The organism is Cobetia sp. 10Alg 146, from assembly GCF_029846385.1.
GTDB classification, from domain to species: Bacteria; Pseudomonadota; Gammaproteobacteria; order Pseudomonadales; family Halomonadaceae; genus Cobetia; species Cobetia marina.
Genome location: NZ_JARWKT010000001.1, coordinates 115,344 through 173,014, shown reverse-complemented (window position 1 = coordinate 173,014; position 57,671 = coordinate 115,344). Strand labels below are relative to the sequence as shown.

At 60.7% G+C, this 57,671-nt stretch carries 47 protein-coding genes (2 of these 47 cut by a window edge); 21 read left to right on the top strand and 26 right to left on the bottom strand.

Annotated elements, in window-relative coordinates:
- From QD172_RS00670 to QD172_RS00630, 9 genes are all read right to left on the bottom strand, one after another.
- Window positions 1-1,307: the 5' portion of a beta-galactosidase gene (locus QD172_RS00670; RefSeq protein ID WP_279854561.1), read on the bottom strand. 682 nt of this gene lie to the left of the window's left edge; 1,307 of the gene's 1,989 nt are visible here — the first part of the coding sequence; it begins with the start codon at window positions 1,305-1,307; its stop codon lies off the left edge, out of view.
- Between the two features lie 44 nt (window positions 1,308-1,351).
- Complete coding sequence (locus tag QD172_RS00665; protein WP_279854560.1) at window positions 1,352-3,580, bottom strand: alpha-galactosidase; 2,229 nt, start codon at window positions 3,578-3,580, stop codon at window positions 1,352-1,354.
- Window positions 3,581-3,624: 44 nt separating this feature from the next.
- On the bottom strand, window positions 3,625-4,581 hold the full coding sequence (locus QD172_RS00660; protein WP_279854559.1) for an SMP-30/gluconolactonase/LRE family protein: 957 nt from the start codon (window positions 4,579-4,581) through the stop codon (window positions 3,625-3,627).
- A 40-nt stretch (window positions 4,582-4,621) separates the two neighbouring features.
- The gene (locus tag QD172_RS00655; RefSeq protein ID WP_077376324.1) at window positions 4,622-5,236 is read right to left on the bottom strand and encodes a 2-dehydro-3-deoxy-6-phosphogalactonate aldolase; all 615 of its coding nucleotides are present in this window, start codon (window positions 5,234-5,236) and stop codon (window positions 4,622-4,624) included.
- A 27-nt stretch (window positions 5,237-5,263) separates the two neighbouring features.
- Complete coding sequence (locus QD172_RS00650) at window positions 5,264-6,259, bottom strand: 2-dehydro-3-deoxygalactonokinase (protein WP_279854558.1); 996 nt, start codon at window positions 6,257-6,259, stop codon at window positions 5,264-5,266.
- On the bottom strand, window positions 6,256-7,053 hold the full coding sequence (locus QD172_RS00645; RefSeq protein WP_279854557.1) for an SDR family oxidoreductase: 798 nt from the start codon (window positions 7,051-7,053) through the stop codon (window positions 6,256-6,258). The genes QD172_RS00650 and QD172_RS00645 overlap by 4 nt, the downstream gene beginning before the upstream one ends.
- A 96-nt stretch (window positions 7,054-7,149) precedes the next feature.
- A complete protein-coding gene (gene dgoD, locus QD172_RS00640; RefSeq protein ID WP_136937796.1) occupies window positions 7,150-8,298 on the bottom strand; it encodes a galactonate dehydratase in 1,149 nt (382 codons plus the stop codon).
- A 66-nt stretch (window positions 8,299-8,364) separates the two neighbouring features.
- Window positions 8,365-9,090 carry an FCD domain-containing protein gene (locus QD172_RS00635; protein ID WP_279854556.1) on the bottom strand — a complete coding sequence of 242 codons (726 nt, stop codon included), beginning with the start codon at window positions 9,088-9,090 and terminating at the stop codon, window positions 8,365-8,367.
- A gap of 341 nt (window positions 9,091-9,431) precedes the next feature.
- Window positions 9,432-11,504 carry a cache domain-containing protein gene (locus QD172_RS00630; RefSeq protein WP_279854555.1) on the bottom strand — a complete coding sequence of 691 codons (2,073 nt, stop codon included), beginning with the start codon at window positions 11,502-11,504 and terminating at the stop codon, window positions 9,432-9,434.
- Window positions 11,505-12,073: 569 nt separating this feature from the next.
- Between QD172_RS00630 and QD172_RS00625 the strand changes: the two genes are divergently transcribed.
- Window positions 12,074-12,355 carry a hypothetical protein gene (locus tag QD172_RS00625; RefSeq protein WP_084208667.1) on the top strand — a complete coding sequence of 94 codons (282 nt, stop codon included), beginning with the start codon at window positions 12,074-12,076 and terminating at the stop codon, window positions 12,353-12,355.
- Between the two features lie 154 nt (window positions 12,356-12,509).
- Here QD172_RS00625 and QD172_RS00620 read toward each other — a convergent pair whose 3' ends face one another.
- Window positions 12,510-12,869 (bottom strand): hypothetical protein, encoded by a 360-nt coding sequence (locus QD172_RS00620; protein WP_176493923.1) that lies wholly within the window; start codon window positions 12,867-12,869, stop codon window positions 12,510-12,512.
- Between the two features lie 229 nt (window positions 12,870-13,098).
- On the opposite strand from QD172_RS00620, the gene QD172_RS00615 reads away from it, so the two are divergent.
- Window positions 13,099-13,272: a DUF2970 domain-containing protein gene (locus QD172_RS00615; protein WP_077376348.1), complete on the top strand. Its 174-nt coding sequence runs from the start codon at window positions 13,099-13,101 to the stop codon at window positions 13,270-13,272.
- A 139-nt stretch (window positions 13,273-13,411) separates the two neighbouring features.
- On the opposite strand, the gene QD172_RS00610 is transcribed toward QD172_RS00615, so the two are convergent.
- The 8 genes from QD172_RS00610 to metH form a co-directional block, all read right to left on the bottom strand.
- On the bottom strand, window positions 13,412-13,966 hold the full coding sequence (locus tag QD172_RS00610; RefSeq protein WP_084208669.1) for a DUF934 domain-containing protein: 555 nt from the start codon (window positions 13,964-13,966) through the stop codon (window positions 13,412-13,414).
- Window positions 13,959-15,611, bottom strand: a complete 1,653-nt coding sequence (locus tag QD172_RS00605; protein WP_077376353.1) for a nitrite/sulfite reductase — start codon at window positions 15,609-15,611, stop codon at window positions 13,959-13,961. Before QD172_RS00605 ends, QD172_RS00610 begins: the two co-directional genes overlap by 8 nt.
- Window positions 15,612-15,843: 232 nt before the next feature.
- Entirely contained in the window at window positions 15,844-18,315 is a 2,472-nt protein-coding gene (locus QD172_RS00600; RefSeq protein WP_279854554.1) for a GGDEF domain-containing phosphodiesterase, read from the bottom strand.
- Window positions 18,305-18,817, bottom strand: a complete 513-nt coding sequence (locus QD172_RS00595) for a hypothetical protein (protein ID WP_279854553.1) — start codon at window positions 18,815-18,817, stop codon at window positions 18,305-18,307. The genes QD172_RS00600 and QD172_RS00595 overlap by 11 nt, the downstream gene beginning before the upstream one ends.
- Window positions 18,818-18,845: 28 nt before the next feature.
- The gene (locus QD172_RS00590) at window positions 18,846-19,481 is read right to left on the bottom strand and encodes a hypothetical protein (protein ID WP_279854552.1); all 636 of its coding nucleotides are present in this window, start codon (window positions 19,479-19,481) and stop codon (window positions 18,846-18,848) included.
- A gap of 181 nt (window positions 19,482-19,662) precedes the next feature.
- Window positions 19,663-20,757 carry an ABC transporter substrate-binding protein gene (locus tag QD172_RS00585; RefSeq protein ID WP_279854878.1) on the bottom strand — a complete coding sequence of 365 codons (1,095 nt, stop codon included), beginning with the start codon at window positions 20,755-20,757 and terminating at the stop codon, window positions 19,663-19,665.
- Between the two features lie 408 nt (window positions 20,758-21,165).
- The gene (locus QD172_RS00580; protein WP_084209709.1) at window positions 21,166-22,494 is read right to left on the bottom strand and encodes an MATE family efflux transporter; all 1,329 of its coding nucleotides are present in this window, start codon (window positions 22,492-22,494) and stop codon (window positions 21,166-21,168) included.
- A 319-nt stretch (window positions 22,495-22,813) separates the two neighbouring features.
- Window positions 22,814-26,542 carry a methionine synthase gene (metH, locus tag QD172_RS00575; RefSeq protein ID WP_279854551.1) on the bottom strand — a complete coding sequence of 1,243 codons (3,729 nt, stop codon included), beginning with the start codon at window positions 26,540-26,542 and terminating at the stop codon, window positions 22,814-22,816.
- 360 nt (window positions 26,543-26,902) lie between these two features.
- Here metH and nfuA point away from each other — a divergent pair, with 360 nt between their 5' ends.
- The 6 genes from nfuA to QD172_RS00545 all read left to right on the top strand — a co-directional run bounded on the left by nfuA (window position 26,903) and on the right by QD172_RS00545 (window position 34,794).
- Entirely contained in the window at window positions 26,903-27,493 is a 591-nt protein-coding gene (gene nfuA, locus QD172_RS00570; protein WP_077376371.1) for a Fe-S biogenesis protein NfuA, read from the top strand.
- A gap of 263 nt (window positions 27,494-27,756) precedes the next feature.
- On the top strand, window positions 27,757-29,562 hold the full coding sequence (locus QD172_RS00565) for a diguanylate cyclase (protein WP_084208674.1): 1,806 nt from the start codon (window positions 27,757-27,759) through the stop codon (window positions 29,560-29,562).
- A 405-nt stretch (window positions 29,563-29,967) separates the two neighbouring features.
- The gene (ectA, locus tag QD172_RS00560; RefSeq protein WP_077376377.1) at window positions 29,968-30,525 is read left to right on the top strand and encodes a diaminobutyrate acetyltransferase; all 558 of its coding nucleotides are present in this window, start codon (window positions 29,968-29,970) and stop codon (window positions 30,523-30,525) included.
- 259 nt (window positions 30,526-30,784) lie between these two features.
- Complete coding sequence (gene ectB / locus QD172_RS00555; protein ID WP_065392487.1) at window positions 30,785-32,047, top strand: diaminobutyrate--2-oxoglutarate transaminase; 1,263 nt, start codon at window positions 30,785-30,787, stop codon at window positions 32,045-32,047.
- 232 nt (window positions 32,048-32,279) lie between these two features.
- Window positions 32,280-32,672: an ectoine synthase gene (locus QD172_RS00550; RefSeq protein ID WP_065392486.1), complete on the top strand. Its 393-nt coding sequence runs from the start codon at window positions 32,280-32,282 to the stop codon at window positions 32,670-32,672.
- A gap of 301 nt (window positions 32,673-32,973) precedes the next feature.
- Window positions 32,974-34,794, top strand: coding sequence for an EAL domain-containing protein (locus tag QD172_RS00545; protein WP_279854550.1), 1,821 nt, complete (start codon window positions 32,974-32,976; stop codon window positions 34,792-34,794).
- On the opposite strand, the gene QD172_RS00540 is transcribed toward QD172_RS00545, so the two are convergent.
- Window positions 34,791-35,357, bottom strand: coding sequence for a DUF3833 domain-containing protein (locus tag QD172_RS00540; protein ID WP_279854549.1), 567 nt, complete (start codon window positions 35,355-35,357; stop codon window positions 34,791-34,793). The two genes, QD172_RS00545 and QD172_RS00540, sit on opposite strands and share 4 nt — an antisense overlap.
- 882 nt (window positions 35,358-36,239) lie before the next feature.
- Between QD172_RS00540 and QD172_RS00535 the strand changes: the two genes are divergently transcribed.
- The 3 genes from QD172_RS00535 (at window position 36,240) to QD172_RS00525 (ending at window position 39,750) form a co-directional block, all read left to right on the top strand.
- Window positions 36,240-37,070, top strand: a complete 831-nt coding sequence (locus QD172_RS00535) for an ATP-dependent zinc protease (RefSeq protein ID WP_077376386.1) — start codon at window positions 36,240-36,242, stop codon at window positions 37,068-37,070.
- A gap of 99 nt (window positions 37,071-37,169) precedes the next feature.
- Window positions 37,170-38,732 carry an inactive transglutaminase family protein gene (locus tag QD172_RS00530; protein WP_279854548.1) on the top strand — a complete coding sequence of 521 codons (1,563 nt, stop codon included), beginning with the start codon at window positions 37,170-37,172 and terminating at the stop codon, window positions 38,730-38,732.
- A gap of 1 nt (window position 38,733) precedes the next feature.
- A complete protein-coding gene (locus tag QD172_RS00525; protein WP_240499519.1) occupies window positions 38,734-39,750 on the top strand; it encodes an alpha-L-glutamate ligase-like protein in 1,017 nt (338 codons plus the stop codon).
- Window positions 39,751-39,824: 74 nt separating this feature from the next.
- Here the strand turns inward: QD172_RS00525 and QD172_RS00520 are convergent, their stop codons facing one another.
- The gene (locus QD172_RS00520; protein WP_279854547.1) at window positions 39,825-40,577 is read right to left on the bottom strand and encodes a DUF1826 domain-containing protein; all 753 of its coding nucleotides are present in this window, start codon (window positions 40,575-40,577) and stop codon (window positions 39,825-39,827) included.
- A 266-nt stretch (window positions 40,578-40,843) separates the two neighbouring features.
- On the opposite strand from QD172_RS00520, the gene QD172_RS00515 reads away from it, so the two are divergent.
- From QD172_RS00515 to QD172_RS00475, 9 genes are all read left to right on the top strand, one after another.
- Window positions 40,844-41,311, top strand: a complete 468-nt coding sequence (locus QD172_RS00515) for a Fur family transcriptional regulator (RefSeq protein ID WP_136937809.1) — start codon at window positions 40,844-40,846, stop codon at window positions 41,309-41,311.
- A 59-nt stretch (window positions 41,312-41,370) separates the two neighbouring features.
- Window positions 41,371-42,708 (top strand): dihydroorotase, encoded by a 1,338-nt coding sequence (locus tag QD172_RS00510; RefSeq protein WP_077376398.1) that lies wholly within the window; start codon window positions 41,371-41,373, stop codon window positions 42,706-42,708.
- A 77-nt stretch (window positions 42,709-42,785) separates the two neighbouring features.
- Window positions 42,786-43,919 (top strand): zinc ABC transporter substrate-binding protein, encoded by a 1,134-nt coding sequence (locus QD172_RS00505; protein ID WP_279854546.1) that lies wholly within the window; start codon window positions 42,786-42,788, stop codon window positions 43,917-43,919.
- Between the two features lie 112 nt (window positions 43,920-44,031).
- A complete protein-coding gene (locus tag QD172_RS00500; RefSeq protein WP_077376403.1) occupies window positions 44,032-44,862 on the top strand; it encodes a metal ABC transporter ATP-binding protein in 831 nt (276 codons plus the stop codon).
- A gap of 78 nt (window positions 44,863-44,940) precedes the next feature.
- Window positions 44,941-45,765 (top strand): metal ABC transporter permease, encoded by an 825-nt coding sequence (locus QD172_RS00495; protein ID WP_077376406.1) that lies wholly within the window; start codon window positions 44,941-44,943, stop codon window positions 45,763-45,765.
- 114 nt (window positions 45,766-45,879) lie between these two features.
- On the top strand, window positions 45,880-46,335 hold the full coding sequence (hisI, locus tag QD172_RS00490; protein ID WP_084208680.1) for a phosphoribosyl-AMP cyclohydrolase: 456 nt from the start codon (window positions 45,880-45,882) through the stop codon (window positions 46,333-46,335).
- 67 nt (window positions 46,336-46,402) lie between these two features.
- The gene (gene yidD / locus QD172_RS00485) at window positions 46,403-46,678 is read left to right on the top strand and encodes a membrane protein insertion efficiency factor YidD (protein WP_279854545.1); all 276 of its coding nucleotides are present in this window, start codon (window positions 46,403-46,405) and stop codon (window positions 46,676-46,678) included.
- A gap of 112 nt (window positions 46,679-46,790) precedes the next feature.
- A complete protein-coding gene (locus QD172_RS00480) occupies window positions 46,791-47,192 on the top strand; it encodes an MbcA/ParS/Xre antitoxin family protein (RefSeq protein ID WP_176503301.1) in 402 nt (133 codons plus the stop codon).
- Window positions 47,189-47,899: an RES family NAD+ phosphorylase gene (locus QD172_RS00475; protein WP_258038265.1), complete on the top strand. Its 711-nt coding sequence runs from the start codon at window positions 47,189-47,191 to the stop codon at window positions 47,897-47,899. Before QD172_RS00480 ends, QD172_RS00475 begins: the two co-directional genes overlap by 4 nt.
- A gap of 143 nt (window positions 47,900-48,042) precedes the next feature.
- On the opposite strand, the gene QD172_RS00470 is transcribed toward QD172_RS00475, so the two are convergent.
- Both QD172_RS00470 and QD172_RS00465 read right to left on the bottom strand, forming a co-directional pair.
- Window positions 48,043-48,474, bottom strand: coding sequence for a SufE family protein (locus QD172_RS00470; RefSeq protein ID WP_084208681.1), 432 nt, complete (start codon window positions 48,472-48,474; stop codon window positions 48,043-48,045).
- 112 nt (window positions 48,475-48,586) lie between these two features.
- Window positions 48,587-49,855: a site-specific integrase gene (locus QD172_RS00465; RefSeq protein WP_279854544.1), complete on the bottom strand. Its 1,269-nt coding sequence runs from the start codon at window positions 49,853-49,855 to the stop codon at window positions 48,587-48,589.
- 328 nt (window positions 49,856-50,183) lie between these two features.
- On the opposite strand from QD172_RS00465, the gene QD172_RS00460 reads away from it, so the two are divergent.
- On the top strand, window positions 50,184-51,149 hold the full coding sequence (locus QD172_RS00460; protein ID WP_279854543.1) for a DNA-binding protein: 966 nt from the start codon (window positions 50,184-50,186) through the stop codon (window positions 51,147-51,149).
- A 143-nt stretch (window positions 51,150-51,292) separates the two neighbouring features.
- Here QD172_RS00460 and QD172_RS00455 read toward each other — a convergent pair whose 3' ends face one another.
- The 4 genes from QD172_RS00455 to gorA form a co-directional block, all read right to left on the bottom strand.
- The gene (locus tag QD172_RS00455) at window positions 51,293-52,693 is read right to left on the bottom strand and encodes a PhoH family protein (protein ID WP_077376418.1); all 1,401 of its coding nucleotides are present in this window, start codon (window positions 52,691-52,693) and stop codon (window positions 51,293-51,295) included.
- A gap of 435 nt (window positions 52,694-53,128) precedes the next feature.
- Window positions 53,129-55,711 (bottom strand): TRAP transporter permease, encoded by a 2,583-nt coding sequence (locus tag QD172_RS00450; protein ID WP_077376421.1) that lies wholly within the window; start codon window positions 55,709-55,711, stop codon window positions 53,129-53,131.
- A 461-nt stretch (window positions 55,712-56,172) separates the two neighbouring features.
- Window positions 56,173-57,162 (bottom strand): TAXI family TRAP transporter solute-binding subunit, encoded by a 990-nt coding sequence (locus QD172_RS00445; protein WP_103751429.1) that lies wholly within the window; start codon window positions 57,160-57,162, stop codon window positions 56,173-56,175.
- Window positions 57,163-57,562: 400 nt separating this feature from the next.
- Window positions 57,563-57,671: the end of a glutathione-disulfide reductase gene (gene gorA, locus QD172_RS00440; RefSeq protein ID WP_254696484.1), read on the bottom strand. 1,280 nt of this gene lie beyond the right edge of the window; 109 of the gene's 1,389 nt are visible here — the last part of the coding sequence; its start codon lies off the right edge, out of view — the gene reads right to left on this strand; it ends in the stop codon at window positions 57,563-57,565.

The window sequence follows — 57,671 nt, the reverse complement described above, 5'->3', positions numbered from 1 at the left end:
AGATGCAGTTCCAGCGCATCGAAGTCCTCGGCATGCGGTTGAATCTGGCAGGCCCAGATCGAGGCATAGTCGAACATCAAGGCCACGGGGGCCTGTTCGGTCTCGATCTCGCGCCCACTGAGGCCTTCTGCGCTCAAGCGAGCCAGTTCATCGCGGACCTGCAACAGCTCCGGCCAGGCCGAGGCCGGTGAACCATCCGGACGCAACAGACCCGCATGCATCTGTTCCTGCGCGAAGGGGGCCTGACGCCACCGGAAATAGGAAACGACTTCCGCACCGTGGGCAAAGGCCTCATGGCTCCAGAGGCGAACCATGCCGGGCAGTGGGGCGGCATTGCTGATGGCCCAGTTGACCGGCCCCGGCTGTTGTTCCATGACCCACCAGCGCCCCTTGCACATGGCGCGATAGAGGTCGTGGTGGAAACCGGCGAAATCAGGGTGGCCCTGTTGGCGATAGAACGCCTTGGTGGCTTCGGGATGGGCACCACGCTCCAGAAAGCCCAACGGGTAGCTATCCCAGCTGGCGATGTCCAGGTCTTGGGCGACGTCAAAGTGGTCAAACTCCGTGAACAGGCCCATGAAGTTGTGCACGATATCGACGTTCACGCCGCGGTCTCGCAGCGTCTGGACCTGAAGCCGGTTGTACTCGACCACCATGTCGGAGCAGAAGCGACGATAATCCAGCACGATCGCCGGATGTGGCTCGGTGACGGTGCCGACCGGCGCCTCGACCTGCGAGAAGGCGGTCACTTCCAGGCTCCAGAACACCGCGCCCCATGCCTCATTGAGCGCTTCGACACTGCCGTAGCGTTGTTCCAGCCACTCAGGGAAGCCTGCGCGCGCCGCCCGGGAGTAGCTGAGGATGGTGTCGTGGCAGCCGTATTCGTTGTCAGTCTGCCACGCCATGATCGCCGGATGAGTGGCGTAGCGCTCCGCCATCAGACGCACGATACGCTCGCTCTGCGTGCGATAGACGGGCGAGGAGAAGCAGTAATGACGACGTGAGCCATATCCCCGCACCTGGCCATGCTCATCGACGGCCAGTATCTCGGGATGGGCATCCACCAGCCATTTCGGGGGCGTGGCCGTCGGGGTTCCCATCACGATCTTGAGACCGGCGCGGGCAAGCATCTCAATGGCCTCATCGAGCCACTCGAAACGCAGCTCTCCAGAGCGCGGCTCCAGCCGACTCCAGGCGAACTCGCCTATGCGCACCACGCGAATGCCGGCATCGAACATGTCACGGGCATCCTGTGCCCAGCGCTCACGCGGCCAGTGTTCCGGGTAATAACAGACGCCGAGTTGCATACAGGTCATCCTTGAATCGGGGAAGTGATAGCCGGAGCACAGGCTCAGTCAACGTCATGTGCCGCCGTCAGGTGGATCAGGATCGCCTGTTCCGGGTCAAGCACCGGCAGGGCAAGCCCGGCACGCATCAGCATCTCGCCACTGGCGACGACGGGCTCCCCCGAGAGCTGGGCCTGCACCCAGGCCGGCAGCTGCTTCATGCGGCGTTCGGGATGTTCCGGCAGTTCCAGCAGCTCGAGTCGATAATGCTGCTCGGCGATGAGCCCTGCCAGCGGCTGTGGCGCAGGTACGGCGTGGCGTGGCATGGCCAGCTGGCTGATGCAGTAAAGCGCCTCTTCACCGTCCTGGCTGACCACGCCATGTGCATGCTGGCCGTCATCCAGGCAGTCCAGACGCCAGCTCACGCCGCCATGCAACAGCCCGCGCAATGCCTTGTAGCGCTCGATCCAGACGCGCAGCTCCCCACGCTCGCGTGGCGCGAGCTGGCTGACGTCCAGTTCAAGGCCCAGGTGACCGAACAGGGCCGTGGAGGTACGGAAGGCAAGGGAAGTACGCCGCGACGTGGTATGTGCATGCTCAGGCCCGATATGAGCCCCGAGCAGCTCCGGTGGCAGGAAGCGACTGGCACCGCGCTGGATGTGCGTTCGCTCATGCGGGTCGTTGCAGTCCGAGGTCCAGACGCGATGGGTGTGGCGCAGAATGCCGTGGTCGGTGCGGGCGCCCCCCGAGGCGCAGCTCTCGATTTCCACCTCAGGGTGCGCCTGGCGCAGACGTGCGAGCAGCGCATAGAGCGCTTGTACCTGAGCATGCGCTGCAGGCATGCCGCGACGCTCGCCGGACTGGGTCGCGGCGTGGGTGAGGTCGCGATTCATGTCCCACTTGAGATAGCGGATCGGGTAGTCGCTGAGCAGGGCATCCAGTCGCGCAAACAGATAGTCAGTGACGTCAGGGCGTGTGAGATCCAGCACGCATTGATACCGCCCCAGCGGCTGCTCACGGCCTTCCAGCGCCAGTATCCAGTCGGGATGCGTGCGAAAGAGCGCGCTGTCAGGATTGACCATCTCGGGTTCCACCCACAGACCGAATTCCATGCCCTGGGCATGGACGGACGCGATCAAGGGCCCCAGCCCCTCGGGGTATTTGCCCTGATCCAGGTACCAATCGCCCAGCGCTGCTCGCTCACCATCGCGGCCCACGAACCAGCCATCGTCGAGCACGAAGCGTTCCGCGCCGACGTCGCCGGCAGCGGTGACCAGCTCCTCCAGCCGCTCGGCGTCGTGATCGAAATAGAGGGCCTCCCAGGTGTTGACGTGGACCGGGCGAGGCTTGTTCGGCGTCGGCCAGTCAAGCCGTGCACGCAAGGTACGATGCATGCGCTGACTGGCGCCATTGATGCCCGTGTCAGACCACGCCATGACGACTTCCGGCGTGGTGACGCTGTCCCCGGCGGCCAGTACCTGCTCACCGGGCAACAGCAGTGCGCCCAGCTGCAGTTGCGTGCTGCCATCGAACTGGCGCTCCACCAGCAGTCGATGGTTGCCGCTCCAGGCCAGGTGCGCGCTGATGACCTCCCCGGACTGCTCACTGAAGCCCTCGGTACCCACGATGAGGGAGGGCACACGCTGGTGAGAGCTGCGCCCGCGCCGATTCTCGAGCGTGAAGGTGCCTTCACTCAGGGCGTGGCGTGTCTCGGTGAACTCCTGGACCCAACGGCCACCGAAGCTCAGGCACTGTTCGAATCGGTTCGGCAGTGGCAGGCAGCAGGCCGCCAGCCACTCGAGACGATAGTCTGCCGTACCAGGATTGCGCAGGGTGGTGGACTGACGCAGCACCCCCTCGTTGGTGAGCGTGAGTGACAGCAGAACTTCCAGCTCGCTCGTGGCATCCGCCAGTGTCAGCTGGGCATGCGCGCCCAGTGAATCGGTCGAGCACGCCACCTCACTCAGTCGCATGTCGGTGAGCCAGTCACGCCCATCACGGTCACCGATCAAGGCCGGATAGCCCGCAAAACCAAGCCCGGCATCATTGAACAAGGTATTGGGCGGGAGCTGATCGAGGCTTGCCTGGGGCGTGGCAGCAGCGCTCATCAGGCGGTGCTGGGCTGGCGTGACCGGGGCGATGCGCCCCAGGTGGGCCAGCTTGAGCAGGCCATCGGCGAGATCCAGCTGCAGCTGGATGCCGTCGGCGCTCAGGCTCAGCCATTGCTGTTGGGGGGACCATGTCGCGTCGGGCGTTGCCGAAGGTCGGGTGGATGGGGCGTCTGTGGTCATCATGAGAGGTCCAGAAATAAAGAAGAATCAGAGACGGAATGGCAGTGTCAGCCCAGCACCAGCGGCGGTTCTGCCAGTCCCTTGAAGCCGTGTGCTGACAGGTCCAGCGCGAAGAGATCACCATCACCCGCCGCATGATCCGGCGTGGCCATGCCTTCGTGCGCCGTGGTGATATACAGCGTGCTCAGCCCCTCACCACCGAACAGCGGGCACGAGGGCTGGCTGACCGGCAGGGCCACATGAGCGATTTCCTTGCCGTCATGATCCAGCCTTGCCACGCGGCCGGCCCCCCAGAGCGCAATCCACATATGGCCATCGGCGTCGATCACGGCGCCATCCGGGCCACCGCCACAATCTTGCAGATCGGCCCAGACCTCAGGAGCGTTGTATTCACCTGCCGCCCCTTCACTTGCTGACCCTTCACCTGCTGATTTGAGTGGCCAGCCATCGGCGTCCAGTGGCCAGCGCATCACCTGACCGGTAACGGTGTCGGTGAAATAGGCGAAGCAGCCATCCGGCGAGAAGCACAGCGCATTGGGAATGGTCAGCCCATCCATGAGCTTGCAAAGCTTGCCGCGGTGCAGGCGGTAGAGACTGCCAGCCCCGGTTTCGGCGTTGCAGCCCATGCTCGAGAGCCACAGACTGCCGTGGGTATCCACTCGAGCATCATTGCTGCGTGTCGCGGGCATGGCGTCCGCCTCGAAGGACATGACATCCTCCACGGCGCCTGTCTCGGGGTTCCAGCGTGACAGCATGCCTTCACCGACCAGCAGGTAGTCGCCTTCAAGGGTGAGCGCCGCATAGGAGGTGCGGCGCGCAAGCTGAGTGATGACGTGATCACTGCCATCCGCGGCCGCGTGATGCAGCTCGCCGGCGAGGATGTTCAGCCAGCGCACCCGCGCAGGCAGGGTGGTTGTGGCGGGTGTCCAGCCGGGGCCTTCTCCCAGCTCGCAGTGGCTGGCCACGAGGCGCTCAGCCGTGCCCAGGCAGGTCGATCGTGTCATCCGTTACTCCTCGTGAATCCTGTGGGAGAGCCGACGGGGCTCAGTCGGCGGCCGTCCAGGCGGAGACCAGCTTGCGTGCTCGTTCACCGACGTCAAAAGCCGTCAGACCCGGCGTGTAGATGGCCGTTCCCAGACCTGCACCATGGACACCCGCCGCACGCCATTGCGCGAAGTTGTCACTGCCGATGCCCCCGACGGCATACAGCTCGGTGCCTGTGGGCAGCACGGCCAGCATCGCTTTCATGTTGACGATACCGACCTGGGTCGCCGGGAAGAGCTTGAGGCCTGAGGCGCCGGCGGCGAGGGCCGCGAAGGCCTCCGTCGGCGTGACGATGCCTGGCATGGACACCATCTCGAGTCGGCGGCTCTCGCGAATGACCTCGACATCGGCATTGGGCGACACGATCAGCCGACCACCGACGCCGTGCACGTCCCGCACCTGCTCCGGCGTCAGGACGGTGCCGGCACCGATGAGGATCTGGCCGTCATGGGCCGTCGCACAGTGCTTGACCAGTGCCGCGATGCTGACCAGCGGCTGGGGCGAATTGAGCGGGACCTCGATGCGGGTGATGCCCGCCGCGATGATCTCGTCGGCAATCGCGATGATTTCCTGCGGCGTGACGCCGCGCAGAATGGCAACCAGGGGAAGGCTCATGGAAGTCTCCAGGGGAAGATGGGGGTGTCAGTCAGTGACGAGGCGTGCCTGACAGGCGTGATGAATGCGCCCGAGCCCGGCCAGAATCATGTCGGCATTGGCGGCCAGGCTGACGCGATAGTCCAGATGCTCGAGTGCGATCCGATAGCGCTGGCATAAGATGTCATCACCGATCAAGGTGATCAGCGACCCTTGCGGCTGCAGGCATGTGGCACCGGCCAGCTCAAGGCCCAGCACCAGACCGGAAAGCCGCGCACCCAGCAAGGCTGCGCGCGAGGCCTCATCATCGAGGCATTCATCGAGCAAATCCCGCGCACGGATGCCGAACAGCGCCGCCGTCATGCGCGCCGGTTCCGCCATGGCCGCATCGATGCCTGCCAGAAATGCCTGACGCTGTGGCTCATCGGCAAGATCCCCTCCCGCCACGGAGTGCTTGAGGACCGAATCCTGACTGAGCAGCTTGTAGAGTTCACCGCTCATGAAGGTGGTGAAGCCCGTGATCGAACCGTTCTCGAGCTGTGCCCACTTCGCGTGGGTGCCGGGCAGGCAGACGGCCCCGCTATAGCCCGGCTGAGTGGCGACCAGACCCGCCAGCTGTGTCTCCTCACCGCGCATGACATCAAAGGCCGGCTGGTGCTGACATAGCCCCGGCACGATGGTGACGGCGATGCGTCTGTCGCGCGTTGCCACATGGGTCAGCTGCTCTGCCAGGCCAGACAGGACATCGATGGCAGGGGCTTGCTCACCCGGGACCGGCAGGTAGGCCGCTTCCACCCAGCCCTGGCGTGCGCCCGCCATGCCGCAGATCAACACCGGCATGCTTGAGGTGGAGTCCTCGGGCAGCCAGTCATTGATCACCACCCGCAGGACATCCTCGAATTCATCGCTCGCCAGACCCAGCATGCCGCGGGCACTGCGTGCCTGGGCGATGATCCGGTCCTGATCATCCAGCGCCCAGGCACGCAGATTGCTGGAGCCCCAATCCACGGCGATCCAGGCGGGGAGGGCATGGACGGCGCTCACACTCGACCTCCATCCACGACCATCGGTTGGCCGGTCATCATGCGTGAGGCGGTGGAGGCCAGGAACAGACAAGGATTGATCATGTCCTCGACCGGAATCGCTTCCTTGAGGCACTGCTGGTCGATGCACTCGTTCAAGTCCTTGTCATTGACCCACAGCTCGCGCTGACGCTCCGTCATTACCCAGCCCGGAATCAGACAGTTGACGCGAATGGCATCTGGCCCCAGTTCACGCGCCAAGGCCTTGGTAAGCCCCATGATGCCGGCCTTGGCGGTGACGTAGGTGGGATAGCCCCCCAGCCCCAGCATGTAGCTGTTGGAAGACAGGTTGATGATGGCGCCGCCTCCCAGTGCCCGCATGTCAGCCGCGACTGCCTGAGCGGTGAAGAACTGGGGACGCAGGTTGGTGGCGATGGATTCATCCCACTGCTCCACCGTCCATTCCTCCAGCGTATGGCGAGTGTCGCGGGCCGCATTGTTGACCAGAACGCCTATCGGGCCATGGGCCTCGCGCGCCTGTGCAACAGCCGCCTGCAATGCCTCGATCTCCTGGATGTCGCAGCGGATGAACAGGGGGCGATTGGCGTATCGGGCCTCCATGGCGTCACAGAACTCGCTGGCATCGGACAACCCGACGAAGGCGACCTTGGCACCCTGCGCCAGGAAGCCTTCGGTCAATGCGGCACCGATACCCGAGCCTCCGCCGGTGATGAAGACACTGGCACCCGCGAGGTCCGGGTAGCGAAAGTCCGCGAAGGCGGGGAGTTCAGTATGGGGTGATGCGGTACGGGTCATGATGAGTCCCTTCTGCAGCGTGACAGACTCTCGGCTGAGAGCCTGTCCTGGCATGGCGTCTGTGTTGTCAGTGTGTACGTTGCGGCTTGCTCGGCATTACCACTCAGCGACGGAGCCGTCTTCGTGGGTCCAGACCGGATTGCGCCAGCGATGCCCGACCTTGGCACGTTCCTCGACGAAGGCTTCGTCGATCTCGACCCCGAGCCCCGGGCCCTGGGGAATGGCGCAGAATCCGTCCTTGATCGCCAGCGCGTCCTTGTCGACCAGGTAATCCAGGACGTCGTTGTCCTTGTTGTAGTGGATGCCCATGCTCTGTTCCTGGATGAAGGCGTTGTGACACACCGCATCCAGCTGTAGGGAAGCCGCCAGCGTCAGCGGGCCCAGCGGGCAGTGCGGTGCCAGGGCCACGTCATAGGCCGAGGCCAGCGTCGCGATCTTGAAGCCTTCACTGATGCCGCCGCAGTGGGAGAGATCCGGCTGGATGATGTCGACCATGCCATCCGCCAGCAGGTCACGGAACTGGAAGCGGGTGTGCAGGCGCTCGCCGGTGGCGATGGGCGTCGCGATGCCCTCGGCGATATGCTTGAGCGCGGGCAGGTGCTCAGGTGCCACCGGCTCCTCGATGAACATCGGGTGGAACTGCTCCAGTTCCCGCAGCAGCGCCTTGGCCATCGGGCGGTGCACGCGGCCATGGAAGTCGATGCCGATCCCCACGTCCGGGCCGACCGCATCACGCGCTTCGGCGACACGCGCCACGGCGTCATCGATCTTCTTGTGGGAATCGACGATCTGCATCTCCGGCGTGCCGTTCATCTTGAAGGCCGTGAAGCCCTGGTCGACCAGCGCTTTGGCACCTGCGCCGACATCTGATGGGCGATCGCCGCCCGTCCAGGCGTACATCCGCATCTTGTCGCGCACCGGGCCGCCGAGCAGCTGATGCACGGGCACTCCCAGATCACGGCCCTTCAGGTCCCACAGGGCCTGGTCGATGCCGGCGATCGCGGACATCAGGATAGGGCCGCCGCGATAGAACCCTGCGCGGTACATGACGTTCCACAGGTGCTCGATGTTGCGTGGGTCCTGGCCGACCAGATAATCCGACAGCTCGTGGACCGCGGCTTCCACCGTGGCGGCACGCCCTTCGATGACCGGTTCCCCCCAGCCATAGCAGCCCTCATCGGTCTCGATCTTGAGGAACAACCAGCGTGGCGGAACTTGCCAGGTCTTGAGTCGAGTGATTTTCATGTCGAGATTCCTTGGGATGACGCTCGTGTCGAGCTTGGAAAGCATTGAAGAAGGAAAAGTCGTGGGTCAGAAGCGCGGCGTCTCGAGGCGCGGGTGATCAAGGCCGAATCCGAGATCGCGCGCAGCCGTTTCCAGCACGCGCTCGGCACAGGTACGCGCCATGTCCGGTTGACGCAGGCGGATGGCTTCCATCACGGCGCGATGTCGCTCGAGACTGGCACGGTGATGGGCCTGGTCGTGCTGTTGAGCCGCCTGCTGGGAGGACTCGATCAACTGGCTGATGGAAGAGCGCAGCAAGCTACCCAGCTGGGCCCACACCAGGTTGTGGGTGGCGCGGTAGATGGCCTCGTGGAACGCCACGTCAAATTCGCTGTGAGCTGCCTGCTGCTCGTCATTGGCGGTCGCGACCATTCCCTCGAAGGCGCGCTCCAGCCTTGCGAGGTCCTGGGCGTTGGCCTTGGTCGCCGCCAGGGCGCTGACATAGGGCTCGACGGACAGCCGGAAGGCGTAGATCTCACGCATCAGGGCAGGGTTGATGCCTTCCAGTCCGCTGATCCAGTCGCTCATCAGTGGATCCAGCAGTTGCCATTCGCTCATCGGCCGCACCAGGGTGCCACGGCCGGCAGTGCGCTCCAGCAACCCGGCCCCCACCAGCTGGGCCAGTGCATTGCGCAGCCGGTTACGGCTGGCATCGAAGCGCTTGCAGAGGTCCATTTCACGCGGGAAGTTGTCGTCTGGCTCGAACTTGCCGGCCAGAATTTCACGCGCCAGGCAGGCAGCGATGGCTTCCATGCTGGCTACGGGCTGTCTGGAGCCCGTCATGGCCGGCGACAGTGAATCTTTCTGGCGAGAGGAATCCTGATCCGGCGCTGTATCGCTGGAAGTCTCAGAGAGTGGGTCTGGGCGAGAGATGGTCACGCGAGGCCTCGTGGCTGACGTAGTGCGCAGGGCAAGCTACGGTAAATGTCTGAATGAACCTTAATAAATGTCAGACATTTGAACAAGCCTCAACGAATGCAACTTTGGTCGTTGCCGGCAGGCCAGGTCGCCTTGAGAGGTGGGGAGAGGGTATGGCGAGACTTCGGGCAGGCCGCTGGGATCGGTCGACTCCCCTCAGACCTTGCCATCAATCATCAGTCATCAGCGATCAGCTGATCGATGTGATGTCGCCAGTCCTTGAGTGACTCATCACCGGACAGAAGTCTCTGTCGGGTGACGAGTTCCGCGTCTGTCTCGAAGGTCCTGAGTACATTCCTCAATTGCTGCTGAGTGGCTGGAGTCAGCACGGGAACGTTCGAGGCTTCCTCGGTCTCGTCTTCCAGGACCACGAAGTGGCCAGGGGCCAGATGGAACACCTTGAGCGGGTACAAACAGGCATTCAGATGGGGACCGAATTGCCGGTCCGTAGTGAGAGGGGACTGCGTCCCGACGAGCTGGAGATGGTGAAGCGTTATCCCCTGCACAGTGACATGCCCTTCATGCAGCAAGCCTGCCAGCAAGATCTCCAGCAAGGCACGGTTGAAGCAACCGGTCGTCTGGTCACGCCACTGATCCGCATGGCGCTCGATCTGACGCGGGCCGGGAATCGCGCTGCGTGGCTCGGCCCTGGGGAGCGGCTTGCGGGTCAACACCCTGCGTGCCGCCTGAAGGATGTCCGGCGCAAAGGGTTGGTAGGCGCAATGCTCGATTTCACTGATGGCCTCCGCCTGAGTCAGGCCCGAGTATCTCACCAGCTCCAGGACCTGGACGACCAGCGCCAGGATCGCGGGACTGGCAGACCGCGAAAGCAAGGCCGCCTCCGAGTCCGTCTGGCGGTAAGGCATGTAGTGCTGGCTTTCACTCAGCAGGCTGGCCTCCAGAGGCGCATTGAGCGCTTCTCTCAACACTCGGCTGCCGATATCCGCCTGTTGACGCAACAACTGTTGTTGATCGAACTGAAGCTGCGCCATCGGCTTGAGCAGCGTGTCGGGAAGTGTCAGTCGGCCCATGTCATGGAGCATGGCCGTGCGCTCCAGTGCGCTGATCTGCGCCTCTTCAAGCCCCAGCTCTCTGGCGATGGCCGTCACGTATTCGGCGACGATGAGGTCATTGCCTTCACGCTGGGGGCAGCGTTCATTGCGAATCATCTGCAGGGTATTGATCAGCCTGTCCTCACCGCGCTGCTCAAGCTCGTTTTCCAGACGCCCCATGCGTTGGCGCATCTGACGCTGACGGGTGCGGGATTGCCGGAAGAGGGCATGACCGATGGCCAGGAACAGCAGCAGGCAGGCACCGAGGGTCAGCAGGAGATGCCAGCGCTCCAGACGGCTTTTCTCCTGCATGATGTCCGCGTGGGCTGTCAGGGCCGCATTGTTGATGTCGCCCATGTAGACCCCACTGGCCACGATCCATTGGAAGGGCGGATACAGCGCGGCATAGGTCGTCTTGTCTTCTTCAGGCCCCCCACGGGAGCGGGGGAAGCGGTAATCGAAGAAGATGCCACTTCCCTGCAGGACACCCTCGAGTTCGGTCTTGTAAGGCTGGCGTCCACTGCTGTCCCGATGCTCGGTGGAGAGCAGCGTGCCTTCGGTGCCGGGCAAGAGCGGGTGAATCAGGCGACGGGCGTAGCCGGGGCCGCCCGTCGGATCCAGAATTTCATTGATCCAGACATAGCGACTCTCTCCCTTGTCCAGGCTGGCATGCAGGGATTGACGAAGTTCGTTGGCGACCAGGAATGCCACCATCTGCGGGTCGATATGAATCAGGGTCCAGATGGTCGAGGCGGTGTTGCGAGGGCGTCGAACCTCACCATCCTTGCCCAGGCCCTGCTGGCTCGGGATGGCGAAGATCAGGCCTGCGTCCGTACCACGCAGGAAGTGAGGAATGTCATTGCTCGTGTGCAGGCGCAGATTGAGTTCGGTGGACCACCAATCCGGATAGAGATTGCTCGGCAATTGAACGATATCGATCCAATCCGGGTTGATGCGAAGATCAGGGAACTGACGCAGGAGCTCGGTACTGATATAGGACCGATCTCGACCGGTAAGGTGGGTGATTCCCAGGAAGGGGGCCCGCATCGTCGTCATCATCAGTCGCTGCAGACGATGTTCGTAATCTCGATGCCGTGAGGCAATCACGCCGAGCGTCTGCTCGACCAGCAGGCTTGCCTGCAGACGCCTCTCGCTCGTGATGAGGTCACGCGTGGAGGCCGCATGCAGCGCTTCCATCTCGCGACTGTCTCTTTCGAGAATGATCAACACCAAACCTAGCACCACGCCTGAGAGCGCTACCAGCCCCAACCAGTGCCGAATCGAAAGACCGGCGAATTCTCGCGTGGCGTCAAGGAAAGACCGCCCTGGTGGTGTGTTGTCTGAGGAAAGATCATTATCCTTGATCATCAGATACATCATCCGTGTATTTTTCGTACACTGAGGATACACCACAACGACAAAGCGTTCGTTGCTTGTCGATCACGCACCGAGCGTCTGGTCAACGCCATGCCCAACATGGGGAGATTGCCTGGGAATTGCCGTCTCAAGGTGGCGGGTCTGCGTCCCTTGCGTGCTTGCTAGCATGGTGGGAAATGGGCATGATGACAGGCGCTTTCTTCATGGCTTTCAAGAAGATATCACTTCCCTGGCGGCTTTTTTCCCAAGGGGTTGCCTCCTGGTTCCGTTACTCCCCCATGTTGCCGATATGACATTGCAGAAGCCTTGGGCATAGTGTGATATTTTGCTGTCTTGAATGTTTCAGCCTCTCTTCTTGTTGTCGACAAGATCAATAGTGGAAACCATGCATGAACCGACATGATGAAAAGGTCATCGCAAGCGCCCGCAAGCAGCGTGCCTTGTTTGATGAACTTGAAAAGGCATTGGCTGAAGAGTTGAATGCGCTGGATCGTCCCTCGACTCCCCCCGCCACGTCAGAAAGCAGCCCCCAGGCAACGGACCCGGCTGAAGCGCGTGAGGCTGAATTCAATGCGCGTCTGGAGAGCCTGATCGCGGAATTCGGGCTGGATCGTGAAACGGCACATGCCTGGCTGTGCGATCTCAGTGAGTTCCAGACACGGACGGATTGATGTCAACCATGGTCCTTGCCTGAATCGTCACATTCCATCCTCACGGCGCCAGTCTCCTTGCCATCGCCAGAGGCACCCTTTCGCTGTGCATTTCTGGCGTGATCTCTCCCCCGGCACATTGCGTGGAGACTGGGGGAGGCTCCTGTCATGCGAGTCAGATCTCTTCCCAGATGGCATCCTGCAATTCTTCATTCAATGTCTGTAGTCGCTTCATGCGAGTCAGCGCATGCTCGGTGACATCCCCGGCGAGTTTGCCAAGCAATTCAGGCGAGGTCCGAGCCTCCTGCCAGTCACCTGCCAATAGCGCCTGAGTCATCTCAAGCCCCTTAAGTTGACAGAGCTGAATGAAGGCCAGTTCCTGCTGATAGGCCTGCAACCCCAGCGACCAGAAGACCTGCTGGCATCGCATCCAGGGGGCGAGAGGGTGCACGAGATCATCAGGACGGTTCATCCAGGACAGCGGATGGGCCGTCAAGGGTTTGAAAGGCAGAGATGGCACGACGGAAAGTTCCATGAGGATAGCTCCTTCAGCGGCTGGATAATGCACTGGAAGCTGCTGTCTTGTGTCCCGTCCGTGTCATGATTCACTGGTATTCGAGCAGATTCTGGCCAATAGTGAATTCAGGTCCGCATGTGACGCGAAAGGCAGCATCACCTCATCGTAGTTCTCCGCAGGGGTTGCCGCCACGCCTTGCAGCGTTGTTCCACCACCATATTGATATGCGTCATTCTGGGAGGTGCTCATGATCAACGAAGTCAAATCCGTGCTTGCTGCATTCATCGGCGTTCAGAAGGAAGCCAACCGCAAACGTGACTTCGAGCATGGTCATGCGCTGGACTTTCTGGTGGTAGGACTGGTGATGGCTGCCCTGTTGGTAGGGGGCATGGCGTTGCTGGCCACGGTGATGGCGGCGTGACCTGTCGATAGGCATCGATACCATGATAGAGACCGATACCACGACAAGGTCTGCAACGAAAGAGGTGACCTGAAACGAAAAGGCCCCGTGAACTGGTGTCATCCAGCTCACGGGGCCTTTCATTGGCTAGCCGTCAGGGTTACCAGCGACGAGAGAACAGCGGACTCGTCTGATCGATACCTGTCTGGTAACTCACGCTGAAGATGGACAGCGCGTACAAGGCATCTTCCACATACTGGTCCGAGCGCAGCTGGAAGGCGTCGATGCCACAGCGGCTCATATAATGCAGCTGATCGACCAGCACATCGCCAATGGCACGAATTTCGCCCTGGAAGCCATACCGCTCTCGCATCAGGCGGGCGAGGGTATAGCCACGCCCATCATTGAAGTTGGGGAAATCGACTGCCAGCAGCGGTGCAGTGGCAAGTGCTTCTCCCAGCTCCGGTGTCAGCTCGGTATCGCTGGCAAGCCAGGGGCCAAGCTGGTCAGACCCTTCACCTGCGTCCACCAGCGCCTGCCAGTGTGCCAGAGGCAGCAGGGCAGGTTGCTGGTAGCTGGGCAGGTTACCGTCTTCATCAAGGCGCACGACCTGCCAAGCGTCCTCGGGGACCAGCTGGTTCTGACGGATGACTCCGCCTTGACGCTGATCAGTCAATTCACGTGCTGACGTCATTTCCGCTGTCACCTCAGGCATAGACCCGCTCCTTGAACGGCTTCATGCCGATGCGGTGGTAAGTATCGACGAAGACCTCATCTTCCAGTCGCTGCTCGACATATACCTGCAACACCTTGTCGATGACGTTCGGCATGTCCTCGGCATTGAATGACGGGCCGAGAATCTTGCCGATGGTCGCATTGTCATCACTGCGGCCGCCAAGCGAGACTTGATAGAACTCCTGGCCTTTCTTGTCGACACCGAGAATGCCGATGTTGCCGACGTGGTGGTGGCCGCAGGCGTTCATGCAACCGGAGATGTTCAGATCCAGCGGGCCGAGGTCATACAGGAAATCGAGGTCTTCAAAGCGATCCTGCAGTGCCTGGGCGATCGGGATCGACTTGGCATTGGCCAGTGAGCAGAAGTCACCGCCAGGGCAGCAGATCATGTCGGCCAGGGTGCCAACGGTCGGATTGGCCATGCCCAGCGCGTCCAGCGCCTTCCAGAGATTCTCGAGCTGATCGACCGGCACATCTGACAGCACCAGGTTCTGCTCGTGCGTCACACGCAGTTCACCGAAACCGTACTCTTCCGCGAGGTCGGCCACGGCGTCCATCTGATCAGCGGTGACATCGCCCGGCGCGAGTTCACGGCGCTTTAGTGACAAGGTCACGGCCTTGTAACCCGGGACCTTGTGGCCGACGACATTGTTGGTCACGAAACGGGCAAAGGCCCGGTTCTCGCTGCGCAGTGTCTCGTAGGCCGCAATCGCGTCCTCGCCGACGGCACGACGCGCCGGTTCCGGGAAGTACTCGGTCGCCTTGGCAACCGCCGAGTCTGTCAGTGTCTCGGGGCCATCCTTCAGGTGTGCCCATTCTTCCTCGACACGGCGGCGGAACTCCTCGATGCCCAATGCCTTGACCAGGATCTTGATGCGCGCCTTGTACTTGTTGTCACGACGGCCCCACTGGTTGTAGACGCGGACGATGGCGTCAAGATAGGTCAGCAGGTGCTGCCAATCGAGATCTTCCCGCACGACATCTCCGACCATCGGGGTACGACCGAGGCCGCCACCTGCCAGCACGGTCGCCTTGACGCGACCATCCTCGCCACGTGTCAGGCGCAGGCCGATATCGTGGACCTGGATCGCGGCACGGTCCGCGCTGGCGCCGGTGACGGCAATCTTGAACTTGCGCGGCAGATAGGCGAACTCCGGGTGCAGGGTGGACCACTGACGAATCAGCTCACACCAGGGACGCGGATCCACCGTCTCGTCTTGCGCGATACCGGCGAACTGATCCGTGGTGGTATTGCGGATGCAGTTGCCGCTGGTCTGGATCGCATGCATCTCGACCTGGGCCAGCTCGGCGAGGATCGCCGGGACATCTTCAAGCTTCGGCCAGTTGAGCTGAAGATTCTGACGCGTGGTGAAGTGACCATAGGCACGGTCATAGCGACGGCTGATGGCAGCCAGTGAGCGCAGCTGTGCAGCGCTCAGCATGCCGTAGGGAATGGCGATACGCAGCATCGGTGCGTGACGCTGAATGTAGAGACCGTTCTGCAGGCGCAGGGGACGAAATTCTTCCTCACCCAGGCGGCCGGCCAGATAGCGGTCCATCTGGTCCTTGAACTGAGCTACCCGCTCGTCGACCAGGGTCTGGTCGTAAGTGTCATACCGATACATGTCAGGGGTGTCCTGCGGTCGGGCATCAGGTGGGCGACCACTGATGCGAGTCTTGTTGATGCTGCGGTCACCTTACTCCCTATCTTTTATTCTTTAAAAGAATAAATAATCATACTTTTCGATGATAGGGTTATGAAGAAGATGCCATGAGTGTGCCTACGGCAAGAACGAAAGAAAAGGCCAGAGGCTGCAATATGCGCGTCTGGCCCTGGATGACATCATGTTGCTGCCGTCAATCCTCGTCACGGCCCGTGCCTATCTGGCGGTCGCGGTTCTGATCGTCGGGTGTCGCCGCCCGAAGAAGACACATGCGGGTTTCACTTGACGAAGAATACCGGGCATTGAAGGCCTGCAGGGGCATCGGACGCGCGAAGTGATACCCCTGGAAGGCGCGCACTCCCATGGCCCTGAAGATCTCTGCCTGACCCCGTGCCTCGATTCCCTCCACGACGACCTGCATGCCAAGCGAATGCCCCATGTCGACGATGATGCGTGCAAGCTCCCTGTCTCGTCGGCTTGTCTGTACGTTCATCACGAACGAGCGGTCGATCTTCAAGGTGCCGAAGGGCAGGTTGTGAAGATAGGAAAGGCATGAAAAGCCAGTACCGAAGTCATCCAATGACAGATTCACGCCCAGCTTGCGAATCGCCTCCAGCTGAAAGCGCAGGCTGTCCTCATTGTCGAGCATCAGATTTTCGGTCACTTCGATGATCAGCTGTCGAGGACGTATCGGATGGCGTTCGATCAATGATTCGAGCTTGTGCAGCAGGCCCTGATCCCTGAACTGCATGACAGAGGCATTGACGGACAGGTAACGAGTCTCGATACCTTGCTTTTGCCATTCACTCAAGATGACGGCCGCTTCTTCCAGTACCCAGTTTCCGATATCGATGATCTGCCCCGTCTTCTCCGCTGCCGCAATGAATTCATCGGGCGCAATCAAGCCAAGGTCTGGGTGATGGATACGCACCAGTGCCTCCGCCCCCAGCAATGTTGGAGCATCGAGATCAGGACTTTGCGCCTGGAAGATGGGCTGCAGGTAAAGGCAGAGCCAACCTCTGGTCAGGGCCTCGCGAATCAGACGCTCCTTGAGAAACAGTGGCTCACCGTCCTCCAGAGCGCTGTCGCGTACACAGAGTCGGTACTGGTTGCCTCCCTTGTGCTTGATATCCATGACAGTGCGCTCGAGCAGGCGCATCAGACGACTGGGTGTCTCATCATCCTGGCGAACTTCAAGCCCTGCCTTGCTCAGGCTGAGATTGATGGGCTCCCCCGCCTTGAGAAGCGGCGTCGAGAAGGCCAGTTCAATCCGACGCGCCAGGGCGCGCAATTCGCTTGTGTCACAGGTCATGACGAATTCATCTCCGCCGGAGCGACCCATCCAGGCTGGAGTGCAACTCTTCAGACGTTCTCCTGCTTCCTTGAGCAGGATGTCGCCGTCGACAGGGCCGAGGTGGTGATTGATGCTGTGAAAACGATCGATGTTGACCAGCAGCAGTCCGAAGGGAGCCCCGCCATTGATAAGTGTCTGAAGGTGTGAGTTCAGGGCCAGACGATTCGGCAGCTGTGTCAGCGGGTCGATCAGCTCATGCTCCAGCAATCGCTTCTGGGTCCGCTTCAATTCGGTAACGTCCGACAACAGCATCATGGTGCCGCGTTCGCTGTCATTGGTAGCCGACGGGATGACCACCTGTACCTGCCGGTCCTCTTCGTAGAGGCATTTGAGGGTCATCACCTGGTTCTCGCACGCGTCCCCCTTGCGAAGCGCCGAGCTGATGCGATCGATACAATGAGCATTCTGGCCGATGATCAAGGTATCGAAGGGCGATCCCACCAGTTGCTCTCGCTTCCACCCCGTTACCTCGAGCATCCTCTGGCTGACATCCAGCACTGTACCGTGAGCATCAATCACCAGGAGCAGTGCAGGGGTGTCGCGATAGAAATGCTGATAGCGCTCTTCGTTGTCACGCAGCGCCTCCATCATGATGAAGATGCGCTCGCCCAGGCTATTCAGCTGTGCAATGACCTTGTTGATCTCTCTTGAGCGCGTGAGCGGAATCCTGCGAAATGCCGTCTGCGGATTCTCCAGCTGACGCATGCTGGCGATCGCCCGGTTGAGAGGGACCATCACGTAGCGTTTCAATTGCCAGGAAACGATCAGCAGAACGCAGATGATGATCGAGAGTGCGATGACGAACAGCAGCGCTCCTCCCTGGTATTGCTTGGCAAGCAAGGGAGCATTGGTGCTTTCCATCTCCAGTCGCCCCACGACCTGCGTCACGAGAGAATTGCGATAGACCAGCTCCTGGGAATGTATCATCGGGTCCAGGGCGTCGCCCGCCTTGGTGATCTCCTCGACGAGAGTGCCCTCATGGTTGTAGTAGCGCACTGCATGCACGCTGGGGTGACTGCTCAGCGTTTCCAGATAGGCGTGAATGACATCGTCATCGAAGTTCCAGATCGCACTTGGCAGGGACAGAACCGTGATGTTCATCATCTCTTGATGATCTTCGTGCATGTGCTCGATGGTTTCACTTGAATACAGTGAATAACCCACGACGCCGCTGACTGCACAGATCAACAGGATGAGCGGCGCCAGCACGCGCAATATCCGCCAGCGCAGGGGCGAGGCATCGTGGCCCTCATGACCCTCATACGCCTCTGTCGTGTCGTGAGGCCTGTCCTGTGTCTCGTCATTGCGCATGGCGGCGTGCTCCCTGATGGGCGGCCGTCAGTGCATTCGGTGCTGCAACGCTGGACGATGAAGTGGCATGAGCGGGCATCGGAAGGAAGGGAGAGGCATTAGGGGGAAGTGTCGCGACCTCATTGATCAGATGATCCATCGGTTGCAGGGCAAGGACTTCCAGAGGAATCCTGTCCAGAAAGGCCTCCGGGTCCCCAGCCAGCGCGATCCCCATGGTGTAATAGCGAGTGCCGATATCACGTGCCTGGAGGCTTCCTTGTTGTACCGCGGCGAGCAGGACCAGTGACCAGGCGGTCGCCAGGGCGCCCCCGCCAGCACTGACCTCCATCTCTCCTGAGCGCAGGTGATCGATTCCGGCACGGGTCCATCCCATGCCAGCCACGACGACATCCTTGCCCGAGCGAAGCCCATTGTGCTTGAGGGCATCAATGGCCGCGATGCCCATCAGGTCATTGGCCGCCCATATCATGCGAAGGGGGCGGGCGTCTGTTTGATGTCTCAAGTAGCTTTCGACCTTTCGGTAGGCATCCTCATAACTCCAGTTGGCCTGAAATATCCGATCCAGGGACAGATGGGGGGGCTCTGAGAAGCGCGTCCTGTACACCGCGCACCCGGAGTCGTGTCGCCTCATCATGCAGCCCTCCGACAAGAGCGATGCCTCGACCATCCGACTTGCCATGCAAGACGTCATGGCGATTGATGAGCGCCACCATGCTGTCGTGCCCCCCTTGCTGATGATCAGGCGAAACGCTGCCCAGCCAGTAGGGATATCGGCCAAGTGGCTTGCCCAACGCTCTGGCCTGGCGGGGGGTCAGGCTATTGACGATGATGATCATGGGCACGCGCACGGCATGGCTGATCTCGATCAATGGAACCGCCAGTCCATGGTTGTTGGTGGTGATCAATAGATCCGGAGGGCTCTCTCGGTTCAATACCTGCTTTCCCAGTCGAATGAATTCGTCGGTGTTGCGTCTGGCACTGAAGACTTCCAGATGCATCCCCAGGGATTCAGCGGTCGTCGAGGCAGCGATGATCGCCTGGGCCCAGAACGTTTCCGTGGAATATCCGGGGTTCAGAAACACGACCTGCTTGATGGGACGCAAGCTCTCGGCCTGAGTCATCGTTGAGATGGACATCAATGCCAACAGGGCAAGGGCACGGCACATCCTCGAACATCGTGAAGCCAGTGAAGGTCGCGTCAATCTCATGATGACTCCATTATCGCGTGTGACAGGCTGTCAGGAAGCAAGTCGATCCCCGCGGCTGGCGAGCTGAAGGGGAGAGGGCTGCCTGGCGACGGGTGATCTGACGTGTTCCTCTCCCGGGGCCGCACCATGATCTGCTCGATCAGTCCTGTCGTTCGAGTGGCGCAGGCGAGTCTTTCATCTGCTCCAACACTGCCATCGGATCAAACGCGTAGTCGTCTTCCATTGTCTGCAATCTGAAGCGCGTGAAGTCCACCGTTTCCCAGTCCGGCTGGATCAGCAACGGGCCGTAGATATCGACATTTCCCTGATGGATGGGGCTCATCGGGAAGTGCACGGTTCTGGGGGCCCAGTGGGTGTCATCAGCGTGGTCTCTCAACATCACCATCGCCCAGGCTCCCGCCATGAAATGCCCGCCATCTGACATCACCATGCGCTTGTCCATCACCATGGCGATGCCCTCGGGCGACCAGTTGAGACCCGCGATCAGCACATCCTTGCCCGGCTGCATGCCACTGGCTTCAACCGCTCGGACGGCACCTTCCGCCATGGCGTCGTTTGCCGCCCAGATGAGGGTATTGTGCAATCCCGAGCGTTCGGCCCATTGGAGATAGTGATGCGTGAGCCGCTCAGCATCCGGAAGGTTCCAGCGTGCCTCGAGAATGCGCGTCATCTTGACGGCATCATGCTCAGCAAAGCCATTCAGCATCCCGGCATTGCGAGCGATGGAGGCTGGCGTTCTGGTATCGCCGATCAAGGCGAGCCCGTGGCGCGTTTCACCGGGCGGATAGATACGCGCCGCGTCAATCAATTCGCTGGCCATCCTTCTCCCGGCACCATGGTTGTCGGGAATGACGCTGGCGATCCAGGAGGGGTGGACACTGCCCGGGACGCCGTGAGTTGTCTGCTCCTCCGGGGTCAAGCCGTTCAACAGCATCACGACATGTGATGAGCCGCCATCTGCCAGAGGCAGGAGGTCGGAAGCGGCCTGCTCCTCATTGACCAGCACGAGATAGTCCGGGGGTGTTGCACGCGCCAGGGCCGCACTTGCCAATCGTTTCATGAGGATGGGATTTCGCTCGGCATATACGACTTCCAGCGAGACATTCAGGTCTCGAGCTGCTGCCTGCATCGTCGCCGTGACCATGTTCCAGAATCGCTCCCCAGGCAGCCCCGGATTGACGAAGACGGCGGTCAGATTTCGCCCGGGCGCAAGGGACGCCGCCGTGGGGGGCATCTCGTCGGCCACCCTGGTCATTCTCGAGTGACTGCTGGCCGAGGCAACATCAAGGACTGGTGGGAGGGGGGCTGAGGCAGCGGCAATCGGGGGGCTGAATGCCATGACGCAAGCGACGGGAATCCATCGCCGCGCACTCTTGATCCAACCTCCTGATGTAGCCGTGATCGACATGTCGGCACCCGATGACAAGGATTTACAGTATGACCAACATACTCCAGACCACAGCATGTCATACGCCTCAACAACCGTGTGCTATCACCCGATTTCAACGCTTCGGTCCTCCAGACCGATTCAGAGGCAATGCCAGATGAAAGGGAATCCACGTGGCGGTGATGCCCCCGTGGCGATCTCGAGGTCGACAGGACAAGGCCACCACGGCCCTTTGATGAAGGAAGAGGGCGAGACTCAGAGCCGCAGCAACTGCCACTCTCTGCGTTGCCAGATGGCACTGAAGACAAGAGAGTTGAAGATTCGATACCCGAGCTGAGTGCACCAGATGGCCAGCAATCCACCCTCCAGATGCACCCCGAACCACCAGGCGAGCGGGAGGAAGAGCAGCCATTGGATGGCCAGGGTGGCGGTCATGACCGTGCGATTGGCACCAGCCCCGAGCAACGCCTGAGCCAGCACGATGGCCGCGCAGTCCATGATGATCATCACGGCGGTCAGCTGTAACGGGAGCTTGCCCAGCGCGATCAACTCCGGGCGATGCAGGAAGAGGCCCAGCACGCTTTCCGGTGCCGCCCAGAGCGGCAATCCCAGCAGCATGAGGCAAGGCAGGGCGATGCGCACCGTATCCCATCCCCAACGATGGGCATCTTCATGGTGATCGCGCCCCAACGCCTGACCCACCAGACTCATGGCCGCCAGCCCCAGACCGACTCCTGGCAGAATGAGCAGCAGGGAGAGATTGACCAGCACATGACCCACCGCCACGCTGGCCGCGTCGATCCTGCCCAGAATCCAGAACAACACGGCATAGCCCGCCGCAAACCACAGCTGTTGGAAGGAATGGGGCACCGCTAGCTTGAGCAGCGTCAGGTAGTGTCTCAGTGGCGGCCAGGCATGCAGTACGCCATGTTGTCTGCGCTCTCCCAGGGTCGCCTGCACCCACAGGCCCAATGCCACGAAGAGGGACAGTGTCGTACCGGCACCTGCACCATCGGCACCCATTCTGGGGGCGCCATAGAGTCCATGGATCAAGATGATGCTCAACACCACATTGATCAGCTGGGTGATCAACATGATGCGCAGATAGATACCGGTGCGCTGAAGTCCATTCCAGAATCCGCGGAAGCAGAATGCCATGGCGACAGGCACGATGCCGGCGACGCGCCATTGGAAGTAGGAGGTGGCCGTTGCGTGGACCTCAGGCTGATCATTGATCAGACGAAGCAAGGTGTCTGCCCAGTGATGGCAGGCCAACATCACGGGAATGCCCACCGACAATGCCAATATCAGTCCGGCATTCAGCCCTTCGCCGCAACGTTCGGGGGCAGATTCTCCCAGCCGTCGAGAGGTCTGGGCCTGCACGGCGGATGACAGCCCGAAGATCAAGGCCGTGACCATGAACATGGCATAGCCCCCGACCCCGACTCCCGCCAGCGCCGTCTCACCAAGCTGTCCTACCAGGGCGGCATCGATCAGATTGAGAAGGCTCTGCGACAGCATGCCACCGATGATGGGCAGTGCCAGCTTCAGAATTCTCAGGCTGCGTTGGCGTTCAGGCAACATCACGCACGCCCCATCGCCGGTGAATACCGCCGCCGGCAATCTCCAGGGTCACCTTCAGACGATGCCGCCGCGCAGGGCAGGACAGACGGGATGGATGCGCAGAACAGGGACACAGACGGCTCGCAGGTCAGAGGGCAGGGAAGGACAAAGGAAGCCATTATAGCGTGAGGTGTCACAGGCAGCATCCGGTGCATGACGCTGACCGAGACTCTGCTGAGTCAACCAGCCCCACGCAAAAGGGCACCTGCGCTGGCAGGTGCCCTTTGCATGATTGTGCGAGATACGCTTGGCGGCTTGGCAAGTCTTCGTACGACCTGATCTAGCTGGCGTTGTCCGGATCGTAGCTCAGTACCGGTGACAACCAGCGCTCCATTTCGGCGAGTGGCATGCGCTTGCGCTCCGCCAATGACAGCACCTGGTCCCGGGTGATCTTGCCGGTGGAGAAGTACTTCGACTCAGGATGGGCGAAGTACCAGCCGGAAACGGCGGCGGCAGGCCACATGGCGAAGCTCTCGGTCAGCACCATGCCGGCATGCGTCTCCGGTTCGAGCATGCGGAACAGCGTGGCCTTCTCGGTGTGGTCCGGACAGGCCGGGTAGCCGGGCGCCGGACGTATGCCCCGATACCGCTCGGCGATCAGTGCCTCGTTGTCCAGCACTTCTTCGGCGTCATATCCCCAGAACTCCTTGCGGACACGTTCGTGCAGGCGCTCGGCAAAGGCTTCGGCGAGACGATCCGCCAACGCCTTGACCATGATGGCGTTGTAGTCATCGCCAGCCTCCTCGTACTGTCTGGCCAATTCATCCGCCCCATGCCCGGTGGTGACGGCGAAGCCACCGATCCAGTCCGGCTTGCCACTGTCTCGGGGAGCGATGAAATCGGCGAGGCTGTGACAGACGCCGTCGCGGTTCTTGGTCATCTGCTGACGGATGTGGTGGAGGTGCTCGATGACGTGAGTACGCGACTCATCGGCATAGACCTCCAGGGTATCGTCGTCGACACAGTTGGCTGGCCAGAAACCGATGACCCCACGTGCGGTCAGCACCTTCTCATCGATCAACTTGCGCAGCATTTCTCTGGCATCGGCGAACAGGGCACGCGCGGCGTCTCCGACCACCTCATCCTGCAGGATCTTCGGATACTTGCCTGACAGCTGCCAGCTCATGAAGAAGGGCGTCCAGTCGATACGCTCGACCAGTTCGTTGAGATCATACCCATCGAAGACCTTGAGGCCCGTGAAACTTGGCGCCGGCGGCGTGTAATTCTCCCAGTCAGGCTGGAAGCGGCGCTTGCGCGCCTGGGCATAGTCAAGGTCCGCAGCCTTCGGGCGTCGTTTGGCATTGCGCTCACGCACCACGGCATACTCGCTGCGCACCTGATCGACGAAGTCGGGCTTGAGCTCGGGTGACAGCAGACGAGACGCCACGCCCACGGCGCGCGACGCATCGGTGACATAGATGACCGGATGCTCGTACTGTGGCTCGATCTTGACCGCTGTGTGCGCCTTGGAGGTGGTGGCGCCCCCGATCAGCAACGGCAACTGCATGCCCCGACGCTGCATTTCCCTGGCGACGCTGACCATCTCGTCCAGTGATGGCGTGATCAGGCCCGAAAGCCCGATGATATCGGCCTTCTCGTCGATGGCGGTCTGCAGGATCTTTTCGGCGGGTACCATCACGCCCAGATCGATCACCTCATAGTTGTTGCACTGAAGCACCACGCCGACGATGTTCTTCCCGATGTCGTGGACATCGCCCTTGACGGTGGCCATGACGATCTTGCCCTTGGCCTGGGTCTCGCCGCTCTTCTCGGCCTCGATGAAGGGGATCAGGTGGGCGACCGCCTGCTTCATGACGCGCGCCGACTTCACCACCTGGGGCAGGAACATCTTGCCCGCACCGAACAGGTCACCGACGACATTCATGCCATCCATCAAGGGGCCTTCAATGACCTCGATGGGGCGCGCCGCCTGGACCCGCGCCTCTTCGGTATCTTCCTCGATATGCGTGGTGATGCCCTTGACCAGCGCGTGCTCGATACGCTTGTTGATTGGCCAGCTGCGCCACTCGAGATCTTCCTTCTTCTCGCCAGTACTGCCATCACCCTTGTACTTGTCGGCAATGTCGAGCAGACGCTCGGTACTGTCATCACGACGATTGAGCACCACATCCTCGACGGCCTCACGCAACTCATCGGGTAGATCATCGTAGAGCGCCAACTGGCCGGCGTTGACGATGCCCATGCTCAAACCCGCCTGGATGGCGTGATAGAGGAATACCGAGTGGATCGCTTCACGCACCGGGTTGTTGCCGCGAAACGAGAAGGACACGTTGGAGACACCACCGGAGATCATCGCATGCGGCAGGTTGGCATGGATCCAGCGCGTGGCCTCGATGAAATCGACACCGTAGTTGTTGTGCTCCTCGATGCCGGTGGCTACGGCAAAGATGTTGGGGTCAAAGATGATGTCCTCGGCCGGGAAGCCGATATCTTCGACCAGCAATCGATAGGCGCGCTCGCAGATCTCGATCTTGCGCTCATAGGTGTCGGCCTGTCCGACATCATCGAATGCCATGACCACCACGGCCGCGCCATGGCGTCGACAGATCTGCGCCTGGTGACGGAAGCTTTCCTCGCCTTCCTTGAGCGAGATGGAATTGACCACCGCCTTGCCCTGGATGCACTTGAGCCCCGCCTCGATGATGTCCCACTTGGAGGAGTCGACCATGATCGGCACCCGCGAGATATCCGGCTCCGAGGCGATCAGATTCAGGAAGCGCACCATGGCCTCCTGTGACTCCAGCATGCCTTCATCCATGTTGACGTCGATGACCTGCGCGCCGTTCTCGACCTGCTCGAGAGCGACTTCCAACGCGGTGGTGTAATCCTCTTCCTTGATCAGGCGACGGAAGCGCGCGGAGCCGGTGACGTTGGTACGCTCACCGACATTGACGAACAACGAGTCCGGCTGGATGTTGAAGGGCTCAAGCCCCGACAGGCGGCAAGCTCTGGCGATCTCGGGCACCTTGCGGGGCGCGCATTGATCCACCACACCCTTGATCGCGCGGATATGTTCCGGCGTGGAACCACAGCAGCCACCGATGATGTTGAGCAGACCCTCCGCGGCGAAGGTCCGGATGATCTCGGCCATCTCGTCCGGGGTCTGGTCGTACTCGCCGAATTCATTGGGCAGGCCCGCGTTGGGATGTGCAGACACGAAGGTATCGGCCTTCTCGGACAGCTCACGCAGATAGGGGCGCAGTTCTTCGGCGCCGAGAGCACAGTTTAGGCCGATGCTCAGCGGGCGAGCGTGGCGTACCGAGTTCCAGAAGGCTGCGGTGGTCTGGCCGGACAGCGTGCGTCCCGAGGCATCGGTGATGGTGCCGGAGATCATCACCGGCAGGCGCGGGTGACCCTCGTCGAACAGCTCCTCTAGGGCGTAGATCGCCGCCTTGGCATTGAGCGTGTCGAAGATGGTCTCGATCAGGATCAGGTCCGCGCCGCCCTCGAAGAGCGCCAGCGCAGCTTCGCGATAATTGTCGCGCAGGATATCGAAGGTGACGTTGCGCTTGGCGGGGTCATTCACGTCGGGGGAGATGGAGCAGGTGCGGCTGGTCGGGCCGAGCACCCCGGCGACGAAGCGCGGGATGCCGGTCTCGGCGGCCACGTCATCGGCTGCCTTGCGCGCCAGTCGCGCCGATTCGAGATTGATCTCGTACACCAACGCCTGCATGCCGTAATCGGACTGCGACAACTGGGTCGCATTGAAGGTGTTGGTCTCGACGATATCGGCGCCGGCCTCGAAATAGGCGCGGTGGATCGCTTCGACGATATCCGGGCGTGTCAGGGCCAGCAGGTCGTTGTTGCCCTTGATGTCACTGGGCCAGTCGGCGAAGCGTTCACCACGGAAGTCTTCCTCTTCCAGCCCATAGTTCTGCAGCATGGTGCCCATGCCACCATCGAGGATCAGGATACGCTCCTGCAGCGCCTGTCTCAGCGCGTCAGACAGGGGCAGGGAATAGGGAACAGGGGGGTGGGCTTGCGCCATGACGGACTCCAGCGTACGTGACTTGTCGCGTTGTTTCCCGGACGTGTGACTCTGTTTGCCAAGCAAGGACTTTGCCAGGCAAGCCACACGCCACAGGCGCGAACTCATTGCTATTGGGAAGCTCTGGTGAAGGATCCGCTCGCGGCATCCTCGCCTTGCCAGATGTGGCTATCCTATCAGACCTCAGAATCGTCACGATGAGCATGATTCATGCGCAACATGAGTGCTTTAGGAAAGCCCACCCGGGAATGGCCGCGCCCATGGCGCCAAACCCGAGTGATTTGCTCAGGATTGCGAGTGCAGCAGGATTTCCTTAACATGGAGCCATTAGTCACCTGACATCAAGAGAGTCTCTGCGCCATGAGTGAGAGCATCCAGATTACCGATAGCGCCCAGGAGTATCTTGCCGAGCTGCTCGAGAAGCAGAACGTGGAAGGCATCGGCGTGCGCATCTTCATCACCCAGCCGGGCACTCCGTATGCCGAGACGTGTCTTGCCTACTGCCGCCCGGGAGAAGAAGAGCCGACCGACGAGATTCTGGATCTTCCGAAGCTGAAGGTCTATCTCGACACCCACAGCGTTCCGTTCCTGGAAGAGGCGACGGTCGACTTCAATGCGGATCGCATGGGCGGCCAGCTCACCATCAAGGCACCGAATGCCAAGATGCCCAAGGTCAATGCGGACAGCCCGCTGGAAGATCGCATCAATTACATCCTCTACAGCGAGATCAATCCGGGCCTGGCGGCACACGGTGGTGAGATCAAGCTGATGCAGCTGACCGACGACCAGGTTGCCGTGCTGCAGTTCGGCGGCGGGTGCCAAGGGTGCTCGGCCGTTGACCTGACGCTCAAGGATGGCGTGGAGAAGACGCTTCTGGAGCGCATCCCCGAGCTCGCCGGCATTCGTGACGTGACCGATCACACCGATACGACCAATGCCTATTACAACTGATTCATTGACGTGATGCCTCAAGGCGCCTGTCGATAGCGTGCGCCTGCGACGTCCCGTCCAGCTTGATAAGATGAAGATCCTCCATCGCGTTGCGGTGGGGGATCTTTTCATTGGGAAGCTGGTACCGGGAGCAACCCCGCGTAATACATCCGAGTATTAGGATTTCTGGTATTGTGAAGATGAATGCTGCAGATGGCGCCTACGCTGACGCCTCATGACGGCTTGCCCGATGACCGTATCCACCAGTGAAGAGACCGCCATACATGACCCTGGCCAACATGCGCTTTCGTACCATCAACATCATCATCTGCGGACTCTCCGCACTGGCAGGGCTGGTGTTGCTGGTCGTGTTGGCTTTCATCACCCGCAACGTGTCAGAACTGGAAACGGACTGGCACGAATATCAGCAGGCACGTTCCGACAAGCCACGCCTGGAGAGCCAGCTTACCAAGTCGATGGGCTTCGGCGGGATGATCCATGACTTCAAGAACCTGGTGTTGCGACATGATGAGGCGTTGATTCCCGAGATCCAGAATGAAATCGGCGCAGCCCGCAGCGCCTTGTTCCGCTACCAGAGTCTGGGGATCAGTCAACAGGAAGAAGTGGCCCTCCATGGGCTGAACGAGACGCTGGACCGTTACGACGCCATGGTACTGAAGGTTCGTCAGCTGATGGCCACTGATGAGTCGGTTCGCGAGATCGACCGACAGGTCGTCGTGGATGACTATCTGGCCGTGTCCGGGCTGGACACCCTGCGCAGCGTCGCCATACGAGAATCCCGTGACAATGCCAATCCGTTGGAAGATGGCATGGGCAAGGCGCGCCTGGTCGCCAACCTGCGTCGGGACATGGGGTACGGCGAGATGATCCACCACTTCAAGAACTATGTTCTGCGCGGGGACGCCATCTATGGACAGCAAGCCGCCCAGGACATCCAGTCGCTGCGTGAGACGCTTGCGGCCTACCGCGAGATGGGCATGAACGTGGCAGAGCAGCGTGCGATCCGCGATATCGCCAGTGTCATCCAGGCCTACAGCGAGCGCCTGCTGACGATCAGTCATCTACATGATGAGCAGCCCGGCATGTCAGCCAGTGAGCTTGACGCTCGCGTCAAGGTCGACGACGCCCCAGCGATCGAGGGCCTTGCGGTCCTGGATCATCAAAGCGATCAACGCGTCGCCGCCACTTCGGCGGCGGTCGGCAAGACGCTCAAGCTGCTGGCGACGCTGGCCCCTATCGTCAATGGCCTGGCGCTGATCATGATCGCCGTGCTGATCGGGCTTTCCATGTGGCTGTTCGCTCGCTATGTGCTCAAGCCGATTCGCCGCCTCACGCAGACGATGAACACTCTGGCCAATGATGATGTCAGCGTAGTGATCGACAGTACTCAGCACACCAATGAAGTCGGCCAGATGGCGCGTGCGTTGCAGAAGTTCAAGTACAACATCATCGAGAGCAACAACTACAAGAAACGCATCACTCAGCTGGCAATGCATGATTCCCTGACAGGCCTGCCCAATCGTCAGCATTTCTATGAGAGAAGCGAGCAGTGGCTGGCTGATGTCAATGAAGAGGGCGGTCAGATGGCCTGTCTGATGCTGGACATCGACAAGTTCAAGCCCATCAATGACACCTATGGTCACGCGGCTGGTGACGTCGCCCTCAAGGTGATCGCGGAGAGGCTCAACCAGGTGGTGCGCAAGGACGACTTCGTCGCACGTCTGGGCGGCGATGAATTCGTGGTACTGGTCCACAATGCCGACATCCAGGCAAATCTGGGGCGCCATGGTGAACTTGCCCAGCTGGCACAGCGCATCATCGATTCATTGGGCAAGCCTTTCCTCTATGAAGACCACAAGCTGGAAGTGGGGTGCAGCATCGGTATCGCGATCGCGCCGCAACACGGCAATCAACGTGAAGCGCTGACTCACAATGCCGATATGGCGCTATATGCTGCCAAGAATGAAGGCCGCAACTGCGCCATCCAGTTCAGTCGCCACGATGAACTCGGGCAGATCGTGGCGTCCTCCTCCAGGCGAGCCGCTTCCTCGACGGCCGTGAAACGCTGACCTGCCGCTCGGGCACACGTGCGAAGGGGATCTGCTGACATCGTCAGAGACCGCATGTGACGTCTTCACGATGCCTGCCGCGACGGCATCTCTTCATACCCTTTCTTCTCCATATGGCGCCTGCGGGCGCCATATGTCGTTCTACTGTCAGTGACGCTTACTGCACTCAGGAGCGGCTGGCGATAGGGGATGGAGGATAGGGGCATGGCATGACTGGCGTCTGCGCGGTGGGCGGAGGCGTGGCGATTGCCCCGTGGAGCGGCTCATGCGATGGGGTGATAAACGATAATTTCCCGTTATGCATGAGCGCTTCGCAAATAAACTATGGTTTGCAAGACTCATAACGGTTTGTTATGGTTTATAGCGAATTCGCCAACTGCGAAATAATCTATGAAAACCATGACAATGACTTCCACGATTCAGGGCCTTGCCCACCACACCCATGATGCCGTGATCAACCGCGCCACGACGCCGCTGTTCATCCGTCAGCCGACCACTGATGACGGCTGGGGCATCTATGAGCTGGTCAAGGCATGCCCGCCGCTGGACCTCAATTCAGGGTATTCGTACGTTCTGCTGGCAACCCAGTTCCGTGACAGCTGCGCCGTGGCGACGGATGAAGAGGGTGAGGTGGTCGGCTTCGTCTCGGGCTATACCCGCAATGATGCCCCGCAGACCTTCTTCCTGTGGCAGATCGCCGTCGGTGAGAAAGCCCGCGGGACTGGCCTGGCACGTCGTCTGATCGAAGCCGTGATGAAGCGCCCGGAGATGGCCCATGTGCGCCACCTCGAAACCACCATCACACCTGACAACGAAGCGTCCTGGGCACTCTTCACGCGTCTGTCCGAGCGCTGGCAGGTCCCCCTGCATTCGCGTGAGTATTTCTCCTCGGATCAGTTGGGCGGCGTGCACCTCGCGGAGAACCTGGTACGTATCGGTCCGTTCCTGCCGAGCGATATCTGAGCCAGCCATGGTGCCTCAAGACGCCATGGAGAAGTCTCGGGTGAGGCGGCGTCACGATTCTCGTGTCGGACCTCGAGGAGAATCACGTCTCACCCGCTGGATGTTCATGACAGGAAAGTCGTGACATCACTTGTCGACCCCCAAGTCATCATGTGCAAGCGGGTCAGTGTCATTCGTTGAATCGTCTTTACATTCTGGTATGGCCGCCAGCGCTTTCATCGCGCCGAGCATGGCCATCCATCACCAGGGAGGTGACAGCATGAATACGCAGATACTCGAACAGATGGAATCCGAGGTACGCACTTATTCTCGTTCTTTCCCGACCGTCTTCACCAAGGCGCAGAATGCCCACCTGTTCACCGAGGATGGCAAGCGCTACATCGATTTCCTGGCCGGCGCGGGCGTGCTCAACTACGGGCACAACCACCCGGTGCTCAAGAAGGCATTGATCGATTACATCAGCAGCGATGGCATCATCCACGGTCTCGACATGTGGACTTCCGCCAAGCGCGACTTCCTGGAAGCACTGGAAGAAGTGATCCTCAAGCCGCGTGGTCTGGACTACAAGGTCCACTTCCCGGGGCCGACCGGTACCAATGCCGTCGAAGCCGCCATCCGTCTGGCGCGCAAGGTCTCGGGCCGTCACAACATCGTGTCGTTCACCAATGGTTTCCATGGTGTGACCATGGGCGCCCTGGCCACGACAGGCAACGCCAAGTTCCGTGATGCAGCGGGTCTGCCAGCCCAGGGCGCACAGTTCGTGCCCTATGATGGTTACATGGGCGAGGGTGTCGACACTGTCGCGTATCTCGACAAGCTGCTGAAGGACTCCTCCAGTGGTCTTGACCGCCCGGCAGCCGTACTGGTCGAGACCGTACAAGGCGAGGGTGGCATCAACCCGGCCTCCATCGAATGGCTGCAGCGTCTGGATGCCCTGTGCAAGGAGCACAAGATCCTGCTGATCATCGACGATATCCAGGCGGGTTGTGGTCGTACCGGCAAGTTCTTCAGTTTCGAGCATGCCGACATCGTTCCGGACATCGTCTGCAACTCCAAGTCACTGTCGGCCTCTGGCGTGCCGTTCGCGATGGTGATGATGCGTCCGGAGCTGGATGAGTGGAAGCCGAGTCAGTACAACGGCACCTTCCGTGGCCATGCACTGGCCTTCGTGACTGGCGCCGCTGCACTGCGTCACTTCTGGAGCGACAACAAGTTCGAGCGCGACATCCAGCGCAAGGGCCGTATCGTCGAGGAGCGCTTCCAGAAGATTGCCGCCAAGGCGCGTGAAAACGGCTTCGCGGCACACGAGAAAGGTCGTGGCTTGATGCGCGGTATCGATGTGGCGTCAGGTGAACTGGCAGATGCCATCACCTCACGTTGTTTCGAGCAGGGCCTGATCATCGAGACCAGCGGTCACTCCGGGCAGGTCGTCAAATGCCTGTGTCCGCTGACCATCCGTGATGAAGATCTGCTGGAAGCCCTCGACATCATCGAGGAAAATGCGGCAGCCGTCCTGCGCTGAGTCTCTGCGGTATCGGGCGCCGGTCACGTGATCGGCGCCCGTTCTTACCTGGCCCGCCATGGCGCGGGTCATCTCATGCGATTCCTGGCCCTTGTCACCTGTCACCGAAGAAGGCGCTCATCGTTCTGCGTCGTGGCTGTTTCGTGTTCAAGCGCTATTGCCTTCATGTCACTGCGGGAATCGCCATCTGTCAGCTGTCGAGTCATGACAGCGCCCAAATGAGGAGAAGTTGATGATCGTTCGCAATCTCGAGGAAGCCCGCAAGACGGATCGTCTGGTCAAGGCCGAGAACGGCAACTGGGACAGCACTCGTCTGCTGCTCGACGAAGATGGTGGCAAGTGCTCCTTCCATATCACCCGTATCTTCGAAGGTACCGAGACCCATATCCACTACAAGCACCACTATGAAGTCGTGTATTGCATGGAAGGTGAGGGCGAGGTGGAGACACTGGCGGATGGCAAGGTCTGGCCGATCAAGCCGGGTGACGTCTATATCCTCAATGAACATGACGACCACCTGCTGCGTGCTACCAAGACCATGCATCTGGCATGTGTCTTCACGCCGGGTCTGACCGGCAAGGAAGTCCACCGTGAAGATGGCTCCTACGCACCTGCCGAAGCCTGAATCCGCGTCACGAACCGCGAGATCCATGGCCTGACCACACGAAGCCCCCGCAGCCAAGCTGCGGGGGCTTCGTGGTATGTGGGAGCAGGGCAGCAGGGCGCGCGGCTCCATATTGCATCACGAATATTCGAAAGTTTACCGTTTAATTGACCAGAGGCGCTAAGTCTCCCTTCGCGATGCAGGCAACGATAAGCTGAATGGTGTCCGTGTCACTCAGATGAGATCCTCGCCAATGGCCATCCCCCCACACAACGCGTCTGTCAGCCCACCCGCCATTGCGGCAGGTGGGCGTCCCGGGTTCATGCCAGCAGCCCCTCATCCTCGCGAACAGGAGCGAATCGATAGCCTGCACGCGCTTCACGTACTGGATAGTGAGCATGAAAAGCGTTATGACGACCTGACGCGCCTGGTCGCGGATATCTTCGATGTCCCCATCTGTCTCGTGTCACTGGTGGACGAGAATCGCCAATGGTTCAAGGCCCACTGCGGTATCGATGCACGTGAAACGGGGCGTGACCTGGCCTTCTGCGCCCACGCTCTCCATGAAGAGCGCTACCTCGTCGTCAACGACGCGAGCAAGGATGAACGCTTTCATGACAATCCCCTGGTCACCGGCCCGCCATATCTCCGATTCTATGCCGGCGCCTTGCTGCGAGACAGTTCAGGATTGCCATTGGGCACCTTGTGCCTCATCGATCACACACCACGTGAGCTGAGTGCGCCTCAACTCGAAAGGCTGGGACGCTGTGCCATGCTGGTCGAAAACGAGCTGATCCAGCGCGACAGCCTCCTGACGGAACGAACGCGTGCCACGCTTCAGGCCAGCATTGACCCCATTACCGGCTACAGCACACGACGACGTTATCTTCAGACATTTGCCCATTGGATGGAAAACCGAGGGAGTGAAAGCTACCAGGCCATCATGCTCAAGGTATCGGAGGCAGAACACTGGCGTCACCATCAGGGCGAGGTCTTCCTCCAGGAGGTGATGCAGTCACTGTCCAGCCAGATCAATGAAAGCTTCGATGATGAAGACGTCATCAAGGGTCGTCTGTGCAGCGATACCTTGATCATCCTGCTGCCTCAGCGGCAGTCTGTCAGCGGCATGCGTTGGCAGCGTTTCATCACTCAGCCCTGGCTGATGCATCTTTCCAGTGCTCTGAGGCCCAAACTCCTGGTCGCAACGGCCACCTTCACGCCCGAGGGGGCCACGGCCCATGAGCTTGTCGAACTTCTCGAGGAGGAACTCGCCAGTGCGGCGCATTGGGCACCGTGTCAGCAGAATCTTCAGGTCGCCGATCTCAGCAGCAATGTCACCCTTGCCATCGCATTGGGTGATCGCTTCGCCCGGGCCTTGCGAGACAATGAGCTCAGCCTGCATGCGCAGCCGATCCTGGATGTCCGGACGAGAAAGGTGTGCGGCATGGAGATGCTGCTGCGTTGGCAGGTTCAAGGGCGCTGGGTCACCGCGAACCAGATGTTGCGCATGGCTGAGCGCGCAGGCCTTGGCGAAGAACTGGATACCTGGGTGTTGCGCCAGACGTGCGCCATGATCAGTCGTTGGCAGTCGCAGCGCTCCACGGAGTCTCTCGGAGTGCCGGTATCACTGAATCTCTCGGCGAAGCGCCTGATTGACAGTGAATACGCCGAGACATTGAGACGCATCCTGCGACTTTACCGCCTCAAGGGGGAGCATCTGCGCCTGGATCTCACGGGCTGCGAACGCTTCGCGGAGACACCAGAAGCACTGATTGCGGCAATGACCTCGTTGACCCGTGACGGAGTAACCTTCTGCATTGATCGGTTTGGCCGGGAAAATGCCAACCTGCGTCTGTTGAGCCGGATGCCGGCGGTAGCCGTCAAGCTGCACCCACGCTTCATGGCACCTCAGCAGCATGAGCCGGATCAGACACGTTTGATCAAGGCATGGACCTGTGCGATGAAAACGCTGGGACTGGTGCCCATCGCGGTAGGTAGCAAGCGAGTTCAGCAGCTATCGGAGCTTGAGTCTCTCGGGTTCGATCAGGTTCAGAGCGATGCCTTCGGGCAACCTGCGCTCCCGGAAGATAGCTATGCGCAGTGGCTTGCCGAGACACATTTGCCCTTGAACAAGCGCCTCTAGCGGTCGCTCTCACAGGGGCAGCGCTGAAAGGCGAGGGTGATGGTGGCAAGCTCGATGCCCAGTTTGCGCATCGAGGTGCGATTCAATACGCGTCCGTCTGGTTGCAGATACATCCAGTCATCCATGTTGAACTCCCAGACACTGCCATCGATGGGAACCTGCAGGACATATTGCATGCGAAAGGCATGGCCATTGCTGGCTGCCGTGGCTTCTCCGGTCACGTCAGCTGCCGTGCCGCGCCACTGACGTTCACCCGTCGGGATGAAGGTCCATTGTCGATGCTGCGTCTCGCCATCGCTGTAGCGAAAGTTCTCGTCGAGGGTCAATCGTCCATCCTGCCTGGTGCCCTGTAGGTCCACAACGAAGCGTCGAGTCACTTCACCGGAACGATCCTGAACCATTCCCCAGCCTCGTGTGTGCCCGAGGAAGTACTCGTCGATTCTGAACTCGGGACCGGAACCGGCATAGGTATCGATTGAGGGGCTGCTGCAAGCCATCAACAGACTTGCCGAGGAGGCCAGCAGGGTGATCAGACCGAGGGGGCGCAAGCGGGAGCGAATCATCGACATTCTCGACAAGGAAACTTGTACTGATACTATGCAGTGATTCTACAAATAGCAATTTTGATGTGTCTCGACGCTTGCAGTGGATCGTCAACGCAGGCGTGATGTCGACATCCTATAGGTTCGTATAATATATATTATGTTAAATCGAGTATTCGAGAAGCCCAGACTCACGTCTCACAGGACCTGCCCTGACGATCATGCTGCCTGTCATGTGCTCGCTGTGCATGACCGATACCCGCCATGCTGAACCACAACTCGAGTGTCTGATGTCCTGAAATGTTCAGCAGCATGTCTGCCTGTCGTCAGCTGACGTCAGTGATTGGTCTTCTTCTGCCCTTGTGTCACGACCAGCCCGTTGAGAACAGACTTCGCCACTGAGGTCTCCAGTGCTCCCGCCGATCATTCGATGACTTGTGACACCCACCACAAGGTGCACTCACGATGCGAGAAATGTGCAAGTCCATGAAATAAGTGCCAAAGTATGGTAGCCGGAGACGTCAACTCGGCTGGGACAGGCACGTCCCCAACGAGCGACATTCTTGCCTGTCGAGCGATGAAATCGACGGCAAGAGGCGTCATGAGCGCTTCGCATCACGCTGGATTGAATGATTGTCCGTGAATGGCAACGCATTGACGTAAGCCGTTCCCGGGCGCACCAGCCGTGGGTGGCGAATCATGGACAGCGACTATCCGGCCTAAGTATCATCGCCCTTTGCCACACCTTCAGCGATCGCTGCGAAGACGACGACTGAAGGTGGCCGGGCTCCCTCCCATCATCCACTCGTGCAAGTACGGTGCGAGATGGATGAACAAGAATCATGCAAGGCGAACTCGTGAAGACGAGATCGTCAGCAAGGCTGAACAGGAACCCTCTTTATCATGCTGATCCGCAAGCTGCTGCTGCCCGTGTCATTGTCCAGCGTCATCGTCATGGCAGGTTGTGTTCCGGCGCAACCTCAGCCCCCCAAGCCGGTCTTGACCCCGGAGGCCTTCTCGCAACGCATCGATGCCCTGGAGAGCCAGATCGCCGGGCAATGCGACGTCCAGCAACAACAGCTTGTCGAGCAGCGCGAACTGAACCGCTCATTGCGCCGCGACATGCGGGAAGTCGGCAGCCAACTGCGCCGCATGCATGCCGAAATGGAACAGCCGGCAGCTCCGCAGGTGGTTCAGGCCTGCAAGACCGCCTCTGAAAACCCGATCATGGACAAGACGCTGCTCGGACGTGTCGAGTGGGTCGGCTTTCCGGACATCGGCAGCTATTTCAAGGCGCGCATCGATACCGGCGCGAACACGTCCTCACTGTCGGCGCGTGACATCACCGAGTTCGAACGTGATGGCGACAAGTGGGTCAAGTTCAAGCTGGCGCTTCGTGAGGATGCCAAATACTTCGTCCCCGAGGTGCGCGACAAGTGGGTAGAAGCCAAGGTCAGCCGTACCGTGACCATCGTGCAGGCGTCAGGGCGGGAAGACCGTCCTGTGGTCAGCATGTTGATGACGCTTGGCGACATCAAGCAGCGTGTCGAATTCACCCTGAATGACCGTCGTGATCTGACGTACCCGGTGCTGTTGGGCCGTCGTTTCATGATGGATATCGCAGCCGTCGATGTCAGCCGCACCTTCATCAATCCGCGTCCGGAATTCCCGGGCAGCGCTCCCAGCACCGCCGCTGCCAAGGATCAGGACCCGAATGAAGGAAATCGCGACTGACCCTCGCCCTCACCTGACGTTCACGGATCTCGAACATCTCCACTGACAGGGTCTGGCCGGGTGCCAGACCTTGTGACTGCATAATACTCAAGGACTCCCATGTCGCGTTTCTCCTTTTACCTGCTGGTCGGCCTGCTGATGCTGATTGGCGTGGGCCTGACCGCCTACCGCCATATTTCCTTCGATGTGCCCTGGGTGCCGGGTGCACAACAGAAAGTCTGGGATATCGAGGCCCAGGTCGCCTTCACGGCAACGGGCGGTCCGGTCAAGGCGTCGCTGGCGCTTCCGGAAAATCAGAAAGGCTATAGCGTCCTGACCGAAAACACGGCCTCCTCCGGCTTCGGGTTGTCGTATCTGGATGATCTGCCGGGCCGTCGTGCTGAATGGTCGATCCGTGAGGCCGCTGGCTCCCAGCTGCTGTATTACACCGTGACCATGCTGGAGTCCGACAACGCGACGCCTGCTGCCATCAAGCGCCTGCCAGCGCCTCAGGAAGTGTCCTGGGAACGTCCCTATGATACGGCTGCCGCTCAGGTGATCGAGCAGGCGCGCACTCGCAGCGCCGACTCCTTCACCTTCGCCCGTGAACTGATCAAGCAGTTCGACAATCAGCGTCAGGGTGAGAACGCGCGTCTGCTGCTGACCCAGTTCCAGCGTCCGGTGCTGATGCTGCGTCTGCTCAATGAAGCGGGCGTGAGCGCACGCCTGGTCAGTGGCTTGAGCCTGGAAGACGGACGCCGTCGCCAGAACGTGAGCTCCTGGCTGCAGGTCTTCGCCGAGACACCTGACAGCAATCAGGCTGTCGAGATCGACTCCCCTGAGGGTGAGAATCTCAACACTGACTGGGTGCTGATCAACCCCGAGACCGGCAAGCAAGGTGAGCCTGACAACCTGCTGCTGTGGGAAGGCCGCGGTGCCCCGATGCTGGAAGTGGAAGGTGGCGTCAATTCCCGTGTCAGCTTCTCGATGATTCGCCACAACGAACCGGCCGCCGTCGCGGTTCGCAACAAGCTGGCCAATGACGAGCTGCTCAACTTCTCGATCCACTCGCTGCCGCTGGAAGAGCAGGCCCTGTTCAAGACCATTCTGCTGATCCCGATCGGCGCACTGGTCGTCGTGCTGCTGCGAGTGCTCGTGGGCCTGAAGACTTCCGGTACCTTCATGCCGGTATTGATCGCCCTCGCCTTCATCCAGACCAGCCTGATCACCGGCTTGATCGGTTTCCTGCTCATCGTCGCCACCGGGCTCGTGATCCGCAGCTACCTTTCGCGGCTCAACCTGTTGCTTGTCGCCAGGGTCTCGGTGGTGATCATCACGGTGATCGCGATCATCTCGATCTTCTCGGTACTCGCCTATCGCTTCGGCCTCAATGCCGGCCTGACCATCACCTTCTTCCCGATGATCATCCTGTCCTGGACCGTCGAGCGCATGTCGATCCTCTGGGAAGAGGAAGGCCCCAAGGAAGTCCTCAAGCAAGGTGGCGGTAGCCTTCTGACCGCCGTGCTGGCCTATCTGGCGATGAACAATCCGTGGGTGCGCCACCTGACCTTCAACTTCCTGGGTCTGCAGCTGGTGCTGATGGCCTTCATCCTGCTGCTGGGCAATTACACCGGCTATCGTCTGCTGGAATTGCGTCGCTTCAAGCCGCTGACGGAGGATTGAGATGCTCGCGTCATGGATGAATCGCTGGTCGCGCAACTGGACCACACCGGGCGCCCTGCGTGCCCGGGGGGTTGTCGGCATGAATCGCCGCAACATCGGCTATATCTCGAAGTACAACGACCGCCGCCTCTACCCGCTGGTGGATGACAAGCTGCAGACCAAGCTGCTGTGTCAGAAGTACGGTCTGGCCTCGCCGGAGATGATCGGCAAGGTCGCCAGCCAGTTCGAGGTCGAGCGGGTCGTCGACATGGTGCGCGATCACGCAGGTTTCGTGATCAAGCCGGCCAAGGGCTCTGGCGGCAAGGGGATCCTCGTCATCGAGCACCATGATGGCGAAGAGTATGTGAAGCCCAGCGGCGCGCGCATCACGCGTGCCGACATGGAGCGCCACGTCTCCAACATCCTGTCAGGACTTTATTCGCTGGGCGGCTCACCGGATGTGGCGCTGGTCGAAGGCTTGATTTCCTTCGATCAGGCCTTCGCCGAGTTCACCTATGAAGGCGTTCCCGACATTCGGGTCATCGTCTTCAAGGGCTATCCCGTGATGGCGATGATGCGCCTGTCGACGGCGGCCTCGGATGGCAAGGCCAACCTCCACCAGGGGGCGGTCGGTGTCGGGCTGGATATCGGGTCAGGCTGGGCCGTGCGCGGCGTGCAGTATGATCGCCCGCAGTTCGCCCACCCCGATACGGGGCATGACATCTTCTCGCTCAAGGTTCCCCAGTGGGACACCCTGCTCGAACTGGCCTCGGGGTGTTACGAGATGACGGGACTGGGCTATCTGGGCACGGACATGGTGCTTGACCGGCGTCATGGCCCGATGCTGCTCGAGCTCAATGCCCGACCGGGCCTCGCCATCCAGATGGCCAATGGCGAAGGACTGCGCAAGCGTCTCGAGCTGATCGAACGACAACCTGATGGCGTGCCTGTCGCGGAACGGGTAGCCTTCGCCCGCAAGCACTTCGCGCGCAGCAAGGAAGACGTGGCCAACGTCGGAATGGCCCCCATTCCTGAATGATGGCGTGACCGCAGAGAACAACGCCCCGTGACACGCGAGTGTCACGGGGCGTTTGCGTTCGCGGGACGAGACCCTCAACCGGGGTCCATGCTCAGCATCAGGCGGCTACCGGTCGGCACGACTGGCGAGCGATGGATCAGGCCATGCCCCTCATTGCCGGGCCAGCATTCTCCCTTGAGCAAGGCCAGGCTTCCCGGGCGCAGCTCCCGGATCTGTTCCGGGTCCCGACAGATGTCCCGGTGTCCGACAACGCCATGCCCCAGAGCCAGGCGATCGGCGGCCTGCTCCGGCAACCATTGCGTTCCGGGGCCCTCATAGGTCGTCACCAACCGGACCGGAATGCGATCCACATGAAAGCGTGGGCACATGGCGCTCTGGGTCATTTCCAGCCGCATGCCGATATCCTGCACGTCGAACAGCTCGCCGATGGCCTCTCCTAGCACATAGATATCCTCTATCAGCGCAGCCCCGGCATCCGGTGCGGGTAGGTAGCGCTCCAGCGCCTCACGCAGGTCATTGATAGGCCCGCGCCAGCGCATGCGCAGCGGGTAGGCACCCGAGGACTGAGCCTTGACCGCCATTTTCAATGCCGCATCGATGCGGCGCTGCATCACGGCCAGCGTCACCTCCGGGCGAAAGATCTCCCCGAGATCCAGCGCCTGCTCTCCGATGTGCCAGTGTGGTGTTGCCGAATCTTTCGAACCGTTCGCCGTGACAGCTGACTGGGCCAGCCTGCCGCCCTTCGCAGGCCGGGAAGCCGATGGTGTGTCATGAGAAGTGATCGGAGTGATCGGAGTGATCGGAGTGATCGGAGTGATCGAGTGCATGGTAAGCGCCTCGGTGGGTAGGCAAGAGGGAAATCACGCTCGCTATTGTTATGTTATAACATGCCTTTACTGTGCAGTGACAACACTCTACCTTGCCGCTATCTGACAAGCCTGAGTCTGCATATGGCCCGAGACCGCCCAAATGCCCTAGAATAAGAGTCTGTTCATTGAGGTAACACGCTGATCTGATTCACTCTCAACGTGTCACTGGCCTCTCGTCATCCCGGATTCTCGATCCTCAGAATTCCCGACACCCAGGATTCTTCATGCCCGAGCAACTTTCGCTGATCGACCAGGCTGAACGCCAATGCCTGAAGCGTGGCGTGCGTTTCACCCCGATCCGGCGACGTGTGCTGGAATTGATCGCCAACAGTCATGGCGCACTCAAGGCATACGACCTCTTGGATCAGCTTGCCAAGGAACACGGTGCCGCCCGCCCGCCCACGATCTATCGCGCGCTGGATTTCCTGATCGAACAAGGCCTCGTCCACCGCATCGAATCGCTCAATGCCTTCCTTGCCTGCCACTGTCCCGAGCATCAGCACGGTTTCCAGCTGCTGATCTGCCGTGGTTGCGGGAGAGTCGAGGAGATGCACGACGATGATCTTGGCACTCGCCTTCTCGCCAGTGCAGATCGCCATGGTTTCTCGATCGAACGCCAGACTGTCGAACTTGAGGGGCGTTGCCAGAAATGCGCCTCTCAGGTCGCTGACATGGTAGAAACCGCTCAGTGAATGGCGCTTGCGAGCGCTTTTGATACGATATAACATTTGCTTCCCACGGAGGACGTCACATGCTGGACATCCGCATTTCGCAGGCACAGGTCGTCAATGAAGGCACCATTTCCACTCTGGATGTGGGCATCAAGGACGGGCGTATCCATGCCATCGGCAGTGATCTCTCACATCTGGACGCGCGTGAAGTGATCGATGCTGCCGGCCGCCATCTGCTGCCGGGCATGATTGATGATCAGGTGCATTTCCGTGAGCCCGGCCTGACCGCCAAGGGCAATATCGCCACCGAGTCGGCCGCCGCCGTCGCCGGGGGCATCACGACCTTCTTCGACATGCCCAACGTCAAGCCGGCAACCCTGGACAGCGATGCGCTGGAGGCCAAGTTTGCCGTGGCGGCCGGCCGTGCGCATGCCAACCACGCCTTTTATCTGGGTGCCAGCAACGACAACCTGGAAGCGATCAAGACGCTGGATCCGAATCAGACCTGCGGCATCAAGATCTTCATGGGTGCCTCGACCGGCAACATGCTGGTCGATGATCCGGAGATTCTCGAAGGTATCTTCAAGCATGCTCCGACGCCCATCGTCACGCATTGCGAAGACACTCCGATGATTCTGGAGAACGAGGCGCGCTGGCGTGAGCGTTTCGGGGAAGACGTGCCCTTCTCCGAGCACGGTCTGATCCGTTCTCGCGAGGCCTGCATCAAGAGCTCACGCCTGGCGATCGACCTGGCCACTCGCAACGGCACCCAGCTGCATGTCCTGCACCTGACCACCGCTGAAGAGATGGCGCTGTTCAAGCCGGGCCCGATGGCTGGCAAGCAGATCACCGCAGAGGTCTGCGCGCATCACCTGTGGTTCAGCGATGCCGATTACGACACGCGTGGCAGCCTGATCAAGTGCAACCCGGCCGTGAAGACCGCCGAAGACCGTGCCGCCCTGCGTGCCGCCGTGATGGATGGTCGCATCGACATCATTGCCACTGACCACGCGCCGCATACCTGGGAAGAGAAGCAGAACCCCTACTTCAAGGCGCCTTCCGGTCTGCCGCTGGTGCAGCATGCCCTGCTGTCACTGCTGGATCAGGTTCAGGACGGCATCTATGACCTGGAAACCCTGGTGCAGAAGACCAGCCACAACGTCGCGGATCGCTTCTCCATCGTCGATCGCGGCTATATCCGTGAAGGGGCGTTCGCGGATCTCGTGCTGGTCGACCTGAATGGCGAGACCAGCGTCACCCGTGACAACGTGCTCTACAAGTGTGGCTGGAGCCCCTTCGATGGCGTGACCTTCAAGGCACGCATCGATGCGACCTTCGTCAATGGCGTGAAAGCCTATGACGGCAAGACCGTCAACCCGGTGGCCAACGGCCAGCGTCTCTCGTTCAACCGCGGCTGATGGCGGTCCTGGCGTGTCGATCTTCGGCGCGCCTTGCCCGCATCATGCCGTGATCACTATCAGAAGGAAGTGGTGTCATGAGTATGCATGCGGGCTCTCCCCTGGCCTCTCGCCAAGTGTTCTGCGAAAAGCTGCTGTCCCGGATCCAGCGCACGCTGGGTTCGCGGGCTGCGCGTAGCCTGCCGTTGAGCGTGCTGGGTGCGCTTGCCGTTCTGGCGGCCCCCAACGCGCAAGCCGAAGACAGTGCGCCACTGCATGTCGCCGTCAGCGTGCCGCCTATCGAGTGGATGGTCGATCAGCTGGCCGGGGATCATGTCGAGATCACGACGCTGGTCAAACCGGGCAACAGCCCGCACACCTATGATCCGACCCCTCGCCAGGTGGCCGAGTTGTCGACGGTTCCCCTCTATCTCGCCATCGGCGTACCCTTCGAGCAGGTCTGGTTGCCGCGTCTCGAGAAGAACAATGCCGAGATGCAGGTCGTGCATCTGGAAGAGGGTCTCAACACGCGCCATTTCGGCAGTGAAGACGCTCATCATCATGATCACGGCTCCGACCATGACGAGCACGCGGGCCATGATGAGCATGAAGACCACGCAGAGCATGACGAGCACGGCCATGAAGGCCACGCAGATCATGACGAGCATGGCCATGAAGACCACGCGGATCATGACGAGCACGCGGGCCATGATGAGCATGAAGACCTCGGCGAAGCCGACCCTCATCTCTGGCTGGATCCGCAGCGGATGCAGACCGTCGTCGAGCGCACTGCCAAGGTATTGGAAGCCCAGCTGCCTGAACATGCCGGTGAAATCGATGCCAATGAGCAGCGGCTGCTCAAGACCCTGAATGCGCTGGACACGCAGATCGCGCAGGCGCTGGCACCTTACAAGGGTCGCAACTTCCTGATCTTCCACCCCAGCTTCGGCTACTTCGCGGATCGCTACTCACTCGCGCAGCATGCCATTGAAGTCAGTGGTCGTGAGCCTACACCACGCGAGATGGCCACTCTGGTCACACGTGCCAAGGATGAGAACATCGGCACCATCTTCGTCTCGGGACAATTCTCCCAGACGGCCGCCAAGCGCATCGCCAGCTCGCTGGATGCCGAAGTCGCCGTGCTGGACCCGTTGGCCGAGGACTATCTCGAGAATCTCAAGCGTGCCACCGAAGCGCTGAAAGCAGGCTTCGAGCGGACCGACAGTCAGTAATTTCTGGCCAGGCATTGCGCATGCGGCATGATCTTGCACAATGCTCTGCCCCATAAAAAAGTCAGACGGGCGCTCACGCGCCCGTCTGCGTTGCAAAGAGGTACCTCTCGTCATGGCCAGCCCCATCTCCGTCGCGCGCCGGCGCCCGGACAGCCATCCGGATGCACCAGCCACCGGGCGCAGTGTCGGTCCGGTATTTCGCCCGGTCCCGGCGGATGCACCGGATGCCATCGATATTCGCGGCGTGACCTTTCGCTATGGTGAGCAGGTCATTCTCGACGATGTCGATTTCCAGGTCGGCGCCCGCGAGATCGTGGGGCTGATCGGCCCCAATGGAGGCGGCAAGAGCACCTTGCTCAAGCTGGTGCTTGGCCTTCACAAGCCGGCAGCTGGGTGTGTCCGCGTGCTGGGGCGCACTCCCCAATCTGCCGCACGCCATATCGGCTATGTGCCACAGTTCGCCAATTTCGTGAAGCGCTTTCCGATCCGCGTGGAAGACGTCGTGCTGATGGGACGCCAGGGACGCAAGCGTCAATGGGGCCCCTGGCCACGCGCGGATCGTGAGGCGATCGGTGCGGTGCTGGAGGAAGTCGGTATCGGTCATCTGCGCCGTCGGCATATCGATGCCCTCTCCGGCGGTCAGCTGCAGCGTGTCCTGATAGCCCGGGCACTGGCGGCCGAGCCGCAATTGCTGTTGCTGGATGAGCCCACCGCGAGCGTCGACAGCGATGGTGAGCGTTCATTGTTCGAGCTGTTCAATCGGCTGGCCAATCGCATGAGCGTCGTGGTGATCAGTCATGATCTCGGCTTCATCAGTGATTATGTCGATCGGGTGGCCTGCCTCAACCGCAAGATGATCGTCCATGACACCGAGACGCTGACCGCCGAATCGATCGAGCGGCTCTACGGTGAACACGTCCAGATGATTCATCACCATCATTGATACGGTGGCCCGTGACAGGCTGCCTGGCGGGTTTCATTTCTTTCACGGCGCCTGCCCCGCGCTCTAGGCTTACAACACATGAATTTCATCACCGCCCTGGGCAGCCAGGACTTTCTTCAGAACGCCCTCTTCGCCGGCCTGTTGGCAAGCCTCGCGGCGGGCCTGGTCGGCCCCTATGTCGTGGTACGCCGCATCGGCTATCTGGCAGGCGGCATCGCCCACACGGTGCTTGCCGGCATGGGGATCGCCTACTTCATGGGGGCCAGCCCGCTCGTCGGTGCGTTCATCAGTGCCATCCTCGCGGCATTGCTGATCGGCTATATCAGCCTCAAGGGGTTTGATCAGGAAGACACCGTCATCGGTGCGCTGTGGGCCATCGGCATGGCCACCGGCATCCTCTTCATCAGTCAGACCCCGGGCTACAAGGTCGATCTGATGAGCTATCTGTTCGGCAATCTGCTGCTGGTGCCCGCAGACGCCATCGGCACCCTGGCCTGGATGGTGGGCGGGCTGGCACTGGTGCTGCTGGTCGTACACCGTCCACTGACGGCCGTGATCTTCGATGAAGAGTTCGCTCGCCTGCGAGGAGTGCCGGTCAAGACGCTCTATCTGCTGTTGCTGGTGCTGGTCGCCATTACCGTGGTGCTGTTGCTGCAGGCCGTCGGGCTGATCATGGTGCTGGCATTGCTGTCACTGCCAGCCGCGCTGGCCGGCCATCATGCGCGCTCACTGGGCATGATGATCGTGATCGCGAGTCTGGCGGCCATGGCCTTCACCACCGGTGGTCTGGCGCTTTCCTGGCAGTTCGATCTGCCTGCCGGTGCCACCATCGTACTGGTGGCGGGGATCGCCTATCTGGTCTCGCTGATCTGGCGTAGCGCCCGTGGCGGTCTGCGCCGCTGAGTCGCGGCTTGTTACACTGAGACTTCTTGAGATCTGGCCTCCGAACCGAAACGCTGCAACCTGCGCAGTGAACGTCGCGACGGGACCAGTCTTCGATACAGCTTCTGCAAGGATATGGATTCAATGGCACAGGATGGACTGCTCAAGTCGCTGGAAAATGCACAGGTCGGCGAAAAGGTCGCGCTGGACACCCTGATGGCTGCCCTGCCGTGGAATGGCGACGGGTTGATTCCTGCCATCGCCCAGCAGCATGACAGCGGCGAGATACTGATGATGGCGTGGATGAATGCTGAGGCGTTGCGCGAGACGCTGACCACGGGACGCGTGTGCTACTTCTCACGCTCGCGCAGCAAGCTGTGGCGCAAGGGCGAAAGCTCCGGTCAGCAGCAGCATCTGGTCAGCACCCACCTTGACTGCGACGGTGACACCCTGCTGGTCAAGGTCGATCAGACCGGCCCTGCCTGCCATACCGGACGCAAGAGCTGCTTCTACTGGCGCCTTGACGCCGAAGGCGCAGAGATCACCGATGCACCGATCATTGATCCCGACACGCTGTATGGCAACGCCTGAGTCAGGTCAACGTGACCCCGATCCCCGCCCTGCTCGCGGCTCGCTGTCGCGCGCTATGACGGCTGGCATGACGCGCCTGCTCACCGGCCTGCTGCGCGGCTATCAGCTGGTGCTCAGCCCGCTGCTGGGGCCGCGTTGTCGCTTCTTTCCCAGCTGCTCCAGTTATGGCCTCGAGGCCATCAAGGTGCATGGGCCGCTCAAGGGGTGCTGGCTGACAGCCAGACGCCTGTCACGCTGTCATCCCCTCGGTGGCCCCGGAGGAGTGGACCCCGTGCCACCACGCAAGGAGTCATCGTCAGACTGCTGCGCGGGCAATGACCGCGACTCAGGCCCCACGCCCTGATGGTGTCGCACGCTCCTGCGAGCTGATTTACGCATGTGAAGTGAAGTCGTGATATACTTCACATGTGAAAGGCGTCATGTGCGATGCCATCGTCAGTCAGCAGGAGAGCGCCATGTCCACCGCAACCGCCATCGATCGTGTGTCCCCGACCAGCCCCAGCGCGGGGCGCGTTGCCCTCAAGTCCTTCTTCAACATCATGGAGAAATGGCAATGCAGCGCTGCCGATCAACGCGTGCTGCTCGGCGGCATCGGCACCACCACCTATCACAAGTACCGCAAGCTGCCGGAAGTCCGCCTGCCCAATGACACCCTGGAGCGTATCTCCTACGTGATGGGGATTCACAAGGCGTTGCGCATCCTGTTCAGCAACACGCCTGAAATGGCCCATGAATGGGTGCGCCGCCCCAATCGCGCCGCTCCCTTCAATGGGCAGAGCGCGCTCGACTACATGCTGGCCGGGCAGGTGGTATCACTGGCCGACACCCGTCGTTATCTCGACGGAGTGCGTGGATGAGCATGAGCGCCCTGCCCCAACCTGCCCTGACACTGCCTGACTGGCAGAACGCCTGGCGCGTCATCTCCAGCGCCTTCCCGCCCATCTCGGTGTTCGAGGATATTCTCGAGCCTGATGAGCTGGAGATGGCCTTCGCCATCGAGGCGCTGACCAATGATCGTCTGCGCGAGGAGGCCGGCGATCTGAACCGTGTCGCACCCGAGGATCGCATCAGCGGGCCGGGCTCCACACCGGTGATGGCGGCCTTCACTCACATCGGGCGCGCATCACGTTTCACCGATGGCAGCTTCGGCGTCTACTACTGCGCCAGTAGCCTGGACACCGCCATCAGCGAAACCCGCTTTCATATGGCACGCTTTCTGGCCGATACCGCGCAACCCAGCCAGGAAATGACGATGCGCAGTTACGTCAATCGCGTGACGCAACCCTTGCACGACATTCGCCAAGGATACGCCGAGCTATGCCAGCCGGACACGGCCAGCTACCCGGCCGGCCAGGCTTTCGCGGCGAAGATGAGAGATACCGGCAGCCATGGTCTGCTCTACCCCAGCGTCCGCCATGCCAAGGTTGAGCCCGATGCCGAATGCGCGGCCATCCTGCGTCCACCGGCGGTCAGCATCCCCATTCAGGGCCCCCACCTGCGCTACGTCTGGGATGGTCAGCAACAGGCCATGACGCATGTGCTGGAGGTCAAGGAGCACCGCTGAGCCTGTGACGACACTGCGAACCTCCCGCTGGGTCCAGTCAGCGCGTCATCGCAATGACAAAGACGCCCGCCAGGCCTCTCGAGACATCTCGATCGGCATGGCGGGCGTCTTGGTTATCGTCAGGCCTCTTTTCTCGCCAGGCGTCAGGCGTTGGCGTGCAGCTCGGCAACACCGTAGATGCGCTTGAGCATTGCATGCAGGCCATTGGAGCGTGTCGGCGAAAGGTGCTTGTCGAGGCCGAGCTCAGCGAGGAAGGTCGGCTGAGTGGCGACGATTTCCTGCGGCGTCCGGTCGTTGTAGATGCGCAGCACCACGGCGATCAGGCCTGCCACGATGGCCGCATCCGAGGTGGCCTGGAAGTGCAGACGCTGCTCGCTGCCTTCACCACGTACGTCAGGATGAATCCAGACATTGGACTGGCAGCCGTCGATCTTGGTCTCAGGCCCCTTCAACTCTTCCGGGTACTCCGGTAGCGCCTTGCCCATGTCGATGATGTACTGATAGCGGTCCATCCAATTGTCGAAGAAGCTGAATTCCTCGACCAGTTCCGCCTGCGCTTGTTGCGCGTCGCTCATGCTGACTCCCGATGATGTCACTGAAGAGTGTCTGAAAATATGCTGTCGGCCATGATAACGCCTGACTCCGACGGACGCACGGGAGGCGTGAAGCCTGGCGCCATGCCAGCAGTCACGCCTCCTCCTCAGGGGTAGCCGTCGTCGTCGCCAGCGAGTGCCTTGCCATCTGCTGCTGCCACTCGCCGTCTTCGGCATGCAGGTAGCGAGAGGTGGTATCCAGCCGTGAGTGTCTGGCGGAGCGAGACAGGAAACGCAGCTCTACCCCGGCTTGCGCCTGATGGGTAATGGCGGTGTGACGCAGCCAGTGCGGGCTTGCCTGGTCGAGCGTGCGTGCCATCAGCTCGCTGGCGTCGCCGGGGCGCTCCGTTCGCTGGCGCATGTCGTGGGCGGCCTGGGTAAACGTCTGCTTAATCAACCGGTAGAGCTGATTGTCGCCCAGAGGGGTCGTGCCATCCAACCGCGCGAGCAGGGGCAGTGACTCATCAGCGGGCAGTGCCTGCGGCAAGTCACTCAGTCCACGCAGGCGTCGCCAGCGCACCAGGGCCTCGAGCATCGGGGGCGGCAGCGGGATCTCGGCCAGCTTGGCGCCCTTGCCTATCACTCGCCACCACCACTGGCCTTCCCGCTTGATGATATCCCCCATTCTCGCGGCGGCCATCTCGGCGATACGCGGCGCCATCAGGTAGGCAAACGCGAACAGAAACCGCTGGCGCTCCGCGATGAATCGCTCCCGCGACACCTCGTGCTCGAGGGAGGCACTGCCGGCTGTCGGTACGTGACAACGCACCTCATCACAGCGCGCCTCGATACGCCCCCACAACCAATCCCATAGCGGACGCTCCAGATAGCGCTCGATGCGCAGCGTGCGATTGTCCATGCGCCGCTTGTCGCGCATCAGCCGGAAAGGATTGCGCGCCAGATAGCCGGCCTCGATCAACCAGGCATAAAGCCCCTGCAGGATCACCAGACTCTGGCGGCGGCTGGCCGGAGCCAGCGGCCCGCGAAAGGGCCGCCACTCGGGGTGCCTGCGGGCACGCACACTGCCAACCCAGACCTCCGCTGGCTGAGGATTGGCCAGAAAGGCCTCGAAGTGCTCGAGCCGCTCACGATCCAGACTTGCCAGGGCGGCGTCTCTGCCCTGCTCACCTTCCGCCCTTAGCCACAGAAGCAGACGCTCTGCTTCCTTGCGATAGGCGCGCAGGGTCTGCGGGCTGTGGCGATATTCATTGAGCCACGCCGCCACGGCCTCAATGTCCGTCTGCGCCTTGATGAGTGCAGCATTGCCACTCTGCGTGACGGCTGCAGTGCTGGCGGTATTGGCCAGCTCGCCCTCAAGGCGGCCGATCAACGCGGCCATGCCACCGTGTGCGCCCTTCTCCACTGTCTCGACTCCTGTCGCGTTGCCTGGGGGCTGATTGTGACGTTACGGCCATGATAATTCAAGATAAGGCGCGTAATCATGAATTATGACCACCAAGGGTAACGTAAATTACGTATTACGTAATATGTAATTATCTTTATTCCAAGCAGACGAGTCGCTACAATGACGCTAAGCGGCCAGAAGTCTGCCTAAAGGGGAGCCCGCGAGAGCACAGGGAAGATTTCTTGTGCATATCACGCAGAATCCTGACCAATGGAGTGGTAGTGAACGTCACTTCGTGGCGTAATGGCCGCTGAGCATCAACTTCAGAATACGGACGGAGATTCCCATGGCGCGCATTGGCGTCCAGTACGAGGATGTACAACGAGCGATAGAATCCTTGATGGCACGTGGTGAAGCGCCCAGCGTGCAGAAGATTCGGGAAGTGCTGGGGACCGGCAGCTTCACCACCATCAGCGATCATCTGCGCGAATGGCGCCAACGTCGCGCCGAGAAACGTGATGAGCCTCTGACCCAGGCGATGCCGGATAGTCTGACGGAGACACTGGCCACGGTATGGAGTGAAGCCCAGTCTCTGGCCAACGAGAGCCTGGCGCACTATCGGCAGGAAGCTGACCGCCAGGCCGAGGCAGCCCGTGAGGCCGAGGCACAGTCACAGCGGCGCGCAGAGGATGCGGAGCAGCGGCTCAGTGCACTCACGGAGCAACTGGCGGGAGTACAGGCGCGTCTCGAGGAGCGCGTGCAGACACTGGCGACCTTGACCAGTGAGCGCGAACAATGGCAGCAATGGCAGGAGAAGCTCGAGAAGCGCCTGACGCTTGCCCAGGAAGATGTCACCGCACTCGAGCGGACACGCGAGCATGACCATGAGCGCCATCAGCAGCTGGTGCAGCAACAGGAAAGCGAATTCAAGGAGCGCCTGGCGCAGGAAGAGTCTCGTCACGAGGCCAGTGAGACGCGTCTGATGAAGCTGCTCGATGATGCGCGCCTGGAGAAGCAGGAGCTGGACAAGCAGCATCGCCGCCGCCACGAGCAGCTCGAGAAGCGCGTGGAACGTCTGGATGCCCAGACGGCGGAGCAGCGGAAGTTGCTTCAGGAAGAGGAACGTCGTCGCTTCGAGGAAACCACGCTACGACAGCAGCGCGATGTGGAGCTCAAGGATCTGCGCTCTCAGCTGGAGCAGTCCATGGCGGAACAATCCCGTCTGGAGGCACAGCTGAGCCAGATCACGCATGAAAACAAGTTGCTCAAGGAGCGCCTGGCCTTCGCGCCGCTTCCTCCCTTTGTGTGTTGATGTTCCTGCAACGTCTGCTGAGGTTGCAGGTACACTCACACCAATGAAAGACGCCACCCTCAGGGGTGGCGTTTCGTTTTGAGGATGGCGCGTTCCCGCACCTCATGACTCTCGTCACACCATGCTCACCGCTGTCGAGAAATCTACAGCAGTTCTTCCGCCACCAGTGCCAGACGCGAACGCTCGACACACTTGAGCGTGACGTGACCGGCATGCGGCCAATTGGCGAAGCGTTGCACTGCCACCGCGAGACCACAGGTATTGGCCGTCAGATAGGGCGTATCGATCTGCCCGACATTGCCCAGCAGCACGACCTTGGTGTTGGCACCAGCCCGGGTCAACAGCCCTTTCAATTGTTTCGGTGTCAGGTTCTGGGCCTCATCGATGATCAGGAAGGTGTCGCTGAGGGTTCGCCCCCGCATGAAGGACGGCGAGCGAATCTGGACACGGTTGCCAATCCAGGCACGGGTGGCCTCCTCGTTCCACGCGCTGGTGCCCTCGCCTTCCTTGCGCAGCAGATTGTCCATATTGTCGTGGAAGGCGCCCATCCACGGCGACATCTTCTCTTCCTCGGTCCCGGGGAGAAAGCCGATCTCTTCCCCCATGGCGATCGGTGCGCGCGTGAAGATGATACGTTCGAAGCGTTTCTTCTCCAGAGTCTGCTCAAATGCCGCCGCCAGGGTCATGTAAGTCTTGCCTGTCCCGGCACTCCCGGCAATCGAGACCATGTCGACGCTCTCATCCATCAACAGATTGAGCGCGAAATTCTGGCGACTGTCATGGGCATTGACGCCCCAGGCGCTACGCTCGTTGCGGAAATCCTGCAATACCTCAAGGCAGGCGTGATCATTGTCCAGCTCGCGCACGATGGCCTCGAAGCTGGCACCACGATCACAATCCGCGATCAACATTCCCGGATACCAGTCCTTGGGCATTTGGCCGGCAAGGGTGTAGAAGGTGCGATGATTCTCGCGACTGACGGTGACATCCACCTGCAGGTCATCCCACACGCCCTGACCGTCAGGCCCAGCCTCGTGATAGAGCTTCACGCCCTCGATCATGGCATCGCTGTCACTGAAGGCGCGATCCGTCAGATAGTCCTCGACAGCCATGCCCAGTGCCGCTGCCTTGATGCGCAGATTGATGTCCTTGGTCACCAGGATGACGGATGCATCCTGACTGCGCGCCGCGAGACTGCGTGTCTCGGCAAGAATGCGGTTGTCGGCGCTTGCCTCGCTCTGATCGATGCTACCGGAGAGAAAATGAAGATTGCCGGCGCCATTCAACGAGCCCGGCAGTGGAATACCGCGCAGAATCTCCTGTGGTGTGATGTCGGCGGTGAGATCAGACAGAGTGCGACTGATCTGGCGAGCAGTGTGGGCAATTTCCTTGTGGCCATTCTTGTGCTTGTCCAGCTCCTCCAGCACCGTCATCGGAATGACGACATCGTGCTCGTCAAACTGGAAGATGGCGGAGGGGTCGTGTATCAGCACGTTGGTATCGAGGACGTACAGACGACGGGACTGCTTCTCGACTCTTACCATTGGCGACATGCCTTCCGTTGGGGTGTGCCCTTTGAAGCTATCACGCTGAATATGTCGAGGATGTTTCAATTTGGCGCTCGATTTCACGCACAGGGTGCTGACAGGTCACGCAACGCAGGCGCATAATCTGTCCCCGGCTCTGCTGGCCGCACTCTCATCTGCTGTTCGTCACGGCCATGTTGCCGGCCTTCCTGCCGAGCATCTCGTGCAGCCATGAGCACGCAGCCACTGGACTCTCTGCACTTTTCATTTGCCAGATTTCATTTGCCAGATTTCATTTGCCAGACATCCCATGCCGCAGATCGTCAGACAACCGCGTCGCCAGGAGCGCTGCGGAAGGACAGATGAAAAAAACCGCCCCTGACGATGTCAGGGGCGGTTTTTCATTGGCGGGTGCACAATGTCACGGGTCTCGATCGTTCAGACCCCGAAACATCAGGCAGTGACACTTTCGCGACGGCGACGGCGCACCTGCAACCAGCCGATCAACCACAACAGCACGATGGCTGGCAGCATCGCGATTTCCTTCGGTGGACGTTCAGCGGTCTGCTGGATGCCATCGATGGTGAAATCGAAATCGATACCGGCCTGCTGTGCCACGCTACCGTATTCCACCATGCTGACCAGCACCTGCTTGTCGCTGATATCCAGCGTCAGACCGACATCGCTCAGGCGCGCTTCGCCACTGTCGGCATCCGACACCGGCAGCAGCACGGTCTTGGAGACCTCATCGCCATCCAGATTGATGCCTGACACATGAATCGGCAGCTTGCTGTCGACCGGTGCCTCCTCCATCAGGGTCTCGATCTGCTGCGGAGCCGCCATGATGACTGGCGGATAGACCATGTCCCACCAATAGCCCGGACGAAACAACGTGAAGGTGATCAGCAGAAGACCGATGGTCTCGTACCAGCGGGTACGCGTCAGCCAATAACCTTGCGTGGCCGCCGCGAAGACCAGCATGGCCGCGACCGCCGAGGCGATGGTGATCGCCAGATGCCAGTAGCTATCGATGTTCATCAGCAACAGGTTGGTGTTGAAGATGAACATGAAGGGCAGGATCGCGGTGCGGATGTCATAGGTGAAGCCCTGGATACCGGTCTTGATCGGGTCTGACTTGGCGATGGCCGCCGCCGCGAAGGCGGCCAGACCCACCGGTGGCGTGTCATCTGCCAGTATCCCGAAGTAGAACACGAACAGGTGCACGGCGATCAGCGGCACGATCAGGCCGTTCTCGGCGCCCAGATTGACGATGACCGGCGCCATCAGCGTGGAGACCACGATGTAGTTGGCCGTGGTGGGAAGCCCCATGCCCAGAATCAGACTGATCACGGCAGTGAAGATCAGGATCAGCATCAGGTTGCCTGCCGAGATGAACTCGACGAATGCCGTCATCTTGAGCCCGAGCCCGGTCAGGGTCACGGTACCGACCACGATACCGGCCGCCGCCGTGGCGACACCGATCCCGATCATGTTCTTGGCACCGATGACCAGACCATGGAACAGGTCCTCACCGCCACGCTGGGTTGCCCCCCCCAGATTGCCTTCCTTGCGGAAGATCGCGACCAATGGGCGTTGGGTCACGGTGATGAAGATCATGAACAGCACCGCCCAGAAGGCGGAAAGCCCCGGCGACATGCGCTCGACGGTCAGACACCACACCAGCACCACGACCGGCAGCAGGAAATAGAGACCGACCTTGACCGTCGGACCCACCGGCGGCAATTCATCGATGTCCCCTTCCTCCAGCGGAGGGAAGCAGGCGGAATAGGCGATCAGGCCGACATAGGACGCCAGCAGCAGCGGCAGCACGATATAGATCGCACCATCACCCGCCAGACCCTTGATCCAGCCGATACCGTAATAGACCACCAGCGTGAGCACGCCCATGCCGATGAAGACGGTCAGGAAGGTCAGCATCGAAGCCATCAGGCTGGTCTTGTGCGTCCGCTTGAGGCCTTCCATGCCGGCCTTGCACGCTTCCAGGTGCACGATGTAGATCAGCGCGATATAGGAGATCAGTGCAGGCAACAAGGCATGCTTGATGACATCCAGATAGGGAATGCCGACATATTCCACCATCAGGAAGGCAGCAGCGCCCATGATCGGAGGTGTCAGCTGGCCGTTGGTGGAGGCTGCCACCTCGACGGCGCCTGCCTTGGTGCCAGGGAAGCCGACCTTCTTCATCAACGGGATGGTGAAGGTCCCGGTGGTCACGACGTTGGCGATGGAAGAGCCGGAAATGATCCCCGACAGGCCAGACGCCACAACGGCAGCCTTGGCCGGTCCGCCGCGCATGTGACCGAGCATCGAGAAGGCCATGCGGATGAAGTAGTTGCCGGCACCGGCGCGTTCAAGCAAGGCGCCGAACAGCACGAACAGGAAGACGAAGTCGGTGGAGACACCCAGCGCGACACCGAAGACCCCTTCCGTGGTCAGCCACTGATGCCCCAGAAGCTTGTTGAGACTGGCCCCGGCATGCGCGATGACATCGGGCATGTAGGCGCCAAACAGACTGTAGAGCAGGAAGACGGTGGCGACGACCGCAAGCGGCGGCCCGAGCGCGCGACGGGTCGCTTCCAGCAGCAACAGGAGGCCGATGCCCGAGAACACGAGGTCCGTCGTGGTATAGGCACCCGCTCGTCGCGCCAGTTCGTCACTGAAGATGAGCACGTAGGCCACGCCTGCCACGGCGAATATCGCCAACGCCCAGTCATACAGAGGAATACGATTGGCGGGCGCGCCCTTGTAAGCGGGATAGGCCACGAACGCCAGCGAGATGGCGAAGCAGAGATGGACGGCTCGCGCGGTGTCGGAGTTCAGCAGCGACAAGGGCGAGGCGTGATAGAGCTGGAAAAGAGACCAGGCAAGCGGGATCAACCACATGAAATGGCGCCCCACGAAGCCTTCCGGATGACGCCCGCCGACCTCCGATTCGAGCATCTTCTGCACTTCTGCATCATGATCCGTCTCGGCGCCAGGCGCAGAGGACGGCGGTGAAGATTGAGTTTTGGTCATTTTTTATGATCCGATCAACGCGAGTCAGGCGATGACTGGCAGGCATCATCAGGAAACGGCATCTACGTCTACCCGCCATGTTCCCGACCCAGGATGACGCTGCACAGCCACATGCTTATCAAGCAGGTTACATCTTCAGTATGTCCGGCCTGACGGATGTTTCCATTAATTGGCTGAATCAGGACGATATTTCCTGACTCAGCGCCGAGCGACGCTCGGGGTACCACCTTTCCCATCTGCTCACCGCTCAGACCGACAGGGATGGATCATGCGCCTTGCTGCATCACCAGACCCGCCGGCGGCAGCCATCCATTGGCCATGCAGGAGCTGCGACTCATGAGGACGACGAGTCACGAAGGTGAGGTCTTTACAACGTTCCTGCACAAGCACGGAGACCGCAACATGTGCGGTCTCCGTGGTGAAGCCTGGTCAGCCTGCGACAGGCAAGCGAGTCAACCGCATCACTCGCTCAGCAGGCCCGCTTCCTTGTAGTACTGCTTGGCGCCATCGTGCAGCGGAGCTGTCAGCGATGCACTGACCATCTCTTCCTTGTTCAGCACCTGGAAGGCCGGGTGCAGACGCTGGAACTGATCGAAGTTGTCGAACACGGCCTTGACCACCTCATAGGCGACACGATCTTCCACTTCGGTGCTGGACACGATGGTGGCGCGCACCCCGAAGGTGGTGACGTCGTCATCGTTGCCGCGATACATGCCGCCCGGGATGGTGGCGACCGAGAAGTACGGCTTCTCGTCGACCAGCTTGGTGACCGCGTCGCCGGTGACGTTGACCAGAGTCGCGTCACAGGTGGTGGTGGCTTCCTTGATGGAACCGGACGGGTGACCCACGACATAGACGTAGCCGTCGATCTTGTTGTCGCACAGCGCGGAGGACATCTCAGAAGCCTTGAGCTCGGATGCCACCGAGTAGACGCTGGTGTCCTTATCCTGGGAAGACAGCAGGGTGTCGATGGTGGAGCGCTGACCGGAACCCGGGTTGCCGATGTTCATGCGCTTGCCTTCCAGCTGATCGAACTCGGTCACGCCACTGTCCTTGCGGGCAACGACGGTGAACGGTTCCGGGTGCAGGGAGAACAGGGAGCGCAGTTCCTTGTTGGGGCCGAAGTCCGCGAAGTCACCCTCGCCTTCATAGGCGTTGTAGTGGGCATCTGACTGAGCGACGCCCATGTCCAGCTCACCGGTACGAATGCTGTTCAGGTTGTAGCCTGAACCACCCGTGGACTCGACGCTGCAACGAATGCCGTGTTCCGCCTTGCCACGATTCACGAGGCGGCAGATGGCACCACCGGCCGGATAGTAGACGCCGGTGACACCGCCGGTGCCGATGGTCACGAAGGTCTGCTCCGCGGCGCTGGCGCCACCGGAGATCCCCATCAGGCCAAGACCTGCGGTCGCGACCGCCGCTGTCAACGACTTCTTGATCATGGTCATCTTGAAACTCCCTTTGCTGGCTTGTTATTGGTGTTGCCGTCTTGCATCCCGGCTGAACACTGCGAAGGAGACAACCTGATCACCGCATTGCATGACAAGGTTGATATTTCAGCAACTTGTGGATGCTCGACGCTGAGATGAGATTAGCATAGCTGATGTCTCTGGTACGTAACGGAAAAGCTTTATGCTACGAAAGGTGTATGCGCTGGCAAGATCATGTGGTGACCTGAACTGGCAGACAAGAAATTCACTGGTCAAGCGCCCTTCGCGCATAAAAAAACGCCCCGCGGTGATGCCGCGAGGCGTTTTTTCAAGCTGGCGATCGCTGACGAGTGTCAACGAATGGTAACGCTGCCCATGGAATAGCCCAGAGCTTCCTCACCGTCGCCTGCATGGGGCGTCAAGTGCGGGTCACGCTGCGCATGGTCACGAATTCTTCGGCAGCGGTCGGGTGGATACCGACCGTCAGGTCGAAGTCGGTCTTGGTCAAGCCAGCACGTACGGCAATG

Bases quoted from the DNA above. Each gene is read 5' to 3' on its own strand.
- QD172_RS00665 (WP_279854560.1), bottom strand. From the start codon at position 3,580: ATGATGACCACAGACGCCCCATCCACCCGACCTTCGGCAACGCCCGAC.
- QD172_RS00660 (WP_279854559.1), bottom strand. From the start codon at position 4,581: ATGACACGATCGACCTGCCTGGGCACGGCTGAGCGCCTCGTGGCCAGC.
- QD172_RS00655 (WP_077376324.1), bottom strand. From the start codon at position 5,236: ATGAGCCTTCCCCTGGTTGCCATTCTGCGCGGCGTCACGCCGCAGGAA.
- QD172_RS00645 (WP_279854557.1), bottom strand. From the start codon at position 7,053: ATGACCCGTACCGCATCACCCCATACTGAACTCCCCGCCTTCGCGGAC.
- dgoD (WP_136937796.1), bottom strand. From the start codon at position 8,298: ATGAAAATCACTCGACTCAAGACCTGGCAAGTTCCGCCACGCTGGTTG.
- QD172_RS00635 (WP_279854556.1), bottom strand. From the start codon at position 9,090: ATGGAAGCCATCGCTGCCTGCCTGGCGCGTGAAATTCTGGCCGGCAAG.
- QD172_RS00630 (WP_279854555.1), bottom strand. From the start codon at position 11,504: ATGGAAGCGCTGCATGCGGCCTCCACGCGTGACCTCATCACGAGCGAG.
- QD172_RS00625 (WP_084208667.1), top strand. From the start codon at position 12,074: ATGAACCGACATGATGAAAAGGTCATCGCAAGCGCCCGCAAGCAGCGT.
- QD172_RS00620 (WP_176493923.1), bottom strand. From the start codon at position 12,869: ATGGAACTTTCCGTCGTGCCATCTCTGCCTTTCAAACCCTTGACGGCC.
- QD172_RS00615 (WP_077376348.1), top strand. From the start codon at position 13,099: ATGATCAACGAAGTCAAATCCGTGCTTGCTGCATTCATCGGCGTTCAG.
- QD172_RS00610 (WP_084208669.1), bottom strand. From the start codon at position 13,966: ATGCCTGAGGTGACAGCGGAAATGACGTCAGCACGTGAATTGACTGAT.
- QD172_RS00605 (WP_077376353.1), bottom strand. From the start codon at position 15,611: ATGTATCGGTATGACACTTACGACCAGACCCTGGTCGACGAGCGGGTA.
- QD172_RS00600 (WP_279854554.1), bottom strand. From the start codon at position 18,315: ATGCGCAATGACGAGACACAGGACAGGCCTCACGACACGACAGAGGCG.
- QD172_RS00590 (WP_279854552.1), bottom strand. From the start codon at position 19,481: ATGTGCCGTGCCCTTGCCCTGTTGGCATTGATGTCCATCTCAACGATG.
- QD172_RS00585 (WP_279854878.1), bottom strand. From the start codon at position 20,757: ATGCCCCCCACGGCGGCGTCCCTTGCGCCCGGGCGAAATCTGACCGCC.
- QD172_RS00580 (WP_084209709.1), bottom strand. From the start codon at position 22,494: ATGTTGCCTGAACGCCAACGCAGCCTGAGAATTCTGAAGCTGGCACTG.
- metH (WP_279854551.1), bottom strand. From the start codon at position 26,542: ATGGCGCAAGCCCACCCCCCTGTTCCCTATTCCCTGCCCCTGTCTGAC.
- nfuA (WP_077376371.1), top strand. From the start codon at position 26,903: ATGAGTGAGAGCATCCAGATTACCGATAGCGCCCAGGAGTATCTTGCC.
- QD172_RS00565 (WP_084208674.1), top strand. From the start codon at position 27,757: ATGACCCTGGCCAACATGCGCTTTCGTACCATCAACATCATCATCTGC.
- ectA (WP_077376377.1), top strand. From the start codon at position 29,968: ATGACTTCCACGATTCAGGGCCTTGCCCACCACACCCATGATGCCGTG.
- ectB (WP_065392487.1), top strand. From the start codon at position 30,785: ATGAATACGCAGATACTCGAACAGATGGAATCCGAGGTACGCACTTAT.
- QD172_RS00550 (WP_065392486.1), top strand. From the start codon at position 32,280: ATGATCGTTCGCAATCTCGAGGAAGCCCGCAAGACGGATCGTCTGGTC.
- QD172_RS00545 (WP_279854550.1), top strand. From the start codon at position 32,974: ATGCCAGCAGCCCCTCATCCTCGCGAACAGGAGCGAATCGATAGCCTG.
- QD172_RS00540 (WP_279854549.1), bottom strand. From the start codon at position 35,357: ATGATTCGCTCCCGCTTGCGCCCCCTCGGTCTGATCACCCTGCTGGCC.
- QD172_RS00535 (WP_077376386.1), top strand. From the start codon at position 36,240: ATGCTGATCCGCAAGCTGCTGCTGCCCGTGTCATTGTCCAGCGTCATC.
- QD172_RS00530 (WP_279854548.1), top strand. From the start codon at position 37,170: ATGTCGCGTTTCTCCTTTTACCTGCTGGTCGGCCTGCTGATGCTGATT.
- QD172_RS00525 (WP_240499519.1), top strand. From the start codon at position 38,734: ATGCTCGCGTCATGGATGAATCGCTGGTCGCGCAACTGGACCACACCG.
- QD172_RS00520 (WP_279854547.1), bottom strand. From the start codon at position 40,577: ATGCACTCGATCACTCCGATCACTCCGATCACTCCGATCACTCCGATC.
- QD172_RS00515 (WP_136937809.1), top strand. From the start codon at position 40,844: ATGCCCGAGCAACTTTCGCTGATCGACCAGGCTGAACGCCAATGCCTG.
- QD172_RS00510 (WP_077376398.1), top strand. From the start codon at position 41,371: ATGCTGGACATCCGCATTTCGCAGGCACAGGTCGTCAATGAAGGCACC.
- QD172_RS00505 (WP_279854546.1), top strand. From the start codon at position 42,786: ATGAGTATGCATGCGGGCTCTCCCCTGGCCTCTCGCCAAGTGTTCTGC.
- QD172_RS00500 (WP_077376403.1), top strand. From the start codon at position 44,032: ATGGCCAGCCCCATCTCCGTCGCGCGCCGGCGCCCGGACAGCCATCCG.
- QD172_RS00495 (WP_077376406.1), top strand. From the start codon at position 44,941: ATGAATTTCATCACCGCCCTGGGCAGCCAGGACTTTCTTCAGAACGCC.
- hisI (WP_084208680.1), top strand. From the start codon at position 45,880: ATGGATTCAATGGCACAGGATGGACTGCTCAAGTCGCTGGAAAATGCA.
- yidD (WP_279854545.1), top strand. From the start codon at position 46,403: ATGACGCGCCTGCTCACCGGCCTGCTGCGCGGCTATCAGCTGGTGCTC.
- QD172_RS00480 (WP_176503301.1), top strand. From the start codon at position 46,791: ATGTCCACCGCAACCGCCATCGATCGTGTGTCCCCGACCAGCCCCAGC.
- QD172_RS00475 (WP_258038265.1), top strand. From the start codon at position 47,189: ATGAGCATGAGCGCCCTGCCCCAACCTGCCCTGACACTGCCTGACTGG.
- QD172_RS00470 (WP_084208681.1), bottom strand. From the start codon at position 48,474: ATGAGCGACGCGCAACAAGCGCAGGCGGAACTGGTCGAGGAATTCAGC.
- QD172_RS00460 (WP_279854543.1), top strand. From the start codon at position 50,184: ATGGCGCGCATTGGCGTCCAGTACGAGGATGTACAACGAGCGATAGAA.
- QD172_RS00455 (WP_077376418.1), bottom strand. From the start codon at position 52,693: ATGGTAAGAGTCGAGAAGCAGTCCCGTCGTCTGTACGTCCTCGATACC.
- QD172_RS00450 (WP_077376421.1), bottom strand. From the start codon at position 55,711: ATGACCAAAACTCAATCTTCACCGCCGTCCTCTGCGCCTGGCGCCGAG.
- QD172_RS00445 (WP_103751429.1), bottom strand. From the start codon at position 57,162: ATGACCATGATCAAGAAGTCGTTGACAGCGGCGGTCGCGACCGCAGGT.